Source organism: Thioclava arctica (assembly GCF_040892615.1).
Lineage (GTDB): Bacteria > Pseudomonadota > Alphaproteobacteria > Rhodobacterales > Rhodobacteraceae > Thioclava > Thioclava arctica.
In genome coordinates this window covers 1-55,644 of record NZ_JBFRYC010000010.1, presented here as the reverse complement: position 1 = coordinate 55,644, position 55,644 = coordinate 1, and the positions used below count along the sequence as shown (strand labels likewise).

The following is a 55,644-nucleotide window of genomic DNA, read 5'->3' as shown; positions in this document are numbered from 1 at the left end:
GCCGATCCATCCCGAAACGGGGCGCGTTTTGTATGTGCCGATGAAAGAGGTCAACGCCAAGAACGGCACGGTGACCTTTGACGACGAGGACGGGCGCGAATGGACGCTGCCGGTCACGGGTGGCAATGTGAAGCTGCAATGGAAGCCCGATTTCGGCATGCGTTGGGCGGCGCTCGATGTCGATTTCGAGATGTATGGCAAGGATCACTCGACGAACACGCCGATCTATGACGGGATTTGCCGGGTGCTGGGAGGCCGTGCGCCCGAGCATTTCACCTATGAGCTGTTCCTGGATTCCAATGGTGAGAAGATTTCCAAATCGAAAGGCAACGGGCTGTCGATTGATGAATGGCTGACCTATGCCTCGACGGAGTCCCTGAGCTATTTCATGTATCTCAAGCCGAAGACCGCCAAGCGGATGCATTTCGATGTGATCCCGAAAGCGGTGGATGAATACCACCAGCAGCTGCGCGCATTTCCCGATCAGGATGCTGAAAAGCAGGCCAATAATCCGGTCTGGCACATTCATGGCGGCCAACCGCCTGAAAGCCACATGGTTGTGCCGTTCTCGATGCTGCTGAACCTCGCAAGCGTTGCCGGGTCGAGCGACAAGGAGGGGCTGTGGGGGTTCATCAAGCGGTATGCGCCCGATGCCACGCCCGAAACCCATCCCGATCTGGATCAGGCGGCGGGCTTCGCAGTGCGTTACTTTACCGATTTTGTAGCCCCCGAGCGCCAGTTCCGCCTGCCCAGCGATCTTGAGCGCGCGGCAATCGAAGATCTGCGCAATCAATTGGCTGCCCTGCCCAAAACAGACTTGCATGTGCAGTTCGAAGACCCCGCAGATGCGTTGCAAACGATCGTTTTCGCCGTGGGCAAGGAGCATGGGTTTGAGCCGCTGCGCGATTGGTTCAAGGCGCTTTACGAGGTGCTATTGGGTGCCTCGCAAGGCCCGCGTTTTGGCGGGTTCATCGCACTTTACGGTGTTGATGAAACGATCGCGCTGATCGACCGGGCCTTGGCAGGTGAACTGGTCGCTTAACCCACAGCGAGACCACTATCAGAACCGCCCGTGCAGATCGCGCGGGCGGTTTTCGTTTGCGCGGCTCCCAAGGGACGGCGCACGGTGCTCTCAGCACTTCTTTAACCTTCTCCTCTAGCTCTTGTTGGGCCGAGGCGCGCGCTTCGGTCGATCCCCAGCACGAGTATCCCCAGGCCATGGCAGCCAGAGTGGAGCGATCCACGCGCCTGTGCCTTTGGGCCGATGCGCCGTGCCGGGTGGGCGGGAACAGGAACAAGAGGATTGCTGATGAACGTGGCGATTACCGATGGGCTGGTGTTGACCCCGCCCGCTTTCGATGAAGGGCTGGATCAATGGTCGAGCGAGAACGGCACGCCGGGCTCGACCACCTATGAGGATGCAGCGAATGCGGCCTTTGTGCCAGCAGATGCGGATTTTTCCGGCTGTCTGGAGCTGCTCAAGACACAGAGCACGCAAAAGCTGCGCGCAATGGTCAAAACGCCGATCCTGCCGGGGACCTACCTGAAAATCTCGGCGCGGATGAAGGCGATGAGTGGCAACCTGCCTTCGGTGCGGATTGCGGGTTATGCGGTCAGTGCAAGCGGTGCGCATATCAGCGGATTGAACGAGGTTGGACCTAGCGTTGCGCTGCTCAGCTATGGCGAGATTGTCGAGGTCTCTGCGATTGTTGGCACTGGCAACCGGGCGGGTGTCGATATGGTCTGGGGAATGCAGCCCCATGACGGCTATTTCGGGCTGGATATGACCGGGGCCAATGGCGGTGTCGTGCGCATTGATGACATCCAGATCGAGGATGTGACTGACGCCTTCCTGCGCGACATGATGGATTGGGTCGATGTGCGCGATTACGGCGCGGTTGGTGACGGGACGACCGATGACTCGGCCGCGTTTGTGGCCGCGGATCAGGCCGCAGCGGGCCGTGAGATCGTGGTGCCGGAGGGCAGCTATTTCCTTGGATCCACGATTTCGATCAAGGCGCCGATCAAGTTCGTGGGCACTTTGGTGATGCCGGTCGCCGCTAAGTTGGCGCTGCTGTCCTCATTTGATTTCCCGACCTATGCCGAGGCTTTTGGCGACGAAGAGCTTGGGTTCAAGAAGGCGTTGCAGGCGCTGTTTGGCTATACCGATCACAATGTGCTGGACCTGAAGGGGCGGCGCGTCGAGATTTCCGCACCGATCCGGATTGATGAGATCGCCCCGGACCTGTCGAGCTTTTCGAACCGGCGGATTCTGCAGAACGGTCAGTTCAACGTGATTGAGGGGCCCGTTTGGAATGATCAGGTTGTGACCTCGCAGGCGACCTATTCCAGCGCGCAATCCATGCAGCTGACCAATGTCGCCAATATCGCCAATATCCCGGTGGGCGCGCATATCACGGGCAGCGGTGTGGGCCGCGAGGTCTATGTGAAATCGGTCAATATCGGCGCGGGGACGTTGTATCTGTCGCAGCCGCTTTATGGCGGGTCGGGCACGCGCAATTACACCTTCACGCGCTATCAATATGTGCTGGATTTCTCGGGCATGGATAAGTTGGACCGGTTCAACATCGCCAATGTCGAATTCCTGTGCAATGGCGCGGCAAGCTGTCTGATGCTGGCGCCGGATGGGCAGATGACGCAGATCCGCGATTCATATGTGGTGCGGCCCAAGGATCGCGGGATCACTTCGATTGGGCGGGGCTGTCAGGATCTGCTGGTCGATGGTTGCCAGTTCCTGTCAGACGAAATGCTGACGCCGGCGCAGGATCGCAAATCGGTCGTGCTCAACGTCAATGCCAATGACAGCAAGATCCGGGATTCGCGTTTCGTGCGGTTCGGGACGACCTTCGTTCTGAATGGCTCAGGTCATCTGATTGTCGGCAATCACTGGTTTCAGGGCGATGAAGAAACGGCGGGCGTGCGGGTCGCCGGGTTGGTGTTCACCCAGACCAATGTGCAGGCAGCGGTGACGGGCAATTACATCGACAACTCGGTGATCGAGTGGACCAATGAACACGACGCCGATCCCGGTTTCGCCAATGAATACAGCTTTGGCGGGCTGACGCTGACGGGCAATACCTGTGTGTGCATCAATGTCGCGCCGTGGTTTACCTGGCTGTCCATCAAGCCCTATGGGGCGGGGCATTTCGTGCAGGGTTTGAGCGTGGCGAACAATGTGTTCAAATCGCTCAACGGCAATATCGACCGGATCGAGCGGATCGATACGACATTTGCCGATCTGGATCGCTCGCGGATGCGCAATATCACCTTTGAAGGCAATATGTTTAACGCGATCAATAGTATAACGCAAAATCTGGTGGTCCTTGAGGTCAACCAATCCAGTGCGCAATCGGTCTGGACGGTCGATCCAAGCGACTATCTGCCCTTTGGCGGCTGGGCGCGCAATTGTCAGGGGCTCGTGGCCGAGGGGATGGTGCGCAACGCCTCGGGGACGCGGATCGAAGCGATGCCCTATGTGGCGGTCGAACAGGGGGCAAGCAAGACGCTTGCGACGATCAACTGGCCTGAGGCGACCAAAGGGCGAATGCAGATCGTGCTGCGGATGGACACTCCGATCTGATTGCGAGTCGGGCTTCGGTGCGGCGATTGGGGTGAGGCGGTGGCGCGCGGGGGGAAACCCTCGCGCGCCTTTCGTTCAGCTGGCGGGTGCCAAATCATGCGCGCTGAGCTGCCAGGCGCGCCCAAAACCGCCATTCAGCGCACCCGATTGCGGGCGCAGGATAAAGAAGGTGAAATCGGGCAGGTCGATATAAAGTTTCGATTTCGGATGGGTCGCCAGCCAATGTGCGCGCAGCGCCGCAAAGCGCGTCTCATTGCGCCCGATCTGATCGGCCAAGATGCGCAGCGACAGGCGCGGATGGGTCAGCGGGTCGCCCTTCTCCCCCGGCTCGCCCAGCAGCAGCCCGGCACGCGGATCAGCCAGCAGCGCGCCCGTATGCGCCGCAAGCCCCGAGACCAGTGTCGCGATCTCTCCCCCGGGTGTTGTTCCAATCGCAATGCGGCTCACGGCGGGAAAGCCGCTATTGGCGTCATTTACCGCCAGCGCCCCGAATGTCGCCGCCGCGATCAGGCTTCGCGCCAGAGTGCGCGCGTCGTCATCGGTGGGGCGGATCGGGGATTGGGGCATTTTTCTCTCGGTGGGGCGCTTGACAAGCCCGAATGCGAGGCGTTTGTTGGCGCCACATAATCATAGTTAGCGTCCCATCATGAGTGAAACAACCCAGGCCGGGAAGGCGGGTGTCTCTGGCATGCCGCATGTTCCTTTGCGTCCCAAATTATTAACCGCGTTGGCCGAAGGCTATGGGCTGCGCGATCTGCGTGCCGATCTGGTCGCGGGTCTGACGGTGGCCATCGTGGCGCTGCCGTTGTCGATGGCGATTGCGATTGCTTCGGGGGTGGGGCCCGAACGGGGGCTTGTCACCGCGATCGTGGGTGGCGCGCTGGTTTCGGCTTTTGGCGGATCACGGTTTCAGATTGGCGGGCCGGCAGGGGCGTTCATTGTTCTGGTCGCGGCGTGCGTGATGCAAACGGGCGTGTCTGGCTTGGTGCTGGCGACGCTGTTATCGGGTGTGATGCTTGCCCTGCTGGGCGTGTTGCGGCTGGGGGGCTACATTCGGTTCATGCCCTATCCGGTGACCGTCGGGTTCACCACCGGGATCGGGGTGATCATTCTTGCCAGCCAGTTCAAAGACATGTTGGGCCTGTCCCTGCCGGGTGGTGAGCCGGGGCCGATCTTGCCAAAAATCGCGGCACTTTGGGGTGCGCGAGGCACTGCCAGCCCGATGGCGATTGCCGTGGCGCTTGCAACGATTGCGCTGATTGTCGGGCTCAAGCGGTTTGCGCCGCGCTTGCCCTCGCTGTTGATCGCGGTGGCTTTGGTCACGTTGATCACCGCGCTGGCGGGCCTGCCGGTGGAAACCATCGCCAGCAAATTCGGCGAATTGCCCCGTTTTCTACCCGCCCCCGCACTCCCCGATCTGAGCTGGAACAAGGTCAGCACAGCACTGCCTTGGGCGCTGTCTTTCACGCTGTTGGGCGCGATTGAATCGCTGCTATCGGCGATGGTGGCTGACGGGATGAGCGGCGGGCAGCATCGCTCGGATATGGAGTTGGTGGCACAGGGCATCGCCAATATCGGATCGGCGCTGTTTGGCGGCATCTGCGTGACCGGCACGATTGCGCGCACCGCAACCAATGTGCGGGCTGGCGCGCGCTCGCCCATCGCTGGGATTGCGCATTCGGTGATCTTGCTGGCGACGATGATGGTGGCCGCGCCCTTGGCGGGAAGCATTCCGCTGGCCGCCTTGGCGGGGCTGCTGGGGATTGTGGCGTGGAACATGATCGAGCGGCATGAATTTGCAGCGCTGACGCGGGCCTCGCGCGGCGATGCGCTGGTGTTGTGGGTGACGTTCCTTGTCGTGACCTTCCGCGATCTGGCCGAGGGAATCGTGCTGGGCTTTGCGCTGGGCGGGCTGGTGTTCATTCGCCATATGGCCGAGCTGGCGCAGCTGCGTGAAGGCAGCGCACCGGCGGCCGATAACCCCGAGGCGCAAGACCCCGACGTGCTGCGCTACCGGCTGCACGGGATGGTGTTTTTCGGTTCTGTCGCGCGTTTGGGCACGATCTTGACGCGGATCGCACAGCGCCCGCGCATGGTCGAGATCGACGTGGCCGAGGTAAGTTTCATCGACTCCACGGGCGTGCAAATGATTGCAACGCTTGCGAAGCAGTTGCAGCGCCGGGGTGGGGCGCTGGTGATCGTGAATGCCCGCCCCGATATCGTGCAGGCGCTGAACGCCTATGGGCTCGCGCAGGCGGGTGTGGATATCCTCCCCGCCCCGCTCTGAGCTCGAATCACGCGCGCGTCATCTAACCGGGCCGATTTCGCGCGCCGCTAAAACCTTGACCTCCCGGTCAATTTGCAAACCCCACAGATTTTCTAAGCTCTCAACAGCCAAGCAATTGAAACAGCTTGCCTATTTTTTGACATAATTTGCTAACTTTACAAAGTTAGCGCAAACTCTGTCAAATAATTTACAGAAAAATCTAATACATAAAGGGGGTTACATGAAACTTAACGTATGGGTTACACTTAACGGGGGTAAAGTGCCTGCGGCGGTGTCGCGGGCAGGAGGCGGCGCCGCGCCGCGACATGAAATTGTGGGAGGAAGCCAATGGCTGCTCAGGAACAAGCGCATCAAATCCCGGACCTAAAAGAAATTCCGCCGGGCTTTGAGAACGCACATGCGGATGCTGCGAAATATCGCGCGATGTATCAGGAATCGATCGATACGCCTGACAAGTTCTGGGCCCGCGAGGCCCAGCGCCTGGATTGGATCACCCCGTTCACCAAGGTGAAGAACACCGATTTCACCTACGGCAATGTCTCGATCAAATGGTTTGAGGATGGCGTGCTCAATGCTTCGGTGAACTGCGTTGATCGCCATTTGGCCACGCGCGGCTCTCAGACCGCTATCATCTTTGAGCCCGATGATCCCGAAACCCCTGCGCTGCATATCACCTATAACGAACTGTCCGAAAAGGTGAATCGCTTTGCCAACGTCCTGCTAAGCCAAGGCGTGATGCGCGGCGACCGTGTGGTGATCTATCTGCCGATGATCCCCGAGGCCGCTTATGCGATGCTGGCCTGTGCGCGCATCGGCGCGATCCATTCCATCGTGTTCGCGGGCTTCTCGCCCGATGCGCTGGCCAACCGGATCAACGATTGCGGCGCCAAGCTGGTGATCACCGCTGACAGTGCCCCGCGTGGCGGGCGTCGCACGCAGCTCAAGGCGAATGCCGATGCCGCATTGCTGCATTGCTCGGACAAGGTGCGCTGCCTTGTGGTCAAGCATACCGGCGATCAGACGAGCTGGATTCAGGGCCGCGATGTCGATGTGAAGGCGCTGATGGATAACGTCTCGCCCGAATGTCCGCCGCGTCCGATGAGTGCCGAAGACCCGCTGTTCATCCTCTATACCTCTGGCTCGACGGGCAAGCCCAAGGGCGTGGTGCACACGACGGGCGGCTATCTTGTCTATGCCTCGATGACGCATCAATACACGTTCGACTATCACGATGGCGACGTGTTCTGGTGCACCGCCGATGTCGGCTGGGTCACCGGCCACAGCTATATCGTCTATGGTCCGCTGGCCAATGGCGCGACCACGATCATGTTTGAAGGCGTGCCGACCTATCCCGATGCGGGCCGCTTCTGGGCCGTGTGCGAAAAGCACAAGGTCAGCCAGTTCTATACCGCCCCCACCGCGATCCGCTCGCTGATGGGGCAGGGCAAGGAATGGGTCGAGAAATACGATCTGTCCTCGATCAAGGTGCTGGGCTCGGTCGGTGAACCGATCAACCCCGAGGCATGGGCTTGGTATGATCAGCATATCGGCAAGGGCAGATGCCCGATCGTCGATACGTTCTGGCAGACGGAAACGGGCGGCCACATGCTGACCCCGCTTCCCGGCGCGATAGCGACCAAACCGGGCTCGGCAACGCGCCCCTTCTTTGGCGTCAAACCGGTTATTCTGGATGCGCAAACCGCGCAGCGTCAGGATGAAACCGAGGCCGAGGGCGTGCTGTGTATCTCTGATAGCTGGCCGGGCCAGATGCGCACCCTTTGGGGCGATCACGAGCGCTTCCAAGAAGCCTATTTCAGCCAGTATCGCGGCTATTACTTTACCGGTGACGGCTGTCGTCGCGACAAGGATGGCTATTACTGGATCACCGGGCGCGTTGATGACGTGATCAACGTCTCGGGTCACCGGATGGGCACGGCCGAAGTCGAATCCGCGCTGGTCGCGCATCAGGCTGTGGCCGAGGCCGCCGTCGTTGGCTATCCCCACGAGCTGAAAGGTCAGGGCATCTACGCCTATGTCACCTTGATGAACGATGTCGAACCCACCGAAGAGCTGCGCAAAGAGCTTGAAAAATGGGTCCGCACCGAGATCGGTCCGATTGCCAAACCCGACATCATCCAATGGGCTCCGGGCCTGCCGAAAACCCGTTCGGGCAAGATCATGCGCCGCATTCTGCGCAAGATCGCCGAGAATGATTTCGGCTCGTTGGGCGATATTTCGACACTGGCCGATCCGTCGGTGGTCGAGGAGTTGATCGAAAACCGCGGCGTCAAGTGATGGCCAAGGGAGGAGAGGCGATGACTGACGCAAAAAGCGCCGTTCTGATCCTGCTTGGCCCTCCGGGGGCAGGCAAGGGCACGCAGGCCCGCATGCTCGAGGAAAAGTTCGGCTTGGTGCAGTTGTCCACCGGCGATCTGCTGCGCGCAGCGGTCGCCGAGGGCACGCCCGCAGGCAAGGCTGCCAAGGCGGTGATGGAAGAGGGCGGTCTGGTCAGCGATGAGATCGTGCTGGCCATTCTGCGCGACCGTCTTGCCCAGCCCGATGTGGCGCGTGGGATCATCCTTGACGGGTTTCCGCGTACGGCGGGGCAGGCGGCGGATCTCGACAAGCTGCTGCACTACACCGGCCAAAATGTGAACGCCGCGATCAGCCTTGAAGTTGATGACGAGGCGATGATCACGCGCGTTGCGGGCCGCTATACCTGCGCCAAATGCGGCGAAGGCTATCATGACGAATTCAAACAGCCTGCAGTTGCAGGCGTTTGTGACAAATGCGGCGGCACGGAATTCAAACGCCGGGCCGACGACAACGCCGAGACGGCGCGTGCCAGGCTAGAAGCCTATCACGCGCAAACGGCGCCGCTGATCGCCCATTACCGGGCGCTCGGTGTTCTGCAAGAGATCGACGCGATGGGCTCCATCGACAAGATCGCTGCGGATTTGGGGTCGATCGTTGCGCGCGTCTCGACCTGACTACGGGAGGGGCGGGCCCATGAGGGGCCCGTCTGGAGAAAACGAAAGGGAGTTACGCTCATGGCGGACAAATCCTCGTCCAACGCCTATTGGAAGGCGAATATCCGGACCATCCAGCTGTTTCTGGTGATCTGGTTTGTCGTTTCCTTCGGGTTTGGCATTTTGCTGCGTCCGATGCTTGCGGGCATCAAAATCGGCGGCACTGATCTGGGCTTCTGGTTCGCTCAGCAAGGTGCGGTGCTCGTGTTCCTGGTTCTCATCTTCACCTATGCGTGGCGGATGAACAAACTGGACCGCGAACACGGCGTCGAAGAATAAGAACATCTAGGGAGGACTAGAGGGATATGGATCAGTTTACTCTGAACCTGCTGGTGGTTGGCGCGACCTTCGTGCTTTACATCGGCATCGCTATTTGGGCCCGAGCGGGCTCGACTGCGGAATTTTACGCAGCAGGTCGCGGCGTGCATCCGGTTCTTAACGGGATGGCAACCGGCGCTGACTGGATGTCGGCGGCGTCGTTCATCTCGATGGCCGGTATCATCGCGTTTAGCGGCTATGACGCATCGACCTACCTGATGGGCTGGACTGGTGGCTATGTGCTGCTTGCGATGCTGCTCGCGCCTTACCTGCGCAAATTCGGCAAATTCACCGTGCCGGAATTCATCGGCGACCGTTTCTACAGCCAAACGGCGCGTACCGTGGCCGTGATCTGCCTGATCATCGCCTCGATCACCTATGTTATCGGTCAGATGACGGGTGTGGGCGTGGCGTTCTCGCGCTTCTTGGAAGTCGATAACACCACCGGCCTCTTTATCGGTGCGGCCATCGTGTTCTTGTATGCGGTTCTGGGCGGCATGAAAGGCATCACCTATACGCAGGTGGCGCAATATGTCGTGCTGATCATCGCCTACACGATCCCGGCGATCTTCATCTCGCTGCAACTGACGGGCAATCCGATCCCGGCATTGGGCCTGTTCTCCAATGACGTGAACACCGGGATGCCGATCCTCTCGACCCTCAACGACACGGTCGAGGCGCTGGGCTTCAAATCCTATACCGGGATGCACGATACCACCCTCAACATGTTCCTGTTCACCATGACGCTGATGATCGGCACCGCCGGTCTGCCCCACGTCATCGTGCGCTTCTTCACCGTGCCGACTGTCGCTGATGCGCGCAGCTCTGCTGGGTGGGCGCTGGTGTTCATCTCGCTGCTCTATCTCACCGCTCCGGCTGTGGGGGCGATGGCGCGTCTGAACCTGATCAACACCTTCTACCCCAATGGCGTCAGCCAGCCGGCGGTAGAGTTGAGCCAGATCCAAACCGCTCCGCAGGATCTTTGGGTTCGGAACTGGGAAAAAACCGGTCTGTTGAAAATCGAGGACAAGAACGGCGATGGCATGATCGAGTATAATGCCAATCCCGACACCAACGAGCTGGACGTGAACCGTGACATCATCACGCTTGCCAACCCCGAGATCGCCAACCTTCCGGGCTGGGTGATCGCGCTGGTGGCAGCAGGTGGTCTGGCGGCTGCTCTGTCCACGGCTGCGGGCTTGCTGATGGCAATTTCTTCGGCTGTCAGCCACGACTTGATCAAATCGCAGATCAACCCCGGCATCTCGGAAAAAGGTGAGCTACTGGCGGCGCGGATCTCGATGGGTGTGGCGATTGCGGTCGCGACCTATCTGGGTCTCAACCCTCCGGGCTTTGCAGCGCAGACGGTGGCCTTGGCCTTCGGTCTGGCGGCCAGCTCGATCTTCCCGGCTTTGATGATGGGGATCTTCTCCAAGAAGATCAACAACTCGGGTGCCGTGGCAGGGATGCTGGTGGGTCTGACGACCACGCTGGTCTACATCTTCCTGCACAAGGGCTGGTTCTTCGTGGCCGATACCGCAAGCTTCTCGGATGCAAACCCGATGATCTTGTCGATCAAATCGACCTCGTTCGGTGTGATCGGTGCGGTTCTCAACTTCGCGACTGCGTTCATCGTGTCGGGCATGACCAAAGAGACCCCGCAAGATATTCAGGAACTGGTGGAATCGATCCGTATCCCCAAAGGGGCCGGTGCGGCGACGGACCACTGAGACTTTGGCTTGGGCAGGGTGTAAGCTTTGCCCAAGACTTGCGAACGACCGAGGGGCGCCCTGCAACGGGGCGCCTCTTCCCCCAAAAGGACCAAGATCATGAACGTCGATCTGACCCCGATCCTCGCATTTCTCGAAGGCGTTCACCCTTATGACAACCTGCCGCGCAATGAGCTGGAGCGTGTCGCCAGTTCTTTCCGCCGCATGGAATACGCTGAAGGCGATGTGATCTATACCTATCACGCGCCGCTTGAGGGCCTGTATCTGATCAAACGCGGCGCAGTCGAAGTGACCGATCAGAACGGTGCGCTGGTCTCCATTCTGGGGCCGCGCAACAGCTTTGGTGAGCGGGGGCTGATGCGCGACGGGCTGGCTGCGACCACGGCCAAGGCCAGTGCGCAAACCGTGCTGCTAATGTTGCCTGCTCAAGACTTTCGCGCCCTGTCAGAAGATACACCGGCCTTCGCGCGCTTTTTCAACCGCTCGCGCGGCGGAGAGACCCGCACCCATTCCATCGCCACGCTCAAGGTCGCCGATCTGTTGGCGCGCGACCCGATTGCCTGCGCGCCCGAAACAACCGTGACCAAGGCGGCGCAGATGATGCGCGACCAGCATGTTTCCTCGCTTGGTGTGACCGGGCCAGAGGGGGCGCTGAAAGGGATCATCACGGTGCGCGATCTGTCGAATAAGGTGCTGGCCGAGGGGCGCGCGCCCGACACGCCCGTCAGCGCCGTGATGACGCCCGATCCGGTGACGCTGACGCCCGAGGGGTTGGGTACGGATCTGCTGCATATCATGCTGGAACACCGCGTCGGCCATCTGCCGATCACCGATCACGGGCGCTTTGTGGGTATGGTCACCCAGACCGATCTGACGCGGTTTCAGGCGGTCTCGTCTGCGGTGCTGATCCGCGATGTGGCAGCGGCAAGCAACGTCGCCGAAATGGCCTTGGTGACGGCACAAATCCCGCAGCTTTTGGTGCAACTGGTGGGCGGGCATAACGCCCATGAGGTGGTGACGCGCCTGATCACCGATATCGCCGATGCGGTAACGCGCCGCTTGCTGGCATTGGCCGAGGCAGAGCTTGGCGCGCCGCCCGTGCCCTATCTGTGGCTGGCCTGTGGCAGTCAGGGACGGCAAGAACAGACCGGGGTGAGCGATCAGGACAATTGCCTCTTCCTTGATGACGCTGTGACCGAGGCCGACATGGTGTATTTCCGCGCGCTCGCCAAGATCGTCTCGGACGGGCTGGATGCCTGCGGCTATGTCTATTGCCCCGGTGACATGATGGCGACGAACCCGCGCTGGTGTCAGCCGGTCCGGGTCTGGCGGAGCTATTTCGACGGCTGGATTTCCAAGGCCAATCCCGAGGCGCAAATGCTGGCCTCGGTGATGTTTGATCTGCGCGCGATCGGGGGCAATGGCGCAAGCCTGTTCACCGAGTTGCAGGCCGAGACGCTGACGCGCGCCTCGAAGAACTCGATCTTCGTGGCCCATATGATCGCCAACAGCCTGAAACATGCGCCGCCCTTGGGGCTGCTGCGCGGCTTTGCCACGATCCGCTCGGGCGAGTATCGCAACCATATCGACATGAAACACAACGGCGTGGTGCCGGTCACCGATCTGGCGCGCATCTATGCGCTGCAAGCCCGCCTGAGCGTTGTGAACACCCGCGCCCGGCTGGCAGAGGCCGAGGCCGCAGGCGTGCTGTCGCATTCGGGCGCGCGCGACCTGATCGAGGCCTATGATCTGATCGCCTCGATGCGGCTGGAAAATCAGGCGCATCTGGTACGTTCCGGGCGCAAGCCCGACAATTATCTCGCACCGTCCGACCTGTCGGATTTCGAACGCTCGCATTTGCGCGACGCCTTCGTTGTGGTGCGTACAATGCAATCGGCTGCCGGGCATGGATTAGGCGCGGTCGGCTAGGGAGGATCTATGCTCAACGATTTCATATCGACTATCGCGGCGGCACTTTTTGTCGGGCTGATCGTGTTCTTGATCAGCCATCTCAGCAAGAAATACCGCGGCGTGCCCTTGGCGAAATGGGTGATGCCAGCGGCGGCGGGTGCGACGATCATCGTGTACTCAATCTGGATCGAATACACTTGGTATTCGCATATGCGCGCCGGAATGCCCAAGTCGGTGGTCGTCTTGCAAGAGGTTGATGAAAGCGTGCCGTGGCGGCCCTGGAGCTATCTGTTCCCGATGGTTGTGCGGTTCATGGCGCTGGATAGCGACAAGGTCACCCACCCTGTCGCGAGCGCGCCGCAACTCGCGCAAACGGATATGCTGCTGATCGGGCGCTGGCGCCGGATACAGACGGTGCCCACGGTCTATGATTGTGCCACCGACAGTCGCGCCGATCTGCTGGGGGGTGCCAAGCTTGCGCCCGATGGCACGTTGTCGGGCGCGCAATGGTTGAAACTTCCGGCACAGGATCCGGGGCTAAGGGCGGTCTGCTCGAAAGGATGAGGACATGGCCGATGGGGAGAAACAACAGCGCGTCCTGATCGTGGAGGATGAGGACAATATCGCCATCGCGCTCGACTATCTCATGAGCCGCGAGGGCTATGCGCATGAGCGCATCGCCACCGGGCGGGGGGCTTTGGAACTGATCCGCGAGTCGCGCCCCGATCTGGTGCTGCTTGATGTGATGCTGCCCGAGGTGTCGGGCTATGAAATCTGCCAGAAGGTGCGCGCTGACAAAGGCTTAGAGGATGTGCGCATCCTGATGATGACCGCGCGCGGCTCTGCGATGGAGCGGCGCAAGGGGCTGGCACTGGGCGCGGATGGCTTTATCGCAAAACCCTTTGAACTCAGCGAATTGCGCGCCGAGCTGCACCGTATTCTGGACGGGGAGACCACCTGATGGACCTCACCCAGCTCAGCCTTCGGACACGGGTTTTCCTGTTCTTCGGGGCGCTGGCGCTGGGCAATCTGGGGGCGCTGATCGCGGGGCTTTGGTTTGGCTATACCCGCATTGCCGACCCACACTTGCTGAACGCGATGGTGATTGGTGGGGCGGTCGCGGGCTTTGCCATTCTGGGGTTGATTGCGTGGGTCTGGTTCCTGTTTGACGAAAACGTCGCCAAACCGATCGAGCGACTCTCGGGTTTGATGCGTGCGCGCAGTTCGGCCGATGTCAGCGTCGATTTTGACGACAAGATCGCGCGCTATCTGGGCGATCTCGCGCCCGCCGCGGCCTCGGTGACCCGCCATCTCGCAGAGACGCGAAACGCACTGAGCGAGGCGGTGCAGCGTGAAACCACCCGGCTTGCCAGCGAGAAAGAACGTCTTGAGGCCTTGCTGTCAGATGTGCCGGTCGGGGTGTTGCTGTGCACCGCCGATCACCAGCTTGCCTTTTACAACGGGCAGGCGGTTGATCTGCTGGGCTCGGCCCATGCGCCGGGGCTGGATCGACGGGTGTTTGAATATCTCCACGCCGCCCCAATCGCGCATGCCTATGAACGGCTGATGGCCACGCAAGACCCAGATGCGGCCTCGGATTTGCTCTGTGCGACGGTCGATGATGGTAAGGTCTTGGCGGCGCGGATGCGGCTGCTCTCTGAGGGTATGGATCACCATTTGGCCAAGCGGCCCGGCTATGTGCTGACGCTGCGCGATGTGTCGGGCGATATGGCCAGCCACGCCGCGCGCGAGCAATTGATGGATGAGCTGTTTGACCGCATTCGCCGCCCCGCCGCTGCGCTGCAATCGCTGATCGGGGTGCTCACCGCCGAGGATGGGCCAACGGGGGCCGCGCGCGATCCGGTGCGCGCGGCTGCGCAATCTGAGGCTGCCGATCTGTCGGGGGCGATTCATGAATTCTTTGAGCGCCACGAGTCCAATCGCGCCGATTGGTGGCCGCTTGCGATGATCCGCGCCTCTGATCTGGGCCAAGCCGTTGCGGCGCGCGTCGAGGCCGAGGGTGGCACGATCTTGCCTGTCACCTCGGCGCTGATGCTGCGCTGCGAGGGTTTTGAGATGGTGGCGCTTTTGGCCATGCTCGTGCGCCAATTGCCGCCGCGCCAAGATCTGCGCCTTGAGATCACCCAAGAAGGGGCGGGCGCCTTGATCGCCTTGGAATGGGTCGGCGCGCCGGTCCCGATCTCTGATCTCGAAAGCTGGCTGGATCTGGCGCTTGATGTCGGGCTTGAGGATGTGACGGGGCGGCGCGTGCTGGCCATTCATGCCGCTGAAATCTGGCCCGAAGAGATGTCGGAGGGGCGCGCCCGCCTGTGCCTACCCCTGCGCGAGGCCCGCCTTGTCACCACGCGCCCCAAACCGGTGCCGCGCGCGGTGGTCTATGACTTTGAGCTGCTCGATCGCGAGCGCGTGGCCGAGATTGCCAACAGCCCGCTTTCGGAACTGACCTTTGTGGTCTTTGACACCGAAACGACGGGGCTTTTGCCCAGCGAAGGCGATGAGATCGTGCAGATCGCCGCGGTGCGCATCGTCAATGGGCGCCGTGTCGAGGGCGAGGTGTTTGACACGCTGGTTGATCCGGGCCGCTCGATCCCGGCGGTTTCGACCTCGGTGCACGGGATCTCAAACGCGATGGTGCAAGGCGCGCCCGATATCGCTGAAGTGGGGCGCAGGTTCCACACCTTCGCGCAAGGCGCGGTGTTGGTCGCCCATAACGCGCCTTTCGATATGGAGTTTTTGCACCGCAAAGAAGAAGTGATCGGCGCACGTTTTGACAACCCGGTGCTTGACACCGTGCTGCTCTCGGCCGTCGTCTTTGGCCAGTCCGACACCCATACGCTGGATGCGCTGACCCACCGCCTTGGCATCACTATCCCCGAGGAGGCGCGCCACACGGCCATCGGTGATACGATCGCCACGGCGGATGCATTTCTGAAACTTCTGCCCGCGCTACATGGGCGCGGTTTGAGAACCTTCGGCGCGCTGGTGGAAGAGCTGCGCAAACATGGCCGCCTGCTCAAGGATCTCAACGGCTGAACGCGCAACCGCCGCTTACACGATCTCCAGCACAGCTTCGGGCGGTCGCCCGATCCGCGCCGCGCTTTGGGTGATTGCCACCGGGCGCTCGATCAGTTTCGGGTTGGTGGCAAGCGCGGCAAGGATATCGCCCTCGCTGGAATCCTTGGCCAGATCGCTGTCTTTCCAGCGCATCAGCGCGCCCGCCGGTTGGTCCAGCTTGCGCAGCACGTCTTGTAGCTCGGCCAGGCTGGGGGGCGATTTTTGGTAATCGCGCACCGTCACAGCCACGCCGCGCGCCTCTAGCAGCGCCAAGGTCTGACGCGATTTCGAACACCTTGGATTATACCAAAGCGTTACAGCCATTTGTCACGCCCGCTGCCCACGGCATCCGCCACGCTGGCAAACCCGTCGCGTTCCAGCAATTCATCCAGCCCGCGCGCGATATCTGCGGCCAGCGAAAGGCCGGAAAACACCATCGCGGTGTAAAGTTGCACGGCACTCGCGCCGGCGCAAATCTTGTCATAGGCGTCCTGCGCCGAGCTGATCCCGCCCACGCCGATCAACGGCAAGCGCCCCTCGGTCAGCTGGGATATCTGCGCCAAAATGCGGGTCGAGCGTTCAAACAAGGGCGCGCCTGACAGCCCGCCCTGCGCGGGCGCTGTTGGGTCTTGCAGGCCATAGCGCGCCAGCGTGGTATTGGTCGCAATCACCCCATCAATGCCCGAACTCAGCGCCACTTCGGCAATCTCAGCCAACTCATCCGCATTCAGATCAGGCGCGATTTTCAGGAAAACCGGGATGGACCGCGCCAGCCCGTCGCGGGTTTCAATCACCCCGGCAAGCAGCCCAGACAGCGCCGCCTTGCCCTGCAAATCCCGTAGCCGTTCGGTATTGGGCGACGAGACATTGACGGTCGCGAAATCAATATGCGGCCCGGCATGGGCCAGAACGGTGGCGAAATCGGCGGCGCGATCCGAGGCGTCTTTATTGGCCCCCAAGTTCAGCCCGACGGGAATCCCCTCGGGGCGCTTGGCAAGGCGCGCGGTGATCGCCTCCATTCCCTGATTGTTGAAGCCAAAGCGATTGATCGCGGCGCGATCCGCACTCAGCCGCCACAGGCGCGGGCGCGGGTTGCCCTCTTGCGCGCGCGGTGTCGCTGCGCCCACTTCGAGAAAGCCGAACCCCGCCCGCATCAGCGGCGAAACCGCCTGCGCATTCTTGTCAAATCCGGCCGCAAGACCCACCGGATTGAGCAGACCGATCCCTGCCAAGTCCGTTTTCAGCCGCGCCGAGGTGACCGGGCCGGGCAGCGGCAGCAAACCGCTGCGCAGCGCCTTGATCGACAGATCATGCGCGGTCTCAGGGTCCAGCCGATGCAGAACGGCAAGACCGGCACGTTCGATCACTCCACTCATACCAATCCTTCGGGGAAAATATGCCCAGCCGCCCCTAGGGGCAGCGCGTGATCCCAGATCACTTCGTTCAGTTGCAGCGGGCGATACAGATGAGGAAAGAGCTGATCGCCGCGCGAGGGCTCCCATTTCAATTCGGGGCCCATCGCATCAGGGTTGAAGGCGACGATCACAAGATCGGAAATCTCGGCAAAATGCTTGGCCGCAGTTTCCACCACCTGCGCGGCGGTCGAGAAATGGATATAGCCATCGTTCAGGTCGATCGGCGCGCCCAAAGTGTGGCCCGCTTCGGCAAACGCATCCCATTCGGGGCGACGGAAGATCTTGTATATCAACATGGCCATTCTCTTGGCCCAAAGGGGCGCTCTGGTCAAGCAGGGCTTGAGCCTGCGCGCGATCGCCCTAATCTGGAGGAATGTGTGGACGCATCGCAAATACGCTGCCGGTTGACGCGATGGCGCAACTGTTCTCGGCGACGCCGGGCAATGATCTGCCAAGCTGCGCTCGGCTGAACATCTGCCCGACACAGCCGCTGGCGGTCTGCACGGCGTAGGATGGGGCGCGCCATTTGGAAACCATGCGCTGGGGGTTTTTGCCCCACTGGTATGACAGCCCGACGGCAGGGCCGCTTTTGATCAATGCACGCGCCGAAACCGTGGCCGAAAAACCCGCCTTTCGCGCCGCGATCCGCACCCGGCGCTGTTTGATCCCCGCCGATGGGTTTTACGAATGGCACCGCGCGGACGGGGCAAAGCTGCCCTATTATATCTCGCGCCGCGATGGGCAGCCGATGGTGTTTGGCGGGCTGTGGCAAGATTGGGAACATGACGGGCAACGCCTGCGCAGCGTTGCGATGGTGACGGTCGCCGCGGGGCCGACGCTGGAACCGATCCATCACCGCGAGCCACTGATTCTCGAGCCTGAAGACTGGTCGAAGTGGCTGGGAGAGGACGGGCACAGCGCGGCGCTTTTGATGCATCCATGCGCGCAAGGCGTGTTGCAGGCTTGGCGCGTGGACCCAAAGGTCAATTCTAATCGCGCCGAGGGCGAGGATTTGCGCGCGCCCCTTGCCGATCCGACTTGAAGGCGCGCGCGCAGGGCGCTAAAAGGGGCGCAGCGCGGGCGTTGTGTAATGGTAAGACCCTAGCCTTCCAAGCTAGAGACGCGGGTTCGATTCCCGCCGCCCGCTCCATCTCTCCTGCCTTGCTGCGATCGTGATCACTTCGTCAAAATCAGTTTGCCGGCCTTGGTGATGCGCAGCGTATAGACCTGATCGTTCAAGACGATATGGGCCAATCCGTCATGACCCGTCAGTCGCGTGGCATCATGCACGGGCAGGGCGGTGTCGAAGGCTTCCTTGATGCTCACCGACGCGTCCCCTCAATCCGGTCCAACACATTTTCCAAGGTGCTGGTATCTGGGCTGAACCCCGCGCAAAGCGCATCGACGATGTCGCGCAGGCTCAGAGGCGGTTCGCTATTGGATTGGGCCCCGAAACGGGGGCCGGGGAAAGATGCGCGTTTCATCTTCCGGACTCCTTGATTTTGGCGGGCTTGTCGGGGATCGACTGGCTGGTCCCATTAACCTGACCAAAAGAGTCTGAATTGTAAAGATGATTCTTTTACTAAGGTATGGCGCGATCCCGTCCCGAAACCGCTCGGGGCTGTGCCAAAAATTATCTCGGCGTCAGAACCACTGACCGGGTTCCATCAGCCCCAAATCCAACAATTGCTGGCTGGACCAGTCAAACCGCGTCGAGTTCGACCATGCGAACCGGTCGATATCATAGGTCGAACCGGGGTTGAATTTCAGCGCCTTGGCAACGCGGAACGAAGCGATTGCGCAGGTCAAATTGTGATGCCACGGGCAGGAATAGGTGTTGTATTCCTCGTCGTTGAACGTGTGATTGGCACGCAGCTTCAGCCCCGGCTTGGCGCGAAACAGGGCGATGCGATCAATCCTGCGGCGCGCTTGTGGGATATGTTCCTCAAAGCGCCACCGCAGCCCGCCGAAGAAATCCAACTGGCGTTCCTTGGGATGATTGTGATTGTCGGGATCGGGGCGCGCCAAGGCGTAATAGCCCGAACGATCAAACAGTGCCCCGTCTTTGTCGACGCCATTTCTGTGCAGCTGCAGGTCTTGGGCATACAGGTCGATGACATAGCTCAGCATGGCCGAGCGCCGCTCTTCGCCGTGGAAATTCAAAATCTCTGTGATCGAGCGGGTCTCGCAAAACGGGTAGAACAGATACTCGCCATTAAAGCAGTAATACCCCCAAACTCCTGTCGCCATCGCCTCTAGGATCGGATTGATCGCGCTGCTCAGCGCCTCGGGGCGATGGAGATCAAAGTCGATGCGGTGGATCTTCACCTTTGCATCGCCAGCCAGATCATCGGGCAAATCCAGCGCCGCCGATCCCAGTACCAAAAGCACCGGAAACCCCAAGCCGATATGGTGGCGCAGCGTGCTTTCAAGTTCGACGCCATCCTCCGCCAAAATGATCCCGACCGGCCCCTTCGCCAAGGCTGAACGCTGCGTGCTTAGAAAACCCGCCAGAGAATTGTGTTTCATGCCTGTTTCCTGCCATCTGCGGGCGGTTCGCCCTCAAGATCGGTCAAGCCGCGCACGATTGCAAGTCTTGCGCAGCCCCTGCGCCCTTGCGCCAAAGGGGTGCTTCGCGTTATCAGCGCGGCTTGAATAAGCGCGCGAGGATGTCATGGCTGAGACGACCAAGAAGCTGCATATCAAGACCTATGGCTGTCAGATGAATGTCTATGACAGCGAGCGCATGGCCGAGACGATGGTCGCGCAGGGTTATGAGCTGACCGATGATGTCGGGGCGGCCGATATGGTATTGCTCAACACCTGCCACATTCGCGAAAAAGCCGCCGAAAAGATGTATTCCGATCTGGGCCGTCTGCGCCCCTTCAAAGAGGCCAAGCCCGATCTGAAAATCGGCGTTGCGGGCTGTGTGGCCCAGGCCGAGGGCGACGAGATTTTGCGTCGCTCCGATTTGGTTAATCTGGTCGTGGGCAGCCAAAGCTATCACAAGCTGCCCGAGCTGGTTGCGCGCACCGATAATGGCGCGCGCCCCGTCGAGACCGAGTTCCCGCTTGAGGACAAGTTCGACCATCTGCCCGCGCGCCCGCGTCAGGCCCGCCCAACCGCGTTCCTGACCGTGCAAGAAGGCTGCGACAAGTTCTGCGCCTTCTGCGTTGTGCCCTACACCCGAGGATCCGAGGTCTCGCGCCCGGCCGACAAAATCCTGAGCGAGGCCCGCGATCTGGTCGAAAAGGGCGTGCGCGAAATCACCTTGCTGGGCCAAAACGTCAATGCCTATCACGGGCAAGGGACGGGCGGCGATTGGGGGCTGGCGCGGCTGACGCGTGCATTGGCGAAAATTGACGGGCTGGAGCGCATCCGCTACACCACCTCGCACCCCAATGACATGGAAGACGACCTGATCGCGGCGCATGGCGATGAGCCCAAGCTGATGCCCTATCTGCACCTGCCAGTGCAATCGGGCAGCGATCGTATCCTCAAGGCGATGAACCGCAAACACACTGCCGAGCAATATATCCGCCTGATCGAGCGCATCCGCGCCGCGCGCCCCGATCTGGTGCTCTCAGGGGATTTCATCGTCGGCTTCCCCGGCGAAACCGATCAGGATTTTGAAGCCACGATGGCGCTGATCCGTGAGGTCAATTACGGCATGGCCTATTCGTTCAAATACTCGCCGCGTCCGGGCACGCCCGCGATGGGCCGAGACGGTGCGATCCCCGAGGAGGTCGCCAATGCGCGCTTGCAGGAATTGCAGGCACTTCTGGGGGATCAGCAACGGGCCTGTCAGCGCTCGATGGTGGGGCGCGAGGTAAGCGTATTGTTTGAAAAGAAGGGCCGGATGGAGGGTCAGTGGGTCGGCAAATCCGACTATCTGCAAGCCGTCCATGTGCGCGGCGAGGGTCTGGCGCCCGGCGTTCTGGCGCGCGTGCGCATCACCGAGGCCGCGCCCAATTCATTGGCGGGCGAGCTTATCTAAGCCCGCCCCACCAAGGGTCTTGTCTTATTTCGGTCCGGGCGGATCGGCAGCGATTGCGCGCAGCAACTCGGCACGCAGCCCGTCGGGATCGCCCACGAGGCTCTCTTTTTTGCAGATCTCGGTCGCCAGCCCGTTGGCATCGCCGTAGTCGTAGCCATATTTCACGAGATCATCGACAAAGCTGCCCTGCGGGTGATCCCAGATCGTTGCACGCCATGGGCCGCGATAACAATCGATATGGATTGCCTGCTTGATGACGGGGCCGCAGCTCGTCTTGTTCGCGGCATGGATGCGCCCGGTCGGCCCGGTATAGCAGGCAGTTCCGGCCGAAGCGGCGCCGGCTCCAAGGGTGCCTGCAAGAATTATGGCGATAGCAATTGGTTTCATCAGATTTTGGTCTCCTGATCGGCAGCGAAGGGCTTGGTCCGGTTGCGCAATCAGCAGAAAGCCGCACGGACATAACTACGTTCTATACGCCTGATTCGGAAGATTTAAGAAGGATTCTCTATGTTTATGGGGGGAATATCGAACAATATTAAGGAATCGACGGCTTGGTTTCCCTGCCGTCGACAATTCCCGCGTAAAATCGCCCGATCGGGACTGCTGATCCGACTCGGGGGCCGCAAAGGATGTGCGTTCATTTCCTATGTCAGGATGGCTTCAAATTGCGGTGAAATTTGGGCGGACATGTTTCCATGTCGGCATCGCGCCACCACTTTAGGGCGTTTATGAAGATTGAGCCACAATATATAGAGGGAATCGGGGCCCGATCCCAAGATTTCCGTTATCTCAAATCAAATTGTCGTCAGTATCTGTAAAACTTCTTTCGCACCGCGCAGGCCCGCCAATTCATCATCACCGGGCACACCGATGGCCGCGCCTCGGATGAATACAACATGCGCCTGTCCAAGCGACGCGCCCAAGCCGTAGCGAAAGTCGCGCAATCGGTTGGCGCGCCTGTGCTGGCAGTGAACTGGTATGGCGAGCGGATGCCGCGCGCGACCAACAAGACGGCAGCAGGCATGGCGGCAAACCGTCGCGTCGAAATCATCTGCGTGAAGTGAGGGGCAGGGACATGGGAGTGACGAGACTTCTTTCGATCGGTGCGGCCGCTGTGTCGTTGGCAGCATGTGAGGGCGGCGAAGGGCTCCGCCAGATCGGACCCGACAAATCCATCGACGGCGGTATCGACGCCAAGCATCTCAGCCAGCTCAAGGCTGGTGTCTGGATTGACCCCGACGGCTGCGATCACTGGATCATCGATGATGGTGTCGAGGGCTATCTGACCACGCGTGTGGACGATTACGGCAAGCCGATCTGTTCGGGTGCCGGTCCACGCAATACTGCGGTTGGCCCGTTCAAATCAGGCTCGCCGATTGGCGACTCTCTCTAGGCGAGATAGATTTTGCCCAAAATTTAGGCAAACGGCCTGCGCGGAACTTTGCACGGGTTTTTTCGTTACCGTTTTATGAAATCTCGCCCGCCGCGGGGGCCTTCGCAAAACCAGTGCTTGCGTGAAGCCCCATCGACAGGCACCATATATCTACAACATCAGCTTAGGGAGACTCTCTTTTTGGGCTTTAGCGCAATCACACCCCCGCCTCGCTCTCAGGACGTTCATGAAACGCTTCTTGAGTTCCCCGACAACCGGCTTTTGATTGATTTGTGCGGCGAATTCGACCGCAACCTCGCCCAAATAGAGCATAAACTGCAGGTGCATATCCTGCGACGCGGCAACCAACTGGCCGTCGTTGGCAGCGCCGAAGCACAGCTTCAGGCCGCCGCCGTTTTGCACCATCTCTACCAGCGCCTTGAGCAAGGCAAGCCAATCGACGCCGAAGAGGTCGACGCCGCCCTGCGCATGGTCGATCTGGGGGGCGCGGGCACCTCGATGGACGAACAGCTTGAGATGTTCGCCGCCGGGAAATACGAGATTCGCACCCGCAAGAAACAGGTCGAGCCGCGCACCGAGGCGCAGAAGGCCTATGTCAAACACCTGTTCGAACACGAGCTGGCCTTTGGCATCGGACCTGCGGGCACCGGCAAAACCTATCTCGCGGTGGCCGTGGGCGTGACCATGTTGATTGGTGGCCATGTCGACAAGATCATCCTGTCGCGTCCCGCTGTCGAGGCGGGCGAGCGTCTGGGCTTTCTGCCCGGTGACATGAAGGACAAGGTCGATCCCTACATGCAGCCGCTTTATGACGCGCTGAATGACTTTCTGCCCGCCAAACAGCTTGCCAAGCTGACCGAGGAAAAGCGCATCGAGATCGCGCCGCTTGCCTTCATGCGCGGGCGCACCTTGTCCAACGCGTTTGTGGTGCTGGATGAGGCGCAGAACGCGACCACGATGCAGATGAAGATGTTCCTCACCCGTCTGGGGCAGGGCTCTCGCATGGTGATCACGGGGGATCGGTCACAGGTCGATCTGCCGCGCGGCATGCCGTCGGGTTTGGCGGATGCGGAACGTATTCTGGACGGTGTCGAGGGCGTCTCGTTCAACTACTTCACCTCGAAAGACGTTGTGCGCCATCCGATGGTTGCCAAGATCATCGAGGCCTACGAAAGCGCCGAGCTGTAAGCCTCAGCCCAGCAAATCACCTTGCGCGTCCGCCTTCGGGTGGGCGCGTTTGTGTATCGCCGCCGTATAGTCGCGCAGCATCGGTACGCGGCGGGGGCGGAAACTGTCACTGAGCACCTCGATGGCACGCATTCTGGCGATCACGAACATCCGGTAATCCGCGCGCAGGCTGCACCAGGCCAGCAGCATCTGTTCGCGATCCAGATAGACCAACCCGAGCGGCCAGATCACCCGATCACTTTCAACCCCGTCACGGTCGCAATAATGCAGCCGCATCATCCGCTCGTCCCAAGCGGCTTGACGGATCAGCGACAGATCGACCGGCGGGGCGGGGCGCTTGTGCATCCGATACGAGGCCAGCACCGCATGGGCAGCTTGATGGGCGCGGCTTTCCGGCAGGGTCGCGGTGATCTTGGCCAGCGCCATTTCGCCCGCCCGCGCCAGATCTGTGTCGCCCAGATGGCGCAGCTCGGCCAGCCCCAGAACCAGCGCCTCCAGCTCCAGCCGCGACAGGTTTTGCGGCGGCAGCGCAGGGTCTTCGGTCAGCGTGTAGCCATAGCCCGCCGCCCCGTCGATCAGCGCGCCACCTGCACGCAAAGCCTCGATATCGCGGTAAAGCGTGCGCTCGGACACCTCTGTTTCTGCCGCCAGCTGTGCGGCGGTCGCAGGCGCGGGCAGGCGGCGCAGCGCATCAAGCAGGCGAAACAAGCGATCAGCGCGGGGCATGGCGGCTCCTGTCGGTTTTTGACAGGAGGATCGTGGCATAGTCATCCTGCCAAGAAAAGTCAGGAGACTGTCATGATTCTCTATCATTCCCCGCACACCCGTTCGAGTTCGACGATTGCGCTCTTGCACGAGCTGGGGCTTTTCGATGCGGTTGAGATTCGCGTCGTGACTGTGCGGCGTGGCGATGGCTCGGGGCACGCCGACCCGGCCAACGCCCATCCCGAAGGCAAGGTGCCCTATCTGGTCGATGGCGACGAGCATATCCGCGAGCGCGGCGCGATCTTTACCTATCTGTGCGAAAAGACACCCCAGGCGGGGTTCGCCCCGCAACCGGGCGCGCCGGGGCGGGGCGCTTTCCTAAGCTGGATGGCCTATTATCAGGGCGTGATGGAGCCGGTGATGGTCGCCACGATTCTGGGCCTTGCCACTGACGGGTTCGCCAGCACCTTCCGCGGCCGCGATGAGATCACCGCCGAACTGCGCCGGGCGCTTGATCGCGGCGATTATTTGCTGGGTGATCGCTACTCGGCGGCCGATCTGCTGGTGGCCTCGCCCTATCTCTGGTTACCCGATTTTGTGCCCGATGATGGAGTCATCAAAGCTTGGCTTGAACGCTGCGCCGCACGCGAGAGCCTTGCGCAGACAGCTGCATATGACAGCACGTTGATAGCTGACATGACATGACGTGACGTTGCGCCGCCTTGCAGGGGCTGAACCAGAGCGGCTATGCTGGACCCACACACCGGACGTGTCCGGGACTGAGGAGAGCTGATGGCGCAGGCAACAGAAATTCATCGCGGGCGCAAGTTCGATCAGGTGCTGAACGGCGCGCGCGAAGTGTTTTTGCGTGACGGGTTCGAAGGGGCCTCGGTTGATGACATCGCAAAGGAAGCGGGCGTGTCCAAAGCCACGCTTTACAGCTACTTCCCCGACAAGCGGCTGATGTTTCTCGAAGTTACCAAAACCGAATGCCAGCGACAGGCCGATCAGGCGCTGGCGCAGATCAATTTTGACCAACCCCCCGAGGTGGTGCTGTCGATTGCGGGGCACCAGATCATCGACTTTATGGCCTCGGAGCTGGGCCAAGGCATTTACCGGCTTTGCGTCGCCGAGGGAGAGCGCTTTCCCGAATTGGGCCGCGCCTTTTACGCGTCCGGACCCGAATTGGTGCATCGCACCTTGCTGGACTATCTGAAACAGGCGGTCGCGCGGGGCGAGTTGGCAATCGACGACCTTGATCTGGCCGCACATCTGTTTGCCGAGATGTGCAAGGCAGACCTGCATGCCAAGTTGGTCTTTGGCGTTGGGTGCTGCCCTGCGGCAAGCGACAAGGACCGGGTCATCCGGGGCGCGGTGGCGATGTTCATGGCGCGCTATGGCACGAAGTCGGACTGATCCCGCTTAGGCGAGATCGCGCACCATCCATTGATTGCCTTCACCGCGCTGCAACTGGAAACGCCCTGATTTCAGCAGCAAATCCGACAGTTTGGCGCTGCCATAGGTGCGGGTGTCAAAATCGGGGTTGGCTTGGGTGATGAACTGGCCAAGCTGGCCCAGCGAATACCATTCCTCTTCCAGCCCAATCGCCTTCATCGCATTCACGATCACCGGAATCGCGGCGGTCGGGGGCTGCTTGCCGCCACTGGTCGCTTTCGGGGAGGCGTCTTTTTCGGTGTCGCGCCCGGTGCCTTTGCCTGCGGGTTTGGCGGGGGCGCTGGTCTCGGCCGTTCCAAGGTTCTCGACATAGATGAACCGTTTGCAGGCCTTGCGAAAGGCTTCGGGGGTTTTCTGCTCACCGATGCCATAGACATCAAGCCCCTGTTCGCGGATGCGCGCTGCAAGCCGGGTGAAATCGCTATCCGACGAGACCAGCACGAACCCGTCGAACAGGTCGGAATGCAGGAAATCCATCGCCGCAATCACAAGCCCGATGTCAGAGGCATTCTTACCCTTGGTATTGGAGAACTGCTGATCGGCGACCAGACCCAATTCGGCCACGCGCTTGGCCCAACCCGCCAACCGCTGCGCCGACCAATCGCCATAGATCCGGCGCACCGAGGCTTCGCCCAGCGACGCGATCTCTTCAAAGATCGCCTCGGCATAAGAGGCGGGCACATTATCGGCGTCGATCAACACACACAGACGGGGCGCGCGATGGGCAGGTGTGGCGTGGGGAAATTCGGACAGGATGGGCATTGTTTTTCCTCGTGGGTATGCGGTGCGAAGTAGCGCGCGCCAGCACTCTGACAACCGTTGCTTGAGCCTGCGCAATGGTCAAATGGAAAACGCCCCCTCGGGATGGAGGGGGCGTTCTGGCTTTGGTTTAGCTGCGATCAAAGATCGACATGTTTGCCCTTATGCGGCGCCCACAGCTTTTTGTTGGTCAGATAAAGCAGCGAGCTCAGCACGAGAAGCAACAGCACCGCCACAAAGCCCCAGCGCTTGCGCGCCATCAGCTTGGGTTCTGCCGACCACATCAGGAAGGCAGAGGCGTCTTCGGCCATCTGATGCACCGTTGCGGGGGTGCCGTCTTCGTATTCGATCAACTCATCGGACAGCGGCGGAGGCATCGCGATCCAGCCACCTGCGAAGGTGTGGTTGCCATAGAAATACGACCCGGCCTCTTCCTTTTCTTCGCCGTTATAGCCCGTCAGCACGGAATAGATGTATTCCGGCCCGCCCATGCCTTTGAGGAATTGGTTGATGCCCAGACCGTAGGGGCCGTGAAAGCCCGCTCGGGCCTTGGCCATCATCGACAGATCCGGGCCCATGCCCTCGCCCGTCACGGTCGGGAAATGGTCGGTTTCCTTGGCGGGGCGCTCCTCGCCGGTTTCTTTGTCGATTACGGTATGCTCGGCGGCATAGGCGCGCACCCAAGCGGGGTTCATGCCCAAGCCATCGGCATCCGCCAACGTGCGGTAGGCGACGTATTTCAGCCCGTGACAGGCCGAGCAGACCTCACGGTAAACCTGAAACCCGCGGCGTAGCTGCTGCTGGTCATAGGTCCCAAACGGGCCCTCAAACGAGAAGGCCACGTTTTCGACATGGCTGCCACCCTCGGCTGCCAGCGCCGGAGCGGCGACAAGACCCGCCGCGCCGATCGATAGGGCTGAGATTGCAGAGATCAGAAAGTTTTTCATGTTGCGTCCCTCTTCCTGACTCACTCAGCCGGAGTTTGTTTGATGCCGTAGTGATGATTGAAATCGTCCTCAATCGTCGCGGGCATTGCGGTCGGCTTTTCGATCAGGCCCAACAGCGGCAGGATGATCAGGAAATACACGAACCAATAGGTCGCCCCGATCAACGAGATGTAGGGGTAGATCCCGTCGGTCGGCATCGCGCCCACCCACATCAGCACGACGAAGTCGATTGCCAACAACCAGAACCACCATTTGAACATCGGACGGTAGCTGCCCGAGCGCATTTTTGAGGTATCCAGCCACGGTGCCAGCGCCATCACGATGATCGCGCCAAACATCGCCAGCACCCCAAAGAACTTGGCGTCCACGATCCCGAAGGTGATCCAATGCACGAACATCACCGCCCACACATCCGAGGTGAACGCGCGCAAGATCGCGTAGAACGGCAGGAAATACCATTCCGGCACGATATGGACCGGCGTGACCAACGGGTTGGCCTCGGTGTAGTTGTCAGGGTGGCCAAGGAAGTTCGGCATAAAGCCCACGACCGCCGCAAAGATCATCAAGATCACCGCCAAGGCGAAAAGGTCTTTGATGACGAAATAGGGCCAGAAGGGCAGGGTGTCTTTCTCGGCCTCGGCCTTCGAGGTTTTGCGCACATCCACGCCGGTCGGGTTGTTGTTGCCCGTGGTGTGGAAGGCCCAGATATGCACGATCACCAGCGCTGCGATCACGAAGGGCAGCAGGTAGTGCAACGAGAAGAAACGGTTGAGCGTCGCGTTATCAACCGCCGGTCCGCCCAGCAGCCAAGCCTGAATGCTTGGCCCGATACCGGGAATGGCGCCAAACAGGCCGGTGATCACGGTCGCGCCCCAGAACGACATCTGCCCCCAAGGCAGCACATAGCCCATGAACGCGGTGCCCATCATGCACAGGTAGATGATCATGCCGACGATCCATGTGATCTCACGCGGGGCTTTGTAGGACCCGTAATAGAGACCACGGAAGATGTGGATATAAACGGCAAAGAAGAACAGCGAGGCGCCGTTGGCGTGAATGTAGCGCAGCATGTAGCCGCCATTCACGTCGCGCATGATATGCTCGACGCTGGCGAAGGCCAGATCGACATGGGGCGTGTAATGCATCGCCAGAACGATGCCGGTGATGATCTGCAGCACAAGGCAGAATGCCAGGACGATGCCCCAGATCCACCACCAGTTCAGGTTTTTCGGCGTGGGGATCATGATCGTGTCATAAATCAACCCGACAATGGGAAGGCGCGAATGCACCCATTTTTCGATGCCCGTCTTGGGCTCGTAATGGTCGTGGGGAATGCCCGACATTTTAGGTCTCCTCAGCCCAACAGGATCGTGGTGTCATCGGTGAACTGAGCCACCGGGATATCAAGGTTGCGCGGTGCGGGGCCTTTGCGGATGCGCCCGGCCGAGTCGTAATGCGACCCGTGACAGGGGCAGAACCAGCCGCCGAAATCGCCCGACATGTTACCGATCGGAACGCAGCCCAGATGGGTGCAAACGCCGATCATCACCAACCATTCGCCCGCCTCGTCCAGCGTGCGGTTTTCATCGGTCGCCTCTGCGCCCGGCTTGTTAGCGTTCTCAGCCGAAATGTCGACCAGCTCGTCCAGCGGCACGGCGCGCGCCATGTCGATCTCTTCCTGGCTGCGGCGGCGCACGAAGACCGGCTTGCCGCGCCATTTCACTGTCAGCTGCGTGCCCGTCTCGACACCCGAGACGTCGACATAAATCGACGACATCGCTTTGACGTCCGCCGAGGCGTTCATCTGATTGACCAGCGGCCAGACGGCGGCGCCAGTGACGACTGCGCCAGTGCCGGCGGTCGCGTAATAGAGGAAATCCCTCCGGGTGCCTGCGTGATTTTCTGGGTTGGACACGTTGTCTCTCCTTCCGGGGCCCGCGGTGTCGGACCGATAGTGACGTGCCGGGGCACACAGTGTTGTGTGCCCAAACATGCTTGCTCTCATATCAATCACGGAATCGTCAGTCCAGAACGCATTCACCCCGAGGGGGTGCGAATTGCGGCTAAGCAGCCTTTCACGCAGGGTTAATCCAGTCTGGACGGGAAAAAGTGATCGGCGTGCCCGCCTGCGCACCCAAGCTTGGGCCACAGATCAAACCCTTAGCGTGTTCAGAGCGAATCAATAATCGTGAGCCTGCGTGAGTGGGCGTGATCTGTGGATAACTCAATCCGGTGCCAGCATGTAGCCAAGTCCGCGCACTGTTTGCAGATAGCGTGGCTCGCGCGGGTCGCGTTCGATCTTGCGGCGCAGGCGGGTGATTTGGACATCCACCGCGCGGTCGCCGCCACCCTCGTCATGCGCGGTGCGGTCGCGGCCCAGCTCTTCGATCAGGGCGCTGCGCGAGATTACCTCGCCCGCATGGGTGGCGAAGATCTTCATCAGTTGCACTTCGGTCGCGGTGAGGCGCACCGGGGCCTCGCCATCCCACAGCTCGCCCCGGTCGTGGTCGTATTTCAGCGCCCCGAGCGACAGGAATTTCGGCCCGGTTTCCGCCTCTTGGGGAACCCGGCGCAGGATCGCATTGATGCGCAACAGCAGTTCCTTGGGCTCAAACGGCTTGGCGAGATAGTCATCGGCCCCCGCCTCAAGGCCCTCAATGCGCTCGCGCGTGTCGCCCCGCGCTGTCAGCAGCAAGATCGGCGTCGAAATCGACTTGCGCAAATCGCGCGTCAGGCTCAACCCATCTTCGCCCGGCATCATCACATCCATCACGATCAGGTTGAAATCGAGCCCCGCCAACAGCCGCCGCGCATGGGCCGCATCGCGCGCCGCCGTCACCAGAAATCCGTTGCGCTGCAAAAAGCTCTTCAGCAATAATCGGATGCGTTCATCATCGTCGATGATCAACAGATGCGGGTCGGCCTGATAGGGCATCACTCTTCCTTCATCTGTTGGTAGAGGCGCTGCAGATCAGACCCCATCATCGCCTCAAGAACCTGTCGAAACCCCGCCACTGCCTGCGGCCCTGCCATGCGATAGGCGCTGCGCATCCGGCCGCGCTGTGCCTCAGAGAGGGCCCGTTCCAATGTGTGCCCAGCCTCGGTCAAATATAACTGGCGCTCGCGCTTGTCGCGCCGCCCCACCCGGCTTTCCACCAGACCATCCTCGATCAACGTGCGCAACACCCGGTTCAGCGACTGCTTGGTCACGCCCAGCACCGCCAGCAAAGTGGTCACTGTCAGCCCCGATTGTCGATTGATGAAATGCAGCGCGCGGTGATGGGCGCGGCCATAGCCATGCTCTTCGAGCAGACGATCAGGATCGGCGGTAAAGGCGCGATAGGCAAAAAACATCGCCTCGGTCCCGCGCCGCAACTGCTCGTCGGTGAGAAACAGGAGCGTCTCGCCCCCAGGGCTTCCACTATCGGCCATCTATCCCTCTACTCTTTTTCGTGACTTTAAGTCAGTCTTGTTGACTATCCAAGACTCAACTGCTAGCGAACGACAGTTTCTGCGCAAGAAAATGCCCATATCGGACCTAACTTGCGCAACATTCGTAAATCGGTGTAACGCCAAGGAGGGTGAAATGGCCGGGGCCTATGATGATCGCGACGGCAAGATCTGGATGGACGGGAAGATGGTGGAGTGGCGTGACGCCAATGTCCATATTCTGACCCACGCGCTGCATTACGCGTCCTCGGTATTCGAAGGCGAGCGCTGTTACAACGGCACGATCTTCAAATCGCGTCTGCATTCCGAGCGTCTGCTCAAGTCGGGTCAACTGCTGGACATGACGATCCCCTATTCGGTCGATGAGATCGAAAAGGCGAAATACGCGATGCTCAAGGCCAATGGCTGGACCGATGCCTATGTGCGTGTCGTGGCATGGCGGGGCGCGGGCGATGACATGGGTGTCTCGGCGCGACGCAACCCGGTGCGGATGGCCGTGGCTGGTTGGGAATGGGGCAACTATTACGGAGATGCCAAAACCAAGGGCGCCAAGCTGGACATCGCGAAATGGCGCCGCCCCGATCCACGCACCATCCCGGTGGAGGCCAAGGCGGCCGGTCTTTACATGATCTGCACCATGTCCAAGCATATCGCCGAGGATAAGGGCTGCTCGGACGCGCTATTCATGGATTATCGCGGCTATGTGGCCGAGGCGACGGGGGCCAATATCTTCTTCGTCAAGGATGGCGAGGTTCACACGCCGCTCGCCGATTGCTTCCTCAACGGGATCACCCGGCAGACCGTGATCGGCCTGCTCAAGGATAAGGGCATCACCGTGCATGAGCGCCGCATCGAGCCGTCCGAACTGGCCGGGTTCGAGCAGTGCTGGCTTACCGGTACCGCCGCCGAGGTGACGCCCGTGGGTCAGATCGGAGATTTCCACTTTGAGGTGGGCGCGTTGACGCGCGACATTTCCGAAACCTACGAGAAACTCGTGCGCAGCTGATGTCTGTGCACCTGAAATGACAAAGGGCGCGCCATTAGGCGCGCCCTTTTGATATTCAAATCATAGATCGGCCTAGGCCTCTTCGTGCCGCTCGATGCGCAGAAATTGCGTAACGCGCGCGCCCGATTCCCCATGCGAGCGCTTGGACAGATCTTGCACGGCGGGATGGACGCCTTCCTTGCGCTGCAAAGTGAGAAAACGCTGTAAACGGGCGCTCTCCGAGGCCGGTTTTGCGTGGTCAATAACGTGACGCGACATCGCTTTGGCTCCTCTAATCATTGCTGGAAGATCCATTATAACAGATTTTGACCGAGTCGGCATGCGTTAGATCAAGACGCTCACATCTGCGCCCTCAGGCTTGCGGCGTGCCCGCCTTGCGCGCGCGCCGCCGCTCCAGCCCCAATTGCCGCTCGCGCCAGATAATCAAAATGCCCGCGCTGATCACCAGCCCGGCGCCGCTTAGGGTCCACGCAGTCGGCACCTCGTTGAAAATCGCATAGCCTATCGCTAGCGCAAACAACATCGAGGCGTAATCGAACGGCGCAATCAGCGACGCATCGGCAAAGCGGTAGGCCGAGGTCAGCATGATCTGCCCCGTGCCGCCGATCAGCCCCGCCACGATCAACAAGATCGCCTCGCGCGGGGTCGGCAACACCCAGCCAAACGGGATCGAGGCAAGCGATAACAGGGTGGCGGTGATCGAGAACCAAAACACGATGGCCGAGGTGCGTTCGGTTCCCACCATTCGCCGAATCTGGATTTGTGCCAGCGCGGCACAGGTGGCCCCCGCCAGCGCAAGTGCTGCGCCAAATGCCTCAACCCCTTGGGCCGGACCCGATCCGCCCAGTCGCGGCCACAGCACGACCAACACCCCCGCAAGCCCCAAACCCACGGCAGAAAACCGAAACAGCCGCACCGTTTCGCGCAAGAACAGCGCGGCAAACACCACTGTCAACAAAGGCGCGGCATAGCCCAAAGCCGTGGCTTCGGGCAGCGGCAGATAGGCGAGAGAGGCGAAACTCAGCGCCATTGCCGTGGTGCCAATCACCCCGCGCATCACATGATTGATCGGGTTTCTCACGCGCAGGCCGCCGCGCAATTCATGCCGCCACGCCAGCCAGACAAGCAGCGGCACCATCCCGAAGGCCGAGCGGAAAAACACCGCTTCACCGGGCGGGATCGTGTCTGAGACCGCCTTGATGATCGCCTGCATGATGACAAACGCGATCACTGTTCCCAGTTTCAAGGTGATGCCCAAGAACGGTGACGGTGTGGAAATGGCGGGGCTGCTCATATCTGCTGCCTTATCAGATGCGCCCGCCAATGCCAGAGCCCGCGCGCATTTTAGTCCCCAAGCTGGGACAGCGCCCAAGACGCGGCCTCGGCCACAGTGGGATTGGTGTCACTGAGATGCGCGCGCACGGCACCAGCCAAGGTGCGATCGTGAGAATTTCCAATCGCATACAGCACATTGCGTAAGAACCGATCGCGCCCGATTCGCTTGATCGGCGAGCCGGAAAACCGCGCGCGAAAGGCAGCGTCATCCAGCGCCGCCAATTCGGCCAAGGGCGGCGCGCCAACCCCGCCATGATAGCGCGCCTCACGTGCGGTGGCCGCGAACTTGTTCCACGGGCAGGCGGCAAGACAATCGTCGCAGCCATAAATCCGGTTACCCATCTTGGCGCGCAATTCCAGATCAATCGGCCCGCTATGCTCAATCGTCAGATAGGAAATGCAGCGCCGCGCATCAAGCTGGAACGGCGCAGGAAATGCCTGCGTCGGGCAGATATCCAGACAGGCGGTGCACTGGCCACAATGCTCGGTTTCCGGCGTATCGGGGGCGAACTCCAGCGTGGTGAAAATCGCGCCGAGGAAAAACCAGTTGCCCAGATCGCGCGCCAACAGATTGGTGTGCTTGCCCTGCCAGCCCAAACCCGCCGCCTGCGCCAAGGGCTTTTCCATCACCGGGGCGGTATCGACAAAGACCTTGATCTCCCCCTCGGGCGCTTGTTCCAGCAACCAGCGCCCGACCCGTTTCAGCCGCTTCTTCACCAGATCATGATAATCGCGCCCCTGCGCATAGGCGGAAATTACCCCCTGATCGCGCTGCTCTAACAGCGCCAGCGGGTCATAGTCAGGCGTATAGCTCTCGGCCAACATCAGAACCGAGCGCGCCTGCGGCCACAGCGCCGCCGGATCGCCCCGCCACGCGCGCCGTTCCTCCATCCAGCCCATCTGGCCGTGCATCCCTGCGCCGACAAACGCCTCAAGCCGCGCCGCCGCCTGCGGGATCGCATCGGGCCGCGTCACGCGCGCCTTGGAAAACCCTTCCTCAAGCGCTTTGGCCACCAGCCGTGATTTCAAATCCTCCACGGCCTCTTCCTCTTGATAAAAATATCCCGGGGGTCTGGGGGCAGCGCCCCCAGCCTGAGCGTCTTAGAAATCCAGCTCGCCATATTGCGGCGCGGGCGGCATGCCCGACAGTTGATCGGCCAGAAGCGAGCGGAAGGCCGGGCGCGATTTGATCTTCGCGTACCAATCCTTCACCGCCTCGGATCGGTTCCAGTCCACATCCGAGATGTAATCGAGACAGCTCAGATGGGCGGCGGCGGCGAAATCGGCCAGCGTCATCACATCGCCCGCCAGCCAACGGCGCTGATCGAGCAGCCAGCCCATGTAATCGAGGTGAAATTTGATCGCCGAGAGGCCCGATTTCACAGCCTTACTGTCGGGATAGCCCTCTTTGCGGACCTTTTTCCAGACCCGTTCGCCCATCACCTTGCTGGTCACTTCGGCGTTGAATTTATCGTCAAACCACGCGCACAGACGGCGCACCTCGTAGCGCCCGGTCGCATCGCGCGGCATTAAAGGGGCCTCGGGGTAGCGCTCGTCGATATATTCGCAGATCGCCTGACTTTCGGCCATCACCATGCCGTCCATCTTGAGCACCGGCACTTTGCCCGCCGGGTTGCGGCGCAGGAAATCGGCCTGCTGCTCCCAATAGCGTTCTTCGACCAGTTCGACCTCAAGCTTCTTTTCAGCCAGCGTCAGGCGAACCTTGCGACAATAGGGGGATAGCGCAACATGATAGAGGCGGATCATCGGTGGCGGTCTCGCATCTCGTTTCGGGATGCCTCCCTGATAGCGAGGCCCGCGCGCAGGTTCAATGGGGCGGAGCATCACACGGGCGCGCTCGCGCTTGGCAGGCGGGGCCTCCGGCGGGAGTATTTAGGGCTAGATGAAAGGGGGTGATCAGAACGCTTTGCGGGCGCGCAATGCGGCCTGAATCGTGCCATCGTCAAGGTAGTCCAGCTCGCCCCCGATGGGCACGCCTTGCGCGAGGCTGGTGACGGCCACCCCCATCGGTTCGAGCGCCTCGGCGATGTAATGGGCGGTGGTTTGACCCTCGACCGTGGCGTTGAGTGCAAGGATGACTTCGCGGATTCCCTCGGATTGAATGCGCGCGATCAGGTCGGGGATGCGTAGCTCTTCGGGGCCGATGGCATCGAGCGCAGACAGTGTGCCGCCCAGCACATGGTAGCGTCCCTTGAAGGCGTGACCGCGCTCCATTGCCCAGAGATCAGCAACATCCTCGATCACGCAAAGTTCGCCGATGGCGCGGCGCTCGTCCTCGCAGATCGCGCAGACCGGTTGGCCCGAGATATTGCCGCAGCGCGCACATTCGCGGGCGTTGCGTGCGACATCGGCCATCACTTCGGCCAGCGGGGCCATCAGTTGCGCGCGCTTGGAGATCAGGTGCAGCACCGCGCGGCGTGCCGAGCGCGGCCCAAGGCCGGGCAGACGCGCCATCAGCGCGATAAGCCCCTCGATGTCGTCGCGCCCTTGGGTCATGGGGTGCGCCGTCCGATCAACCGGGAAGTTCCATATTTTCGGGCAGGCCCATCTCGCGCAGCAGGCGGCGTTGCTCTTCGCTCTCGCGCTCTTTGGCTTTGGCTTGGGTGTCTTTGATGGCGGCGAGGATCAGGTCTTCGACGACTTCCTTTTCCGAAGCTTGCAGGATCGAGGGATCGATCGACAGCCCCGTCAGCTCGCCCTTGGCGGTGGCGCGTGCCTGCACCAGACCGGCACCGGCCTCGCCGATGACGACGATGGAATTCAGCTCGGATTGCAGCTGCGCCATCTTTTCCTGCATTTCCTTGGCGGCCTTCATCATCTTGGCCATATCGCCCATCGCGCCCAGTCCCTTGAACATCGCTGTCTCCTGTTAGATCGTTTTGTCTCAGATACGCATGGGCAGGGCTGTGAACAAGGTTCCGCCGGGCTTAGCTATCTTCGAACGGGTCCCATTCGTCATCAACCTCGGGCAGGGCCTCGGTGGCGATTTCGGCGTTGAGGGCTGCGGCATCGGTGATCTCGTCAAATTTGGCCTGCGGGAAAACCTCAAAAATCGCGGCGACAAGCGGGTTATGCATCGCCTCGGCCTTGGCCTGATCCATCTGCGCGGTTTTCACCTCGGCGATGGTATCCGCCCCCCCCTCAGACACCACCGAGACGCCCCAGCGTTCGCCCGTCCAAACTTGAAGCCGTGCGGCCAAGGTCGCGGCGAGATCGCGTGAGGCGCGCTCGGTCGGTTGAAACTCGATCCGGCCGGGGCGGTACTGCACGAGGCGCAGGTTGCTTTCGACTTCGAGCAGCAGCGTCATGTCGCGCATCCGCGCGATCAAATCGACCACATCGTCAAAGCTGGCAAAGTGCGCCAGCGCGTCGGGGGCCTCAGCCGGGCTTGCCTGCGCCACAGCTACTGCCCCACCGCCCGCGCGCCGGGCCCGCAGGGTTGCGCCATGCACCGGGCTGGTCGAGGGCGCAGCCCCGCGCCCGGCGGCTTGGGTGTTCGCCCCGGGGCCTTGCTGGATCTTGCGGATCAGCGTGTCGGGATCGGGCAGATCGGAGACATGCGTCATGCGGATCAGCGCCATCTCGGTGGCCATCATCGTGTTGGGCGCGCCCGCGACTTCCTCGATGGATTTCAGCAACATCTGCCATAGCCGCGTCAGCACCCGCATCGGGATTGCGCCAGCCATTTCCTGCCCGCGCTTGCGCTCGTCCGGGGGCACGGTCGGGTCTTCGGCGGCTTCGGGTGTGACCTTGATCACCGACACCCAATGGGTGATTTCGGCCAAGTCGCGCAGGATCGCCATCGGGTCAGCGCCATCGGCATATTGCGCGGATAGTTCGGTCAGCGCCTCGGCAGCTTGACCGTGCAAGATCATGTCAAACAGATCGAGCACCCGGCCGCGATCGGCCAGCCCCAGCATCGCGCGCACCTGCTCGGCGGTGGTTTCGCCCGCGCCATGCGCAATCGCCTGATCGAGCAGCGACATCGCATCGCGCACCGACCCTTCGGCCGCGCGCGTAATTAACGCCAATGCGTCTTGCGCGATCTGCGCGCTTTCAAGTTCGGCAATTTTGCGCAGGTGATCCATCATCACCTCGGGCTCGATCCGGCGCAGATCAAAGCGCTGGCAGCGCGACAGAACCGTCACCGGAACCTTGCGAATTTCGGTCGTGGCGAAGATGAATTTCACATGCGCGGGCGGTTCTTCGAGCGTCTTCAAAAGCGCGTTGAAGGCGCTTGTCGACAGCATGTGAACTTCGTCGATGATATAGACTTTGTAGCGCGCCGAAGCCGCCCGGTAATGCACCGACTCGATGATTTCACGAATATCGCCAACCCCGGTGCGCGAGGCGGCGTCCATCTCCATCACATCGACATGACGCCCCTCGGCGATGGCAATGCAATTCTCGCATTGATCGCAGGGCTCGGTCGTCGGGGTGCCCTTGCCATCCGGGCCGATGCAGTTCAGCCCCTTGGCGATGATGCGCGCGGTGGTGGTTTTGCCGGTGCCGCGAATGCCCGTCATGATAAAGGCCTGCGCGATGCGATCCGCAGCAAACGCGTTTTTCAACGTGCGCACCATCGGTTCCTGACCGATCAGATCGGCAAAGGTCGCGGGGCGGTATTTGCGCGCGAGGACCTGGTATTGAGTTTCGCTCATCGGGGCTCCGGCCTGTGGTTTTGGCGTTAGACTATGCGCCACCGCGTGTGAGGTCCAGCCGGGTCATTCCCATTCCATCTGCGAAAACACGGCCTGCGCGTTGCGTTTGGCCAGCATGTCGAAATCTTGCAGATAGCTGAACGCGGATTGGTCCACCTCGACCGAGCCGATAATCTCGCCGCCGCCCTCGATATAGGTGGCCATCTCGGTGCGCAGGTTGGTTAGGTAATCGTAGGTATCATGGCGCGCGGTGGCCAGTTCGGTGGCGGGGCCGTGACCGGGCACGACCACCTTGGGGTTATGGGCGGCCATGTCATCAAAGGCCGCGACCCAGCCTTTTGACGATGACATGTCCAACACACCCAGAATACGCCCGACAAAAACAATATCGCCGGTGAACATCACAGATTGCGCGGGTAGCCAGACATAGCTGTCGCCCGGGGTGTGAGCGGGGCCGGGATGGGTGATCTCGATCTCGCGCCCGCCAAGGGTCAAGCTGTGGTGTTCGTCAAAGCTGATATCGGCATAGGCGGGCGTGGTTCCCGCCAGCGCCGCCTTGCCCATCAGCGCGTCAAGCACCGTCAATTCCATTGAGCCGCGCGCCTTCTGATCGGCCACCGCATCATCCGAGGCGATCACCTGCGCGCCCTGCGCCTGCCAATAGCTATTGCCCAGCCAGCGATGATCCTGCCCGCCGGTATTGATGACATATGTCACCGGCTGATCGGTCAGTGTCTTGATGACCTCATCCAGCGCCTGCGCGCCTTTGAACGAGGCCCCCGCATCCACCAGCACCGCGCCGGCATCGGTCACGATCAACCCAAACGTCGCGTTATTGCCAAGGTTCTCGGCGTCGCGCTGCCCGAACGGGCCCTGAATGGCGTAAGTGCCGGGGGCAACTTCGGTGCTGTGCAGGGTTTGCGCCGCCAGCGGCAGCGGCATCAGGGCCAGCAAGGCCAGAACGAAACGCTTCATATGTCTCTCCCTTTGGCGCGAAACTATCCGCGCGCAGCCTTGGCTCGCAAGTGTCATGATGAAGCAGGGAAAGGGTGAGAGGCTGGACAGCGACCCAAGCGGGGCTCGTTGCGGCTGCTTCCTTCCGGATCTGACCGGGTTGGCGAGGCGCTCGCCCGCGCCAACCTCTCACGGGGGGATATAGGGGTAGGCGCGCGGATTCGCAACCCGTTTGAGCAGCGCGAAATTTGGTGCCTTGGGGTGGTTCACGGCGCTGCGCGCCCCCATCTCTTTATACTCAGGAGGTGCCATATGCGAACTTGTTTGACCGCCGTGATCCTTGCTCTGGGGCTTGGCCAGCCGCTACTCGCGCAGAATGTGGGCGAAAAACCCGCCAGCCGCGATGCACCCTTTACGCTGCAAGCAGTCGCGCGCCTGCAAAACCCGTGGGCGATTGCGCCGCTGCCGGGGGGCGATGTGCTGGTGAGCGGCAAAGCGGGCCGGATGTGGCGTGTCGGCCAAGGTGGCATGAGCGAACTCAAAGGGCTGCCGAAGGTGCAGTATAGCGGCCAGAACGGGATGCTCGATGTCGCCATCGCACCCGATTTCGCGCAAACGCAGGCGGTCTATATCACCTATGTCTCACCGCAAAACGCACTGGTTCTGGCGCGCGGCACGCTGCGCGCGGATCGGCTGGAGGGGATCAAGACGCTTTGGCAGCAGACCCCCGGCGGGCGCGGTCAACCCGGTGGGATCATCGCCTTTGGGCCTGATGGAATGCTCTATCTCAGCGTCGGTGACCGGATGCAGCCCGACACCGCGCAAGCCCCCGACGATCCACGCGGCAAAATTCTGCGCCTCACCCGCGAGGGCAAAGCCGCCCCCGGCAATCCGCAGTATGATGCGGGTGGTGTGCGCGCGCAGACGTGGTCCGAGGGCCATCGCAATGCCTATGGCCTCGCCTTCAGCCCCGACGGCACGCTGTGGGAGCATGAAATGGGCCCGCGCGGTGGCGATGAGTTGAACGAGATCAAACCGGGTCTCAACTATGGCTGGCCGCTGGTGTCAAACGGGCGGCATTATTCCGGCCTGCCAATCCCCGATCACGATACGCGTCCCGATCTGGCTGCGCCGAAACTCTGGTGGTCGCCTGTGATCGCACCGGCGGGTCTGGCGATTTACGAAGGACAAGATTTTCCGTCATGGGATGGCGATATGCTGATCGGCGGTCTGGCGGGGCAGGGGCTTGCGCTGGTGGCGGGCGATGGGTCGGATCAACTGGCGCGCTGGGATCTGGGGATGCGCGTGCGCGACGTGGCGGTCGGTGCCCAAGGGCAGGTCTGGATCATTGAGGATAGCGATGATGGGCAGCTTTATCGGCTGGTCCCGAAATAAGCCCTGCTTATTTGCGCATCGCGTAGGGCCCGTGCCTATCGCGGGAAAGGGGCTGCAATGCGGCCCCCCGTCACATGAAATCGACGAAGCCCTTCTTAGAAATCAAGCGAATTGCGTTCGCGATAACCTTGCAGAAAGCTTGCGAGACGCGGGTCGGAGGGGGCGTCGAACACGTCACGTGGCGAGCCAACGGCGACGATCTCACCGCGTTCCATGAACACGACACGGTCCGCGACATGGGCGGCAAACCCCATCTCATGGGTGACCACGACCATCGTCATGCCTTCGGCGGCAAGCTGTTTCATAACGCCCAGAACCTCACCCACGAGTTCGGGGTCAAGTGCGCTTGTCGGCTCGTCAAACAGCATGATGCGCGGCTCCATCGCGATGGCGCGCGCGATGGCTACACGCTGTTGCTGCCCGCCCGACAGGTGGCTGGGATGGTTGCCTTCCTTGTCGCCCAGCCCGACCTTGGTAAGCGCCTCGCGCGCGCGTGTTTCGGCTTGCGCGCGCGACAGACCGCGCACGCGCTCCAGCCCTTCGGCGACGTTCTGCAACGCGGTCATATGGGGCCAGAGGTTGAACTGCTGAAACACCATCCCGATCTCGCGGCGCATTTCGCGCAGGCGGCGCGGCGCCATACGTTTGCCACCGGGCGTCTCATAGCCGATCAACTGATCATCGATGCGCACCTCGCCGCTGTCGTAATCCTCAAGCACATTGATACAGCGCAAAAGCGTGGATTTACCCGACCCGGATGGGCCGATCAGACAGGTTACCTTGCCCGGTGGGATGTCGAGCGAAACGTCTTTGAGGGCCTGAAACGGGCCGTAGAATTTGTTGACGTTACGCAGATAGGCGGCTGCGGGTGCCGCTGGCTGATGGGTCATATTTCAGCTCCGATCAATTAGGTAATGGGTGAAACGGCGTTCAAGACGACGTCCGATCCGCGAGATCGCCTCGACGAAGCCCCAGAAGAACAGCGCAAGGATCAGGATCGGGGTGACGAAGGCGAAGGTTTCGCTCATCATCGTCTGGGTCTGGAACATGATCTCGGGGACGGTGATCATCGACAGGATGACGGTTTCCTTGGTCAGGATGATCGCGAAATTCACCAGCGCCGGAAGGGCCGAGACCATCATTACCGGCACCATTATGCGCGAAACGATGGTGGAGTTGCGAAAGCCAATCGCGCGCGCGGCCTCGATCTGGCCCAGTGGCACCGCGTCAAAGCCCGCGCGCAGGATCTCGGTGAAATAGGCGCTGCCGTAGATCGTCAATCCAAGGATGCCCGCAGGCAGCGCATCCAGCCGCAGCCCGATCAGCGGCCCGCCGTAATAAAGCACGAATAACTGAACCAGAAAGGGCGTGCCGCGAATGAACTCCACATAGGCGCGGATCGGATAACCAAGCGCGCGGGGGCCAAACCGGCGTGCGATTTCGATCAAAAAGCCCAGCACAAAACCGAAAGCCGTGCCCAGCAGCCAACTGAAAATGGTCAATCCGAACCCGGTCAGCAAATCAGGGCCGTAGCGGTGCAGCGTCTCCAGCATCAGACGGCGAGCCTCCGTTCAAGAACGCGCCCGACCTGCGCGATGACAAGGTTGATCGCGAGGTAGATGAACGCAGCCGCGAGGTAGATTTCGAGGGGGCGAAAGGTTGCAGCGGCGATGGATTGGCTCATCCGTGTGATCTCGACAATGCCGACCACGGTGACCAGCGAGCTGGCCTTCACAAGCAAGATCAACTCATTGACGATGGCGGGTAAGCCGATCTTGAGCGCCTGTGGCAGCAGGATTCGCACCCAGACATCCAGCGGCGCCATTCCGATCGCGGCGGCGGCTTCGGCCTGACCTTTGGGAATTGCGTTGAGCGAGCCGCGCAGTACTTCTGACAGATAGGCCGCGGCACAAAACCCCACGGTCAGGACCGCCGCGACAAGGGCCGGCACGTTCAGCCCGATCACCGGCAGCAGGTAGTAGGCCACAAGCAATTGGATCAGCAGCGGCACGCCGCGAAAGAAGCTGACATAAAGTGCTGCGGCCCGGCGCAGCCATATTTTATGCGAGAGGGCTGCGGCACAGATAACGGCCCCAAGGATGAGCCCTTCAAGACAGCCAAGCACCGAGATCAGCAGCGTATAGCGCGCCGAGCCGATCAACACTGGCAAATTATCTATGATCGTCTGGAATGAGAACATGGCCACACCCTGATTGTGGACGAGAAAATGGCGCGGGCCGGAATGGCTTCGGCCCGCGCAAGCTGTCTTAGAGTTTGGGCATCATCTGGGGCAAAGCGGTTGCCGCACCGAACCATTTCTCTTGCAGGGTCTTCATCCGTCCATCCGCCTCGATCTTCTTGAGGGCGTCATTCACCGCCGCGACCAATGTGTCACCCTCACCCTTGCGGGCGACATAGCCGAAATAGGTCGGCGTGCCGAAGGGCGGGTTCACGACGGCGAAATCGTCGGGGCGCTTCTTGGCAAGGTAGTTGAGTAGCGGCGCAGAGCCTGCAACCGCGTCAAGCCGTCCGGTCATCAGATCGGCATAGGCCTCGTCATTGGTTCCGTATTCCTTGATGGTGAAGCCGCCGATCTTGGCGCTGTAGGCATCAAGCTGCTTTTGCTGGGCCGTGCCTTTTTGCACGCCAACGGTCAGGCCCTTGGCATCCTCGGGCTTCGTCATCTTGCCACCCTTGCGCTGCACGAAGGTCACGGTCGCATCCGCGATCGGCAGGGTAAAGCTGTAGCGATCGGCGCGTTCGGCCGTCATCGTCACCGGGGCGAGCACGAAGTCGAATTTCTTCACTTCAAGACCGGGCAGGATCGAGGTCCAGGGCAGGTCTTCATAGACCGGGGCGACGCCCATTTCCTTGGCGATCTCATCAAACAGATCCCGGTCAAAGCCAACGTAATTGCCGTTCTCGAGCATGTCGAAAGGCGCGTAATGCATCTCGGTCGCAGCGACGATCTTGCCAGCGGCCTTGATGTCGGCAAGGTCATCGGCCAGTGCACCCGACGCGGTGATGGCCAGCGCGCCCAGACCGAAAAGGGCGGATTTCAGTGTCGTGGAAAACATCATGTCTTCTCTCCTGTTGGTGGGGCTTTGGGGCTCCGGCGCTGCGCCCCGATGGGCACCGGATAGTTGAACTGGCACCGGGTGACCCGCCACCAGAAAAGTTCATGTAAGGGCCCTCACACTCACGGAAATCATCGGGCCATCGGCACGAAGGTTGCCCGTCAGATCGTCTTGCGGATCAGGCAGTAAAACCTCGTCCGGGTGCAATATGAAATCTCCGATCTTGACGGGATGCGTGCGTGTCACAAGGGCTATGGTGTCGCTGGGCACGGCTTGGCCAGCGGCCAGCATCTCGACCCGGTGCACGCAGGCGCCGCGCCGGGTCATAATGTTGAAATCCAGTATCGGCCCATCGGTCAGATGCGCGTTCAGGGCCGCCTCGCCCGGAAAGGACAGGGGCGGTGCGCTGGCATCAAGTGTCACCGATCCGCCCTGCGCGAAGCTCAGCGTCATCCCGGCCCCCGACAGAACCGTCAAGGTGCGATCAATGCCCGCAAATGCCGAGAACGCGCCGTCGCTTGCGACCTCGGCCATGCTCAGCCGCCACACCATATCGTCAAAGCCCGCCCCTTCGGGAAAGGCGGCAATCTCCCAAGTCAGACCGCCCCCGTTCTTCCAGGGCGTGGCCGTCAGATCGCTGCGGCGGAGTCGTTTCATTTCAGGATGCCCGGCAGATCGAGACCATGTTCGATTGCGCAATCGCGCGCGATCTCATAGCCCGCATCGGCATGGCGCATCACGCCGGTGGCCGGGTCGTTCCACAGTACCCGCTTGAGGCGACGGTCGGCATCTTCGGTGCCATCGCAACAGATCACCATGCCCGAATGCTGCGAGAATCCCATCCCGACGCCGCCGCCGTGATGCAGCGACACCCAAGTCGCGCCCGAGGCGGTATTGAGCAGCGCGTTCAGCAAGGGCCAGTCGGACACCGCATCCGAGCCATCCTTCATCGCTTCGGTCTCACGGTTGGGCGAAGCGACCGAGCCGCTATCAAGGTGATCGCGCCCGATCACGACGGGGGCTTTCAGCTCGCCATTGCGCACCATCTCGTTGATTGCCAGACCCGCCTTGTGGCGCTCGCCAAGCCCGATCCACATGATCCGCGCGGGCAGCCCCTGAAAGGCGATGCGCTCGCGTGCCATGTCAAGCCAACGATGCAATTGCACGTTCTCGGGGAAGATCTCCTTCATCCGCTGGTCGGTCTTGTAGATATCTTCGGGATCGCCCGACAGCGCCGCCCAGCGGAACGGGCCAACGCCGCGGCAGAACAGCGGGCGGATATAGGCGGGCACGAAACCGGGGAAAGCAAACGCGTTTTCCAACCCCTCTTCCTGCGCCATCTGGCGGATGTTGTTGCCATAATCGAGCGTGGGTACGCCCGCATTCCAAAAGCCCACCATCGCCTCAACATGATCGCGCATTGAGGCGCGGGCGGCGGCAGCGACCCCGGCGGGATTGCTCTCCTGCTCGGCGCGCCATTGCGCAACGGTCCAGCCCTTGGGCAGATAGCCGTGGAAGGGATCATGCGCCGAGGTCTGGTCGGTTACCATGTCGGGGCGCCCATTGGGCAGCGCCTCGCCCGCCTGCATCCGGCGCAGGATTTCGGGGAAGATGTCAGCGGCATTGCCGATCAGCGCGACCGATTTTGCCTCGCCCGCCGCCGTCCAACGCCCGATCATCGCCAGCGCCTCGTCCAGAGAATGAGTTTTTTCATCGCAATAGCGCGTGCGGATACGGAAATCGGCGCGGGTTTCGTCGCATTCCACAGCCAGACAGCATGCGCCTGCCATCACCGCCGCCAGCGGCTGCGCACCGCCCATGCCGCCAAGCCCCCCGGTCAGAATCCAGCGCCCTGTCAGATCGCCATCGTAATGCTGACGCCCGGCTTCAGCGAAGGTTTCATAGGTGCCCTGAACGATGCCCTGCGCGCCGATATAAATCCACGAGCCCGCGGTCATCTGGCCATACATCGCCAGACCCTTCTTATCGAGCTCGTTGAAATGGTCCCAAGTCGCCCAATGCGGCACGAGGTTGGAATTGGCGATCAGCACACGCGGCGCATCCGCGTGGGTCTGAAAAATACCCACTGGCTTGCCCGATTGCACCAGCAGCGTCTGGTCGGATTCAAGCTTGCGCAGCGAGTCACAGATCAGGTCGAAATCTTCCCAAGTGCGTGCCGCGCGTCCGATGCCGCCATAGACCACCAGCTCATGTGGGTTCTCGGCCACATCGGGGTGGAGGTTGTTCATCAACATGCGCAGCGGCGCTTCGGTCAGCCAGCTTTTGGCGGTGATCTCGGTGCCGGTCGCGGGGTAGATGTCGCGGGTATTGTGACGCGGGTTGGTCATCAAATCGGTCCTTTCAGCATGTCAGGCGAGCAGGCGGCCCGCGATGATGTTGCGTTGAATTTCAGAGGAGCCCTCGTAGATGCGCATGATGCGCAGATCGCGAAGGTGACGTTCCAGCGGGAAGTCCTGCGTAAAGCCGTAGCCGCCATGGATTTGCAGCGCGTTATCGGCGATGCGCCCGGCAGCTTCGGAGGCAAACAGCTTGGCTTTCGAGGCGGCGGTGGTGAAACGCTGTCCGGCCTGACGCTGGCGCGCGGCCTCATGGCCGAGCAGTTCAGCGGCGGACAGTTCGGTTGCCATATCCGCCAGCATCCACTGGATGCCCTGACGGTTGGACAACGGTTCGCCGCCGATGATGCGCGACTTGGCCCAGTCGCGCGCGGCGCTTAGTGCGGCGCGGGCAATCCCCACGGCCATTGCGGCCACTTCGGTGCGCCCGTTATCGAGCACTTTCATCGCGGTGCGAAACCCGGTGCCCTGCGCGCCGACACGGTTTGCATCGGGCACCACGACGTCGATATCAAGCTCCCAGACATGGCCGCCGCGCAGCCCCATCGTCTGCTCGACCCGCCCCGGCACAAGGCCCGGCGTGCCTTTTTCGATCACGAAAGCCGAGATGCCGCGATGGCCTGCCTCTGGGTCGGTGACGCAGTAAGTCACGATGAAATCGGCCACGCCGCCATTCGAGATGAAACACTTCTTGCCCTTGATGCGCCAATCCGCGCCCTCGCGCGTGGCCTTGGTGCGCATGTCGGCGGGGTCCGAGCCCGCATTGGGCTCGGTCAGCCCAAAGGCGCCCAGCATCCGACCCTCGGCAGCAGCAGGCAGAAACCGCTCGCGCAAGTCATCATCGGCCCCGATCAGCAGGCTATCGTTGGCCAAGTAATGCGCCGTCAGCGCCGAGACGGTCGAGCCACAGCCCCCCGCGACGCACGCCACCGCTTCGAACAGCGCATGGGCGGAAATATCGGCCCCGCCCCAACGCTCGGGCAGGTTGGCCCCCATCATCCCCGTCTCGGCCAGCGCGGCAAGCTGGGCATGCACGAAGGCGCCGGACGCATCGGTGGCGGCGGCCTGCGGGACAAGCACGTCGGCGCTAAAGCGGTCGAGCATATCAAGGAACTGGCGCTCTTCGGGGCTGAGAAGATGATCGAAATCGCTCATGGCGTGGGGTCCTTGATAACGCCGGCTGCGATGAGCTGCGTGATTTGCGCGCCGCTTAACCCGGCCTCTTGCAGGATGTCGCGGGTCGCGCCGCCAAGCGCGGGGGCGCCGGTCTCTGCCAGCAGCGCCTTGCCATCAAAGCGGATGGGCTGACCGACGACCGGGGATTTCCCCAGCCGGTGATGGGGCAGATCGGTAACCAGCGCGCGGGCGGCGGCGTGATCGGAGGCGAGTTGCTGGGCGAGGGTCAGGATCGGCGCGGTCGGCACGCGGGCCTCTGCGAGCGCGGCAACGACGGCTTGCGTCGGCTGCGTCCTGCTCCAGCCCTCGATCAGCGTGCGCAGCGCAGGTTCGTTTTGCGTGCGACACTCGTCACTGGCAAAGCGCGGATCGCCCGCGGCGTCGGGCGCGCCGATCACGTGGCACAAGGCCGCGAATTGGCGCGCGCCCAGCACGGCGATGATCGCGTACCCATCGGCAGTGCGAAAGGCCCCGAACGGCGTAGACAGCGGATGGCGGTTGCCGACACGCGCCACGGGGCTGTCGGAATAAAGGTGGATCGCGTGGCTGGTGGGCAGCATCGCCACAAGGCAGTCAAGCATCGCAACATCCAGCGCCGCCCCTTGCCCGGTTTTCCCGCGTCCGACCAGAGCCGCCAGAATCGCGATCACGGCATAAAGCCCCGCTGCGACATCGCCCAAGGCTTCGCCAACTTTCAGCGGCCCGCCGCCGTCTTCGCCCGTCGCATCCATCCAACCCGACATCGCTTGGGCGACAAGATCATAGGCAGGTAGTTGCGCCGCCGGACCCTCTTGGCCAAAGCCCGAGATCGCGCAATAGACAAGGGCCGGATTGTCAGCGCGCAAGGCGTCTGCACCAAGACCCAGTCGGGCCGCCACGCCGGGGCGGAAATTCTCGACCACGACATCGCATTGGCCAGCGAGTTGACGCGCAAGCGCCTGACCCTCTGCGGATTTAAGGTCGATCACGATCGAGCTTTTGCCGCGATTGGTCAGCGCAAATAGCGCCGATTCCCCGTCGCGAAACGGGCCGATATGGCGGTAATCATCGCCTTGGGGCGGTTCGAGTTTGATGATCTTCGCGCCCAGATCGGCCAGCAACGCGGTGGCGAACGGCCCCGACAGCACGCGGGTCAGATCAAGGATGCGCAGACCTTCGAGCGGCCTCATGCGCGCAGCTCCGGGGCGAGGCTTTCCAGCGCGCGCAGGATTTCGCCCAGATGCGGGCGCAGGCGCGCGGCCTTTTCGGCGCTAATCTCCCATGGCGGGGCTTCGGCGGTGAGATGGGTGGATTGCGCCAGCTCCATCTGGATCGCATGCACGCCTTCGTTGGGCTGGCCGTAATGGCGCGTGGTCCAGCCGCCTTTGAACCGCCCGTTCACGACATGATCGAACCCTTGCGCGCGCGCGCAGATCGCGGCGGTCGTGGTCTCGATCTGGGGGGCGCAACTGGTGCCATTCGCCGTGCCGATATTGAAATCGGGCAGCTTGCCGTCGAACAGGAAGGGAATATGCGAGCGGATCGAGTGACAATCATACAGGATCGCCACGCTGTGACGCGCCCGCACCCGCGCGATTTCGGCGCGCAGAGCAGCGTGATAGGGCGCGTGGAACTGCGCGAGGCGCATCTCGATCTCGGCGGCGTCGGGTTCGGCGCGCCAGATCGGTGTGCCGTCGAAGTCGGTCAGCGGCACCAGCCCCGTCGTGTTTTGACCGGGATAAAGGCTGTCATTTTCAGGGCCGCGATTGGCGTCGATCACATAGCGATGAAACGTGGCGCGCACGGTGGTCGCGCCCGGTAGCAGCCCTGCGTAAAGGTGGTGAATATTCCAATCGGTATCGGCCAGCTCGCGACCGCGATCATTGAGGGCATTGCGCACGCTTTCCGGCAACCAAGTGCCGGTATGGGGCAGGCCCAGAATGATCGGGCTGTCGCCTTGTTCGATCTCGACGGGGGCAGGGGCGTTTTGGCTCATGGCGCGATCTCCAGCCCGGCGGCAGTGACAAGCGTCCCGTCTTCGACCAAGGCTTGCGCCCTCTCCAGATCGGGCGCGAGGTAGCGATCCGTCCCCATCGTTGCGACATGAACCCGCAGCGCCTCAATCACCCGCGCAAGCGGGGCCGAGGTGTTCAACGGTGCGCGGAACTCGATTCCCTGCGCACTGCAGATCGCCTCGACACCTAGGATCACCGAGAGGTTGCGCGTCATCAGCCCCAGCCGCCGCGCGCCATGGGCGGCCATGCTGACATGGTCTTCCTGATTGGCGCTGGTGGGTGTGCTGTCGACCGAGCAAGGCGCGGCGAGATGCTTGTTTTCGCTCATCAACGCGGCGGTGGTGACCTCGGCAATCATCAAGCCGCTATTGAGCCCCGGCTGCGGCGTCAGGAACGGCGGCAGGCCAAAGCTGAGCGCAGGATCGACCATCAGCGCAACACGGCGCTGCGCAATCGCGCCGATTTCGGCCACGGCCAGCGCGATCTGATCGGCGGCAAAGGCGACTGGCTCGGCATGGAAATTCCCGCCCGAGACGATGGTGCCATCCGACAGCACAAGCGGGTTATCGGTGACGGCATTGGCTTCGGTAATCAGGGTCTGACCTGCGAAGCGCAGCAGATCAAGCGCGGCCCCCGTGACTTGGGGCTGGCAGCGAATGCAATAGGGGTCTTGCACGCGAGCATCGCCCTCTAGGTGGCTTTCGCGGATCGCACTGCCCTCCAGCAACTCGCGCATTGCGGCGGCCACATCGATCTGGCCGCGATGGCCACGCAGGCTGTGGATTTCTGGATGGGTGGGCGCGGTCGAGCCCATGATCGCATCGGTCGACATCGCTCCGGTGACAATTGCTGTGCGCAGGCAGGTCATTGCGCGAAAGAACCCGACCAGCGCCAGAGCGGTCGAGAATTGCGTGCCGTTGATCAGGGCGAGCCCTTCTTTCGCGCCCAGTGTCACGGGGCTCAACCCGGCAGCGGCCAGCGCCTCTGCGCCGGGGAGACGCTGATCGTTGAAAATCGCCTCGCCTGCGCCGATCATCACCGCGGCCATATGGGCCAGCGGCGCAAGATCGCCCGAGGCCCCAACGCTGCCTTGCTCGGGCACGACGGGGGTCACGCCTTGCGCCAGCATGCTTTCGATCAACGCTACGATTTCGGGGCGCACGCCCGAAGCCCCGCGCCCGAGACTGAGCAACTTGAGCGCCATCATCAGCCGCGTGGTGCGCTCCGACAGCGGCTCCCCGACGCCACAGCAATGCGACAAGATCAGGTTCCGTTGCAGCGTCGCCGTGTCATCGGTCGCGATGCGCACCGAGGCGAGTTTGCCAAATCCGGTATTGACCCCGTAAACCGCCGCGTCGCCTGCCGCCGCTGCTGCAATTCGCCCCGCCGAGGTCGCGATCGCAGGGGCCGTGCGCGGATCAAGCCGCGCCGCGTCATCCGTGCGCCAGAGAGTTTCGAGTTGCTCAAGCGTTGCCTCGCCGGGGATCAGTGTCAGCATTTGCGGCCTCCGAAATAGCGGCTGTGAAGAGGGTTGAAGCCGATGCGATAGGTCAGCTCGGCAGGGTCAGTGACGTCCCACACCGCCAGATCGGCCCGCAGACCCGGCGCAAGGCGGCCGCAATCGGTCAGCCCCAGTGCCTGTGCAGCATTGCAGGTCACGCCGCGCAGACACTCGGTTGGCGTCAGGCGAAACAGGGTCGCGCCCATATTCATCGTCAGCAGTAGCGAGGTGAGGGGCGAGGTGCCGGGATTGCAATCACTGGCCAGTGCCATCGTGCAGCCCGCCGCGCGAAACGCCGCAATCGGCGGCATCTGGGTTTCGCGCAGGGTGTAGAACGCACCGGGCAGCAGCACCGCGACACTTCCCGCAGCCGCCAGCGCCTTGGCATCATCGGCGGTGACATATTCGATGTGATCGGCGGAGAGGCCTTTGCGCGCGACAACCAGTTGCGCGCCGCCCTGATGGGAAAGCTGTTCGGCATGCAACTTGACCGGCAGGCCCAGCTCTTGCGCGACATCAAAGATGCGCGCCATTTGAGCGGCGCTAAAAGCGATGTTCTCGCAAAATCCGTCAACCGCATCCACGAGGCCCTGCGCATGGGCGGCGCGCAAGCCCGCGATCACGACCTCGTCGATATAGGCCTCGGCGCGCCCGGCATATTCGGGGGGCAACGCATGCGCGGCCAGCCACGTCGTCACGATCCGCACCGGGCGCATTTGCGCCAGCCGCCGCGCCGCGCGCAGCATCTTGAGTTCATCCTCCACCGTAAGCCCGTAGCCCGATTTGACCTCGACCACTGCCACGCCTTCGGCCAGCAGCGCATCAAGCCGGGGCAGGGCCAAGGCCACCAGCGCATCTTCACTTGCCGCGCGCGTGGCATTCACTGTTGAAAGGATGCCACCGCCACTTTGGGCGATTTCTTCGTAGCTTGCGCCCTCCAGACGTTTCTCGAATTCGCGCGCCCGGCTGCCGCCATAGACCAGATGCGTATGGCAATCGATCAACGCCGGGGTGATCAGCCGTCCGCCCATATCCTCACCCTCAGCTGCCCCTTCCCCAATTGCCGCGATGCGCCCGTTTTCAATGCTGATCCAGCCATTGAAGGCGCGATTTTCGCTGTCTGCGGTGCAGGGAACGAGGGTGGCATTGGTGAGGGTGATCTGGGTCATGGGCTCGATTCGCGCTTGATTTGAAATTAATATGTATGCACATAATAAACCTGTCAACACGGAGGTTCGATCATGCAAACGATCTGGGCGCGCAGGGCGCTGGTGATGAATTCCTGGGCAGAATCGGTAAGAATTGATCTGAATGAGAATGGCCGGATCGCCGCCGTGACCGCAGGCTCCGACTGCCCTGCGCATGCCAAACGCGTGCAAACGCTTCTGCCCGCGCCCGCCAATCTGCATAGCCACGCCTTTCAACGCGCGATGGCAGGGCTGTCCGAGCGGCGCGGCAGGGATCTGCAAGACAGCTTCTGGACGTGGCGGCAATTGATGTATCGCTTTCTCGACCGTCTGACTCCTGACGACATTCAGGCGATTGCGGCCTTCGTGCAGATGGAGATGCTTGAGGCGGGCTATGCCACCAATGTCGAGTTCCACTACCTGCATCACGCGCCCGACGGTCGCCCCTATGCCGATCTGGCCGAGATGGCCGGGCGGATCGTGGCGGCGGCGGCGCAAACCGGCATTGGGCTGACGCTGTTGCCCGTGCTTTACAGCTATGGCGGGCTGGATCGGCGCGCGCTTGTCGCGGGGCAGGATCGTTTCGGCAATGATCCCGAGCGCTTTGCGCGCCTTGTCGATGGCGCGCGCGCCCATGTCGCGGGGCTTGGGGCCGATAGCGGGCTGGGCGTCGCGCCCCATAGTTTGCGCGCGGTTGATGCGGCGGGGCTTCAGGCAGCGATCTCGCTTGCCGGGACCGCGCCGATCCACATTCACTTGGCCGAGCAGGCGGCCGAGGTTGATGAGGTGATGGCCGCCACCGGGCGTCGCCCCGTCGAATGGCTGCTTGAAAATGCCCCCGTCGATGCGCGCTGGTGTTTGATCCATGCCACCCAAATGCAGCCCGCCGAGACCGAGGCGCTTGCCGCCACGGGCGCGGTTGCCGGGTTGTGCCCGATCACGGAATCGAGCCTTGGCGACGGGATCTTTGACGGCGTGCGCTGGCGCGCGGCGGGGGGCGCGTTCGGGATTGGCTCGGACAGCAATATCCGGATTTCGCTGAGTGAAGAACTGCGCACGCTCGAATATTCGCAACGCCTGCGCGATCACACGCGCGCCGCGCTGGCCGATACGGATCGCTCGACGGGGCGGGTGTTGTTTCAAGGCGCGGTCGAGGGCGGTGCGCAGGCGGCGGGCCGTGCCAGTGGCGCGATTGCCGAGGGTCTTTGGGCGGATTTGCTGGCGCTTGACGATCTGGGGCCGGATGGGCAAGGGAAGGCCGGTGACACCCTGCTGGACACTTGGATTTTTGCGCGCGACGATCATTCGGTGCGCGATGTCTGGTCGGCGGGGCGTCATGTGGTGCAAGATGGACGCCATATTCAACGCGATGCGATCATGCCCGCCTATGCGCGGGTCATGCAACGACTGGGGCAAGAGGTGTGAACGTGACAAAGGGGGATGGGCCCGTCAGTTCGGTCAGTTGGCAGTCGATCCGCGACACGATGATGACGCGAATCCGCGCGCATGATTACGCCCCCGGCGAGCTGATCCCGAACGAGGTCGATCTGGCCACGGAATTCGGCTGCGCGCGTGCCACCGTCAACCGGGCGTTGCGCGATCTGGCGACCTCGGGGTTTTTGGATCGACGGCGCAAGGCGGGCACGCGGGTGCGCGAGGCGCCTCGGCGCAAGGCCACGCTCACCATCCCGCTGACCCGCGCCGAGGTCGAGGCCAGTGGCGCGCGTTATGAATATCGCCTGCTGGAGCGAGGCGTCGAAGCGCCGCCGCCTGCGGTGCGCGGAAAGCTCAAACTTGCGGGCGACGAACGGTTGCTGCACGTCAAGAGCTTGCATCTGGCAGATGACGTGCCGCATATGTTTGAAGACCGTTGGATCGTTCTGGATACTGTGCCTGAAATCGAAGCCGTCGATCTTGCGAAAACCAGCCCCAACGTGTGGCTTGTGCGGCATGCCCCTTACACACATGGCACGATGGAATTCTTGGCCGAAACCGCGGGGGCGCGCGCAAAGCATTTGATTTGCGCCGCCGATGATCCAGTTTTGACGATGCTGCGGGTCACATGGCTTGATGCGTCCCCGATCACATTTGCCAGGCAAACCTTTTCGCCGTCGCACCGGATGCGCCTTGAGTTGTGATTTCGCGGGGCAGGCTGATGAGATTGGCAGCGCGCGCGAGTTGCGCAACCAAGAGGGGCGTCGACTTGGTGGCGGCATGATGCCACCGCCGGATCGTCGCGCGTGCTAAGCTTCGATTGTCTGACGTCCGCGCCTACCCCGGCGGGAACCCGCATCGTTTTGCCCGAAGGTGCGCTTGAGGGGCTTGGAGCCCTCAGCTTTTATGGCGAGGCGCAAATCGGCCCCCCATTTTCTGACGCCAGATTTTGCCTCTGATCCGATTTCTCAGGTCTGCCGGACCAACGGGCCGTTTGACCTAATGGGGCGTCTTGTCGGGATGCGCTTCGGCAAAGGCTGGCAGGGTTTCAAGCTGGCCTGCGATACGGCGAAGTTTGGGCATCGCGCTAAGATCGACCTCCCAGCGCCGGGCATTGTAGATCTGCGGCAAGAGGCACAGATCGGGCAGGGTGACGCGTGCTCCCGCACAATAGGGGCCGTCTTCTACCATCGCCTCGACCGCTTCAAGACCGGGTCCGATAAATGCCTGCATCCAGCCCTTCATCGTGATCGCGCCTTGAGACTGCTCAATAGCGTAATTCGCGACGCGCAGGTTGCAAATGGGGTGGATGTCGATTGCGATGGCCTGAGCGAGGGCACGCAGGCGGGCACGTTCTGACGCGGTGCCGGGCAATAGACCCAGCGCGCGCGTCTCATCAAGATATTCAATGATCGCAAGCGATTGGGTGAAGATCTGACCGTCGATTTCAAGCGCAGGCACCAGCCCTTGCGGGTTGCGCGACAGATGCTCGGCGCTGCGTTGTTCGCCTTTGACAAGGTCGATCGTCACGCTTTCCCATTGCAGCCCCGCCAACCCAAGCGCGATGCGCACACGGTAGCTCGCCGAGGAGCGCCAGTAATCGAAGAGTTGGATCATGCGGTTTTCTCGCTGTTCAATAGCCGCGCCAGCGCGTGGCGAAACCCGTTCAGATCAGCGCCTAGCAAGCCTTCAAGCTGGCGCTGATAGTCAAGCGCGCGTGGTAGCAATCGCGCCATCAGGGCGCGCCCTTGATCCGTCAGGCTGAGCGCCACAAGCCGCCCGTCCACCGGATCGGCGCGCTTTTCCACCAGCCCCGCCGCTTCAAGCCGTGCCGCCGCGCGACTGACCTTGGATTTCTCCATTGAAACGCGCCGTTCGATATCGCGCACCGAGACCCGCCCGCTGTAAGAAAGATGCACCATGACGCGCCATTGCGGGGTGCTTAAACCGGAATCGCGATAGATATCCGCGAGGTCGCGACTGAGTTTCTGGGCCGCTTCTGCCAGCAAGTAGGGCAGGAAGCCATCCAGTTCAAAATCTGGTAAAACAGGTTTTATTTCAATGTTTTGGTCCATTAATCCTGCATCATTTCATGCTATCTGTTGACGTCAGTTGAATATCAAACCTGTTGCAAATGCAACAAATTTCTTGACATCGTTGCGCATGCAACGAAAGATCGCCCCAAGCATCCCGAGGGGAGTCGGGACGATGAGACGGAGGAGTTCAGATGAGTGATCAATCTTTGCCCCAAGGCATGACGCGCGCCAGCGGCGGCACTGGGCCTCA

General features: G+C 61.7%; 56 protein-coding genes, 1 tRNA gene, 1 other RNA gene and 2 pseudogenes (1 of these 60 only partly in view). 23 read left to right on the top strand and 37 right to left on the bottom strand.

Annotation, left to right across the window (positions count from 1 at the left end):
• Positions 1–1,042 carry the 3' portion of a lysine--tRNA ligase gene (locus AB4874_RS14915; protein ID WP_295533501.1) on the top strand. The gene continues 560 nt to the left of window position 1, outside the view, so 1,042 of the gene's 1,602 nt are visible here — the last part of the coding sequence; the start codon falls outside the window, past its left edge; the stop codon is at positions 1,040–1,042.
• 267 nt (positions 1,043–1,309) lie between these two features.
• Entirely contained in the window at positions 1,310–3,601 is a 2,292-nt protein-coding gene (locus AB4874_RS14905) for a glycosyl hydrolase family 28-related protein (protein WP_438273488.1), read from the top strand.
• A gap of 75 nt (positions 3,602–3,676) precedes the next feature.
• Here AB4874_RS14905 and AB4874_RS14900 read toward each other — a convergent pair whose 3' ends face one another.
• On the bottom strand, positions 3,677–4,168 hold the full coding sequence (locus tag AB4874_RS14900; RefSeq protein ID WP_368392572.1) for a HugZ family pyridoxamine 5'-phosphate oxidase: 492 nt from the start codon (positions 4,166–4,168) through the stop codon (positions 3,677–3,679).
• Positions 4,169–4,289: 121 nt separating this feature from the next.
• Here AB4874_RS14900 and AB4874_RS14895 point away from each other — a divergent pair, with 121 nt between their 5' ends.
• The 9 genes from AB4874_RS14895 to AB4874_RS14855 all read left to right on the top strand — a co-directional run bounded on the left by AB4874_RS14895 (position 4,290) and on the right by AB4874_RS14855 (position 15,930).
• On the top strand, positions 4,290–5,888 hold the full coding sequence (locus tag AB4874_RS14895; RefSeq protein WP_368392615.1) for a SulP family inorganic anion transporter: 1,599 nt from the start codon (positions 4,290–4,292) through the stop codon (positions 5,886–5,888).
• 327 nt (positions 5,889–6,215) lie between these two features.
• Positions 6,216–8,183 carry an acetate--CoA ligase gene (acs, locus tag AB4874_RS14890; RefSeq protein ID WP_368392571.1) on the top strand — a complete coding sequence of 656 codons (1,968 nt, stop codon included), beginning with the start codon at positions 6,216–6,218 and terminating at the stop codon, positions 8,181–8,183.
• Between the two features lie 20 nt (positions 8,184–8,203).
• The gene (locus AB4874_RS14885) at positions 8,204–8,878 is read left to right on the top strand and encodes an adenylate kinase (RefSeq protein WP_295533509.1); all 675 of its coding nucleotides are present in this window, start codon (positions 8,204–8,206) and stop codon (positions 8,876–8,878) included.
• A gap of 60 nt (positions 8,879–8,938) precedes the next feature.
• Positions 8,939–9,196: a DUF4212 domain-containing protein gene (locus AB4874_RS14880; RefSeq protein WP_295533511.1), complete on the top strand. Its 258-nt coding sequence runs from the start codon at positions 8,939–8,941 to the stop codon at positions 9,194–9,196.
• A 26-nt stretch (positions 9,197–9,222) separates the two neighbouring features.
• Positions 9,223–10,965: a sodium:solute symporter family protein gene (locus AB4874_RS14875; RefSeq protein WP_295533513.1), complete on the top strand. Its 1,743-nt coding sequence runs from the start codon at positions 9,223–9,225 to the stop codon at positions 10,963–10,965.
• A gap of 99 nt (positions 10,966–11,064) precedes the next feature.
• Positions 11,065–12,894 (top strand): DUF294 nucleotidyltransferase-like domain-containing protein, encoded by a 1,830-nt coding sequence (locus AB4874_RS14870; protein WP_368392568.1) that lies wholly within the window; start codon positions 11,065–11,067, stop codon positions 12,892–12,894.
• Between the two features lie 9 nt (positions 12,895–12,903).
• Positions 12,904–13,440: a hypothetical protein gene (locus tag AB4874_RS14865; protein WP_368392567.1), complete on the top strand. Its 537-nt coding sequence runs from the start codon at positions 12,904–12,906 to the stop codon at positions 13,438–13,440.
• Positions 13,441–13,444: 4 nt separating this feature from the next.
• Positions 13,445–13,837 carry a response regulator transcription factor gene (locus AB4874_RS14860; protein WP_368392566.1) on the top strand — a complete coding sequence of 131 codons (393 nt, stop codon included), beginning with the start codon at positions 13,445–13,447 and terminating at the stop codon, positions 13,835–13,837.
• Positions 13,837–15,930, top strand: coding sequence for a 3'-5' exonuclease (locus AB4874_RS14855; protein WP_368392565.1), 2,094 nt, complete (start codon positions 13,837–13,839; stop codon positions 15,928–15,930). The genes AB4874_RS14860 and AB4874_RS14855 overlap by 1 nt, the downstream gene beginning before the upstream one ends.
• Before the next feature lie 15 nt (positions 15,931–15,945).
• Here AB4874_RS14855 and AB4874_RS14850 read toward each other — a convergent pair whose 3' ends face one another.
• Genes AB4874_RS14850 through AB4874_RS14840 form a run of 3 tightly spaced genes read right to left on the bottom strand, consistent with a single transcriptional unit; the run spans position 15,946 to position 17,662 of the window.
• Positions 15,946–16,275 carry an arsenate reductase family protein gene (locus AB4874_RS14850; RefSeq protein WP_368392564.1) on the bottom strand — a complete coding sequence of 110 codons (330 nt, stop codon included), beginning with the start codon at positions 16,273–16,275 and terminating at the stop codon, positions 15,946–15,948.
• Positions 16,266–17,327: a quinone-dependent dihydroorotate dehydrogenase gene (locus tag AB4874_RS14845; RefSeq protein ID WP_368392563.1), complete on the bottom strand. Its 1,062-nt coding sequence runs from the start codon at positions 17,325–17,327 to the stop codon at positions 16,266–16,268. The genes AB4874_RS14850 and AB4874_RS14845 overlap by 10 nt, the downstream gene beginning before the upstream one ends.
• Positions 17,324–17,662: a DUF952 domain-containing protein gene (locus AB4874_RS14840; RefSeq protein ID WP_295533527.1), complete on the bottom strand. Its 339-nt coding sequence runs from the start codon at positions 17,660–17,662 to the stop codon at positions 17,324–17,326. Before AB4874_RS14840 ends, AB4874_RS14845 begins: the two co-directional genes overlap by 4 nt.
• A 77-nt stretch (positions 17,663–17,739) precedes the next feature.
• Here AB4874_RS14840 and AB4874_RS14835 point away from each other — a divergent pair.
• Both AB4874_RS14835 and AB4874_RS14830 read left to right on the top strand, forming a co-directional pair.
• Positions 17,740–18,408, top strand: a pseudogene (locus AB4874_RS14835) (SOS response-associated peptidase).
• 34 nt (positions 18,409–18,442) lie between these two features.
• Positions 18,443–18,516, top strand: a tRNA-Gly gene (locus AB4874_RS14830).
• Between the two features lie 26 nt (positions 18,517–18,542).
• Here the strand turns inward: AB4874_RS14830 and hemP are convergent.
• From hemP to AB4874_RS14815, 3 genes are all read right to left on the bottom strand, one after another.
• Positions 18,543–18,692 (bottom strand): hemin uptake protein HemP, encoded by a 150-nt coding sequence (hemP, locus tag AB4874_RS14825; RefSeq protein WP_438273487.1) that lies wholly within the window; start codon positions 18,690–18,692, stop codon positions 18,543–18,545.
• Entirely contained in the window at positions 18,689–18,850 is a 162-nt protein-coding gene (locus tag AB4874_RS14820) for a hypothetical protein (protein ID WP_295533531.1), read from the bottom strand. Before AB4874_RS14820 ends, hemP begins: the two co-directional genes overlap by 4 nt.
• Positions 18,851–19,010: 160 nt before the next feature.
• Positions 19,011–19,895: a hypothetical protein gene (locus AB4874_RS14815; RefSeq protein ID WP_368392562.1), complete on the bottom strand. Its 885-nt coding sequence runs from the start codon at positions 19,893–19,895 to the stop codon at positions 19,011–19,013.
• A 145-nt stretch (positions 19,896–20,040) separates the two neighbouring features.
• On the opposite strand from AB4874_RS14815, the gene miaB reads away from it, so the two are divergent.
• Positions 20,041–21,363, top strand: coding sequence for a tRNA (N6-isopentenyl adenosine(37)-C2)-methylthiotransferase MiaB (gene miaB / locus AB4874_RS14810; RefSeq protein WP_295533535.1), 1,323 nt, complete (start codon positions 20,041–20,043; stop codon positions 21,361–21,363).
• A gap of 24 nt (positions 21,364–21,387) precedes the next feature.
• Here the strand turns inward: miaB and AB4874_RS14805 are convergent, their stop codons facing one another.
• Positions 21,388–21,750 (bottom strand): hypothetical protein, encoded by a 363-nt coding sequence (locus tag AB4874_RS14805; protein WP_295533537.1) that lies wholly within the window; start codon positions 21,748–21,750, stop codon positions 21,388–21,390.
• A 434-nt stretch (positions 21,751–22,184) separates the two neighbouring features.
• On the opposite strand from AB4874_RS14805, the pseudogene AB4874_RS14800 reads away from it, so the two are divergent.
• From AB4874_RS14800 to AB4874_RS14790, 3 genes and pseudogenes are all read left to right on the top strand, one after another.
• A pseudogene (locus AB4874_RS14800) lies at positions 22,185–22,427 on the top strand (OmpA family protein); the annotation flags it as partial.
• Positions 22,428–22,438: 11 nt separating this feature from the next.
• Entirely contained in the window at positions 22,439–22,756 is a 318-nt protein-coding gene (locus AB4874_RS14795; protein ID WP_368392561.1) for a hypothetical protein, read from the top strand.
• 180 nt (positions 22,757–22,936) lie between these two features.
• The gene (locus AB4874_RS14790; protein WP_295533541.1) at positions 22,937–23,944 is read left to right on the top strand and encodes a PhoH family protein; all 1,008 of its coding nucleotides are present in this window, start codon (positions 22,937–22,939) and stop codon (positions 23,942–23,944) included.
• A gap of 3 nt (positions 23,945–23,947) precedes the next feature.
• Here the strand turns inward: AB4874_RS14790 and AB4874_RS14785 are convergent, their stop codons facing one another.
• The gene (locus AB4874_RS14785; protein ID WP_368392560.1) at positions 23,948–24,670 is read right to left on the bottom strand and encodes a helix-turn-helix transcriptional regulator; all 723 of its coding nucleotides are present in this window, start codon (positions 24,668–24,670) and stop codon (positions 23,948–23,950) included.
• Positions 24,671–24,742: 72 nt separating this feature from the next.
• Between AB4874_RS14785 and AB4874_RS14780 the strand changes: the two genes are divergently transcribed.
• Both AB4874_RS14780 and AB4874_RS14775 read left to right on the top strand, forming a co-directional pair.
• Positions 24,743–25,354: a glutathione S-transferase family protein gene (locus tag AB4874_RS14780; protein WP_368392559.1), complete on the top strand. Its 612-nt coding sequence runs from the start codon at positions 24,743–24,745 to the stop codon at positions 25,352–25,354.
• 84 nt (positions 25,355–25,438) lie between these two features.
• Positions 25,439–26,065, top strand: a complete 627-nt coding sequence (locus AB4874_RS14775) for a TetR/AcrR family transcriptional regulator (RefSeq protein ID WP_438273489.1) — start codon at positions 25,439–25,441, stop codon at positions 26,063–26,065.
• Positions 26,066–26,071: 6 nt separating this feature from the next.
• Here AB4874_RS14775 and AB4874_RS14770 read toward each other — a convergent pair whose 3' ends face one another.
• From AB4874_RS14770 to AB4874_RS14745, 6 genes are all read right to left on the bottom strand, one after another.
• Positions 26,072–26,866 (bottom strand): NYN domain-containing protein, encoded by a 795-nt coding sequence (locus tag AB4874_RS14770; protein WP_368392557.1) that lies wholly within the window; start codon positions 26,864–26,866, stop codon positions 26,072–26,074.
• A gap of 137 nt (positions 26,867–27,003) precedes the next feature.
• A complete protein-coding gene (locus tag AB4874_RS14765; protein ID WP_295533550.1) occupies positions 27,004–27,810 on the bottom strand; it encodes a cytochrome c1 in 807 nt (268 codons plus the stop codon).
• A 20-nt stretch (positions 27,811–27,830) separates the two neighbouring features.
• Complete coding sequence (petB, locus tag AB4874_RS14760) at positions 27,831–29,153, bottom strand: cytochrome b (protein WP_295533552.1); 1,323 nt, start codon at positions 29,151–29,153, stop codon at positions 27,831–27,833.
• Positions 29,154–29,164: 11 nt separating this feature from the next.
• Complete coding sequence (gene petA, locus AB4874_RS14755) at positions 29,165–29,725, bottom strand: ubiquinol-cytochrome c reductase iron-sulfur subunit (protein WP_295533553.1); 561 nt, start codon at positions 29,723–29,725, stop codon at positions 29,165–29,167.
• A gap of 309 nt (positions 29,726–30,034) precedes the next feature.
• Entirely contained in the window at positions 30,035–30,745 is a 711-nt protein-coding gene (locus tag AB4874_RS14750; protein WP_295533555.1) for a response regulator, read from the bottom strand.
• Complete coding sequence (locus AB4874_RS14745; protein ID WP_295533557.1) at positions 30,745–31,242, bottom strand: MarR family winged helix-turn-helix transcriptional regulator; 498 nt, start codon at positions 31,240–31,242, stop codon at positions 30,745–30,747. Before AB4874_RS14745 ends, AB4874_RS14750 begins: the two co-directional genes overlap by 1 nt.
• A 154-nt stretch (positions 31,243–31,396) precedes the next feature.
• Here AB4874_RS14745 and AB4874_RS14740 point away from each other — a divergent pair, with 154 nt between their 5' ends.
• A complete protein-coding gene (locus AB4874_RS14740; RefSeq protein WP_368392556.1) occupies positions 31,397–32,266 on the top strand; it encodes a branched-chain amino acid aminotransferase in 870 nt (289 codons plus the stop codon).
• 72 nt (positions 32,267–32,338) lie between these two features.
• Here the strand turns inward: AB4874_RS14740 and AB4874_RS14735 are convergent, their stop codons facing one another.
• From AB4874_RS14735 to ffs, 9 genes are all read right to left on the bottom strand, one after another.
• Positions 32,339–32,524, bottom strand: a complete 186-nt coding sequence (locus AB4874_RS14735) for a hypothetical protein (RefSeq protein WP_368392555.1) — start codon at positions 32,522–32,524, stop codon at positions 32,339–32,341.
• Between the two features lie 94 nt (positions 32,525–32,618).
• Positions 32,619–33,560: a DMT family transporter gene (locus tag AB4874_RS14730; RefSeq protein WP_368392554.1), complete on the bottom strand. Its 942-nt coding sequence runs from the start codon at positions 33,558–33,560 to the stop codon at positions 32,619–32,621.
• Between the two features lie 50 nt (positions 33,561–33,610).
• Positions 33,611–34,639: a tRNA epoxyqueuosine(34) reductase QueG gene (queG, locus tag AB4874_RS14725; protein ID WP_368392553.1), complete on the bottom strand. Its 1,029-nt coding sequence runs from the start codon at positions 34,637–34,639 to the stop codon at positions 33,611–33,613.
• A gap of 63 nt (positions 34,640–34,702) precedes the next feature.
• Positions 34,703–35,368, bottom strand: a complete 666-nt coding sequence (gene fzlA, locus AB4874_RS14720; RefSeq protein ID WP_295533566.1) for an FtsZ-binding protein FzlA — start codon at positions 35,366–35,368, stop codon at positions 34,703–34,705.
• Between the two features lie 150 nt (positions 35,369–35,518).
• Positions 35,519–36,118 (bottom strand): recombination mediator RecR, encoded by a 600-nt coding sequence (recR, locus tag AB4874_RS14715; RefSeq protein ID WP_368392552.1) that lies wholly within the window; start codon positions 36,116–36,118, stop codon positions 35,519–35,521.
• A 16-nt stretch (positions 36,119–36,134) separates the two neighbouring features.
• Complete coding sequence (locus tag AB4874_RS14710; protein ID WP_295533570.1) at positions 36,135–36,479, bottom strand: YbaB/EbfC family nucleoid-associated protein; 345 nt, start codon at positions 36,477–36,479, stop codon at positions 36,135–36,137.
• Positions 36,480–36,549: 70 nt separating this feature from the next.
• Positions 36,550–38,283 (bottom strand): DNA polymerase III subunit gamma/tau, encoded by a 1,734-nt coding sequence (locus AB4874_RS14705; protein ID WP_438273486.1) that lies wholly within the window; start codon positions 38,281–38,283, stop codon positions 36,550–36,552.
• 63 nt (positions 38,284–38,346) lie between these two features.
• Entirely contained in the window at positions 38,347–39,258 is a 912-nt protein-coding gene (locus AB4874_RS14700; RefSeq protein ID WP_368392550.1) for an MBL fold metallo-hydrolase, read from the bottom strand.
• A 73-nt stretch (positions 39,259–39,331) separates the two neighbouring features.
• Positions 39,332–39,428, bottom strand: an RNA gene (gene ffs, locus AB4874_RS14695) — signal recognition particle sRNA small type.
• 121 nt (positions 39,429–39,549) lie between these two features.
• Here ffs and AB4874_RS14690 point away from each other — a divergent pair.
• Entirely contained in the window at positions 39,550–40,632 is a 1,083-nt protein-coding gene (locus AB4874_RS14690) for a PQQ-dependent sugar dehydrogenase (RefSeq protein WP_368392549.1), read from the top strand.
• A gap of 95 nt (positions 40,633–40,727) precedes the next feature.
• Here the strand turns inward: AB4874_RS14690 and AB4874_RS14685 are convergent, their stop codons facing one another.
• The 11 genes from AB4874_RS14685 to hutI all read right to left on the bottom strand — a co-directional run bounded on the left by AB4874_RS14685 (position 40,728) and on the right by hutI (position 51,906).
• Positions 40,728–41,522: an amino acid ABC transporter ATP-binding protein gene (locus AB4874_RS14685; protein WP_368392548.1), complete on the bottom strand. Its 795-nt coding sequence runs from the start codon at positions 41,520–41,522 to the stop codon at positions 40,728–40,730.
• 3 nt (positions 41,523–41,525) lie between these two features.
• Positions 41,526–42,185: an amino acid ABC transporter permease gene (locus AB4874_RS14680; protein WP_295533580.1), complete on the bottom strand. Its 660-nt coding sequence runs from the start codon at positions 42,183–42,185 to the stop codon at positions 41,526–41,528.
• Positions 42,185–42,832: an amino acid ABC transporter permease gene (locus AB4874_RS14675; RefSeq protein WP_368392547.1), complete on the bottom strand. Its 648-nt coding sequence runs from the start codon at positions 42,830–42,832 to the stop codon at positions 42,185–42,187. The genes AB4874_RS14680 and AB4874_RS14675 overlap by 1 nt, the downstream gene beginning before the upstream one ends.
• Before the next feature lie 67 nt (positions 42,833–42,899).
• On the bottom strand, positions 42,900–43,712 hold the full coding sequence (locus AB4874_RS14670; RefSeq protein WP_295533584.1) for a transporter substrate-binding domain-containing protein: 813 nt from the start codon (positions 43,710–43,712) through the stop codon (positions 42,900–42,902).
• 99 nt (positions 43,713–43,811) lie between these two features.
• The gene (locus AB4874_RS14665) at positions 43,812–44,366 is read right to left on the bottom strand and encodes a HutD/Ves family protein (RefSeq protein ID WP_368392546.1); all 555 of its coding nucleotides are present in this window, start codon (positions 44,364–44,366) and stop codon (positions 43,812–43,814) included.
• Entirely contained in the window at positions 44,363–46,057 is a 1,695-nt protein-coding gene (gene hutU / locus AB4874_RS14660) for a urocanate hydratase (RefSeq protein ID WP_368392545.1), read from the bottom strand. The genes AB4874_RS14665 and hutU overlap by 4 nt, the downstream gene beginning before the upstream one ends.
• Positions 46,058–46,078: 21 nt before the next feature.
• Positions 46,079–47,221, bottom strand: a complete 1,143-nt coding sequence (locus AB4874_RS14655; protein WP_368392544.1) for an acyl-CoA dehydrogenase family protein — start codon at positions 47,219–47,221, stop codon at positions 46,079–46,081.
• On the bottom strand, positions 47,218–48,411 hold the full coding sequence (locus AB4874_RS14650; protein WP_368392543.1) for a CaiB/BaiF CoA transferase family protein: 1,194 nt from the start codon (positions 48,409–48,411) through the stop codon (positions 47,218–47,220). The genes AB4874_RS14655 and AB4874_RS14650 overlap by 4 nt, the downstream gene beginning before the upstream one ends.
• The gene (gene hutG / locus AB4874_RS14645) at positions 48,408–49,217 is read right to left on the bottom strand and encodes an N-formylglutamate deformylase (protein ID WP_368392542.1); all 810 of its coding nucleotides are present in this window, start codon (positions 49,215–49,217) and stop codon (positions 48,408–48,410) included. Before hutG ends, AB4874_RS14650 begins: the two co-directional genes overlap by 4 nt.
• Positions 49,214–50,734, bottom strand: a complete 1,521-nt coding sequence (hutH, locus tag AB4874_RS14640; protein ID WP_368392541.1) for a histidine ammonia-lyase — start codon at positions 50,732–50,734, stop codon at positions 49,214–49,216. The genes hutG and hutH overlap by 4 nt, the downstream gene beginning before the upstream one ends.
• On the bottom strand, positions 50,728–51,906 hold the full coding sequence (gene hutI / locus AB4874_RS14635) for an imidazolonepropionase (RefSeq protein WP_438273485.1): 1,179 nt from the start codon (positions 51,904–51,906) through the stop codon (positions 50,728–50,730). The genes hutH and hutI overlap by 7 nt, the downstream gene beginning before the upstream one ends.
• A 72-nt stretch (positions 51,907–51,978) precedes the next feature.
• Between hutI and AB4874_RS14630 the strand changes: the two genes are divergently transcribed.
• Together AB4874_RS14630 and hutC are read left to right on the top strand one after the other, a co-directional pair.
• Positions 51,979–53,349: a formimidoylglutamate deiminase gene (locus AB4874_RS14630; protein WP_368392540.1), complete on the top strand. Its 1,371-nt coding sequence runs from the start codon at positions 51,979–51,981 to the stop codon at positions 53,347–53,349.
• A 2-nt stretch (positions 53,350–53,351) separates the two neighbouring features.
• Positions 53,352–54,062: a histidine utilization transcriptional repressor HutC gene (gene hutC, locus AB4874_RS14625; RefSeq protein ID WP_368392539.1), complete on the top strand. Its 711-nt coding sequence runs from the start codon at positions 53,352–53,354 to the stop codon at positions 54,060–54,062.
• Positions 54,063–54,357: 295 nt separating this feature from the next.
• Here the strand turns inward: hutC and maiA are convergent, their stop codons facing one another.
• Positions 54,358–54,975 (bottom strand): maleylacetoacetate isomerase, encoded by a 618-nt coding sequence (maiA, locus tag AB4874_RS14620; RefSeq protein ID WP_368392538.1) that lies wholly within the window; start codon positions 54,973–54,975, stop codon positions 54,358–54,360.
• The gene (locus AB4874_RS14615) at positions 54,972–55,433 is read right to left on the bottom strand and encodes a MarR family winged helix-turn-helix transcriptional regulator (protein WP_368392537.1); all 462 of its coding nucleotides are present in this window, start codon (positions 55,431–55,433) and stop codon (positions 54,972–54,974) included. Before AB4874_RS14615 ends, maiA begins: the two co-directional genes overlap by 4 nt.
• Positions 55,434–55,644 lie beyond the last annotated feature (211 nt).

Bases quoted from the DNA above. Each gene is read 5' to 3' on its own strand.
- hutU (WP_368392545.1), bottom strand. From the start codon at position 46,057: ATGACCAACCCGCGTCACAATACCCGCGACATCTACCCCGCGACCGGC.
- AB4874_RS14905 (WP_438273488.1), top strand. From the start codon at position 1,310: ATGAACGTGGCGATTACCGATGGGCTGGTGTTGACCCCGCCCGCTTTC.
- AB4874_RS14780 (WP_368392559.1), top strand. From the start codon at position 24,743: ATGATTCTCTATCATTCCCCGCACACCCGTTCGAGTTCGACGATTGCG.
- AB4874_RS14805 (WP_295533537.1), bottom strand. From the start codon at position 21,750: ATGAAACCAATTGCTATCGCCATAATTCTTGCAGGCACCCTTGGAGCC.
- AB4874_RS14615 (WP_368392537.1), bottom strand. From the start codon at position 55,433: ATGGACCAAAACATTGAAATAAAACCTGTTTTACCAGATTTTGAACTG.
- AB4874_RS14705 (WP_438273486.1), bottom strand. From the start codon at position 38,283: ATGAGCGAAACTCAATACCAGGTCCTCGCGCGCAAATACCGCCCCGCG.
- acs (WP_368392571.1), top strand. From the start codon at position 6,216: ATGGCTGCTCAGGAACAAGCGCATCAAATCCCGGACCTAAAAGAAATT.
- AB4874_RS14900 (WP_368392572.1), bottom strand. From the start codon at position 4,168: ATGCCCCAATCCCCGATCCGCCCCACCGATGACGACGCGCGCACTCTG.
- AB4874_RS14895 (WP_368392615.1), top strand. From the start codon at position 4,290: ATGCCGCATGTTCCTTTGCGTCCCAAATTATTAACCGCGTTGGCCGAA.
- fzlA (WP_295533566.1), bottom strand. From the start codon at position 35,368: ATGATCCGCCTCTATCATGTTGCGCTATCCCCCTATTGTCGCAAGGTT.
- recR (WP_368392552.1), bottom strand. From the start codon at position 36,118: ATGACCCAAGGGCGCGACGACATCGAGGGGCTTATCGCGCTGATGGCG.
- AB4874_RS14685 (WP_368392548.1), bottom strand. From the start codon at position 41,522: ATGACCCATCAGCCAGCGGCACCCGCAGCCGCCTATCTGCGTAACGTC.
- AB4874_RS14745 (WP_295533557.1), bottom strand. From the start codon at position 31,242: ATGGCCGATAGTGGAAGCCCTGGGGGCGAGACGCTCCTGTTTCTCACC.
- hutH (WP_368392541.1), bottom strand. From the start codon at position 50,734: ATGCTGACACTGATCCCCGGCGAGGCAACGCTTGAGCAACTCGAAACT.
- AB4874_RS14710 (WP_295533570.1), bottom strand. From the start codon at position 36,479: ATGTTCAAGGGACTGGGCGCGATGGGCGATATGGCCAAGATGATGAAG.
- AB4874_RS14730 (WP_368392554.1), bottom strand. From the start codon at position 33,560: ATGAGCAGCCCCGCCATTTCCACACCGTCACCGTTCTTGGGCATCACC.
- AB4874_RS14765 (WP_295533550.1), bottom strand. From the start codon at position 27,810: ATGAAAAACTTTCTGATCTCTGCAATCTCAGCCCTATCGATCGGCGCG.
- AB4874_RS14675 (WP_368392547.1), bottom strand. From the start codon at position 42,832: ATGTTCTCATTCCAGACGATCATAGATAATTTGCCAGTGTTGATCGGC.
- AB4874_RS14885 (WP_295533509.1), top strand. From the start codon at position 8,204: ATGACTGACGCAAAAAGCGCCGTTCTGATCCTGCTTGGCCCTCCGGGG.
- AB4874_RS14655 (WP_368392544.1), bottom strand. From the start codon at position 47,221: ATGAGCGATTTCGATCATCTTCTCAGCCCCGAAGAGCGCCAGTTCCTT.
- AB4874_RS14740 (WP_368392556.1), top strand. From the start codon at position 31,397: ATGGCCGGGGCCTATGATGATCGCGACGGCAAGATCTGGATGGACGGG.
- maiA (WP_368392538.1), bottom strand. From the start codon at position 54,975: ATGATCCAACTCTTCGATTACTGGCGCTCCTCGGCGAGCTACCGTGTG.
- AB4874_RS14670 (WP_295533584.1), bottom strand. From the start codon at position 43,712: ATGATGTTTTCCACGACACTGAAATCCGCCCTTTTCGGTCTGGGCGCG.
- AB4874_RS14845 (WP_368392563.1), bottom strand. From the start codon at position 17,327: ATGAGTGGAGTGATCGAACGTGCCGGTCTTGCCGTTCTGCATCGGCTG.
- AB4874_RS14750 (WP_295533555.1), bottom strand. From the start codon at position 30,745: ATGCCCTATCAGGCCGACCCGCATCTGTTGATCATCGACGATGATGAA.
- AB4874_RS14840 (WP_295533527.1), bottom strand. From the start codon at position 17,662: ATGTTGATATACAAGATCTTCCGTCGCCCCGAATGGGATGCGTTTGCC.
- AB4874_RS14865 (WP_368392567.1), top strand. From the start codon at position 12,904: ATGCTCAACGATTTCATATCGACTATCGCGGCGGCACTTTTTGTCGGG.
- AB4874_RS14770 (WP_368392557.1), bottom strand. From the start codon at position 26,866: ATGCCCATCCTGTCCGAATTTCCCCACGCCACACCTGCCCATCGCGCG.
- petB (WP_295533552.1), bottom strand. From the start codon at position 29,153: ATGTCGGGCATTCCCCACGACCATTACGAGCCCAAGACGGGCATCGAA.
- AB4874_RS14735 (WP_368392555.1), bottom strand. From the start codon at position 32,524: ATGTCGCGTCACGTTATTGACCACGCAAAACCGGCCTCGGAGAGCGCC.
- AB4874_RS14680 (WP_295533580.1), bottom strand. From the start codon at position 42,185: ATGCTGGAGACGCTGCACCGCTACGGCCCTGATTTGCTGACCGGGTTC.
- hutG (WP_368392542.1), bottom strand. From the start codon at position 49,217: ATGAGCCAAAACGCCCCTGCCCCCGTCGAGATCGAACAAGGCGACAGC.
- AB4874_RS14630 (WP_368392540.1), top strand. From the start codon at position 51,979: ATGCAAACGATCTGGGCGCGCAGGGCGCTGGTGATGAATTCCTGGGCA.
- AB4874_RS14665 (WP_368392546.1), bottom strand. From the start codon at position 44,366: ATGAAACGACTCCGCCGCAGCGATCTGACGGCCACGCCCTGGAAGAAC.
- AB4874_RS14650 (WP_368392543.1), bottom strand. From the start codon at position 48,411: ATGAGGCCGCTCGAAGGTCTGCGCATCCTTGATCTGACCCGCGTGCTG.
- AB4874_RS14855 (WP_368392565.1), top strand. From the start codon at position 13,837: ATGGACCTCACCCAGCTCAGCCTTCGGACACGGGTTTTCCTGTTCTTC.
- AB4874_RS14795 (WP_368392561.1), top strand. From the start codon at position 22,439: ATGGGAGTGACGAGACTTCTTTCGATCGGTGCGGCCGCTGTGTCGTTG.
- AB4874_RS14880 (WP_295533511.1), top strand. From the start codon at position 8,939: ATGGCGGACAAATCCTCGTCCAACGCCTATTGGAAGGCGAATATCCGG.
- AB4874_RS14820 (WP_295533531.1), bottom strand. From the start codon at position 18,850: ATGAAACGCGCATCTTTCCCCGGCCCCCGTTTCGGGGCCCAATCCAAT.
- AB4874_RS14700 (WP_368392550.1), bottom strand. From the start codon at position 39,258: ATGAAGCGTTTCGTTCTGGCCTTGCTGGCCCTGATGCCGCTGCCGCTG.
- AB4874_RS14870 (WP_368392568.1), top strand. From the start codon at position 11,065: ATGAACGTCGATCTGACCCCGATCCTCGCATTTCTCGAAGGCGTTCAC.
- miaB (WP_295533535.1), top strand. From the start codon at position 20,041: ATGGCTGAGACGACCAAGAAGCTGCATATCAAGACCTATGGCTGTCAG.
- AB4874_RS14850 (WP_368392564.1), bottom strand. From the start codon at position 16,275: ATGGCTGTAACGCTTTGGTATAATCCAAGGTGTTCGAAATCGCGTCAG.
- AB4874_RS14815 (WP_368392562.1), bottom strand. From the start codon at position 19,895: ATGAAACACAATTCTCTGGCGGGTTTTCTAAGCACGCAGCGTTCAGCC.
- hutI (WP_438273485.1), bottom strand. From the start codon at position 51,906: ATGACCCAGATCACCCTCACCAATGCCACCCTCGTTCCCTGCACCGCA.
- AB4874_RS14785 (WP_368392560.1), bottom strand. From the start codon at position 24,670: ATGCCCCGCGCTGATCGCTTGTTTCGCCTGCTTGATGCGCTGCGCCGC.
- AB4874_RS14875 (WP_295533513.1), top strand. From the start codon at position 9,223: ATGGATCAGTTTACTCTGAACCTGCTGGTGGTTGGCGCGACCTTCGTG.
- AB4874_RS14690 (WP_368392549.1), top strand. From the start codon at position 39,550: ATGCGAACTTGTTTGACCGCCGTGATCCTTGCTCTGGGGCTTGGCCAG.
- AB4874_RS14860 (WP_368392566.1), top strand. From the start codon at position 13,445: ATGGCCGATGGGGAGAAACAACAGCGCGTCCTGATCGTGGAGGATGAG.